This is a genomic window from Streptomyces sp. NPDC001852 (assembly GCF_042891825.1).
Classification (GTDB): domain Bacteria; phylum Actinomycetota; class Actinomycetes; order Streptomycetales; family Streptomycetaceae; genus Streptomyces.
The window spans coordinates 1-57,671 of record NZ_JBIATN010000016.1 but is presented as its reverse complement, the minus strand read 5'-3'; the positions used below and the strand labels follow the sequence as shown (position 1 = coordinate 57,671).

Here is a 57,671-nt window from a genome sequence, read left to right as displayed (position 1 = left end):
CCAAGCCGGGCCAGATCATCCCGGTGGACTCCGAGCACGCGGCCCTCTTCCAGGCGCTGGCGTCGGGGACGAGGGCCGACGTCCGCAAGCTGGTGGTGACGGCGTCCGGCGGCCCCTTCCGCGGCCGGACGAAGGCCGAGCTGGCGCACGTGACCGTCGAGGACGCCCTCGCCCACCCCACCTGGGCGATGGGCCCGGTCATCACGATCAACTCCGCGACCCTCGTCAACAAGGGCCTGGAGGTCATCGAGGCACACCTCCTCTACGACATTCCCTTCGAGCGCATTGAGGTGGTCGTGCATCCCCAGTCGTATGTCCACTCGATGGTCGAGTTCACCGACGGATCCACGATCGCCCAGGCGACGCCCCCCGACATGCGCGGGCCCATCGCCATCGGTCTGGGCTGGCCCGAACGCGTCCCCGACGCGGCACCCGCCTTCGACTGGAGCAAGGCCTCCACCTGGGAGTTCTTCCCGCTGGACAACGAGGCCTTCCCCTCGGTGAACCTCGCCCGGCACGTGGGGCAGCTCGCGGGCACGGCCCCGGCGGTGTTCAATGCGGCCAACGAGGAGTGCGTCGAGGCCTTCCGCAGCGGCGCACTGCCCTTCAACGGCATCATGGAGACCGTCACCCGGGTGGTCGAGGAACACGGCACCCCGGACCGGGGAACTTCACTCACCGTGTCGGACGTCCTCGAAGCGGAGACCTGGGCCCGCACCCGGGCCCGTCAGCTCACCGGCACGAAGGCGACCGCGGAGGCGCGTGCATGACGACCTTGATGTTCATCCTCGGCATAGTGGTCTTCGCGGTCGGCCTGCTCGTCTCGATCGCCTGGCACGAGCTGGGGCACCTGTCCACGGCCAAGCTCTTCGGCATCCGCGTGCCCCAGTACATGGTCGGCTTCGGCCCGACCGTCTGGTCGCGGAAGAAGGGCGAGACCGAGTACGGCGTCAAGGCGGTCCCGCTCGGCGGCTACATCCGCATGATCGGCATGTTCCCGCCCGACGACCAGGGCCGTGTCTCCGCCCGCTCCACCTCCCCGTGGCGCGGCATGATCGAGGACGCCCGCTCGGCGGCCTTCGAGGAGCTCCAGCCCGGCGACGAGACGCGCATGTTCTACACGCGCAAGCCGTGGAAGCGCGTCATCGTCATGTTCGCGGGCCCCTTCATGAACCTGATCCTTGCGATCGCCCTGTTCTTCACGGTCCTGATGGGCTTCGGCATCCAGCAGCAGACGACCACGGTCGCCTCGGTCTCGCCGTGCTCCATCGCCCAGAGCGAGCACCGCGACACCTGCAAGAAGTCCGACCCGGTCTCCCCGGCGCAGAAGGCCGGGCTGAAGGCGGGCGACAGGATCCTCTCCTTCGACGGCGTGCGGACCAGGGACTGGAACACCCTCTCGGACCTCATCCGGGACAGCGCGGGCAAGAACGTCGCGATCGTCGTCGACCGCAAGGGCCAGGACGTGACCCTGCACGCGAAGATCACCACCAACATGGTCGCCAAGAAGGACGCCGGCGGGCAGTACGTCCAGGGCTTCGTCCCGGCGGGCTTCCTCGGCTTCAGCGCCGCCACCGGCGTCGTCCACCAGGACTTCGGCCAGTCCGTGACCTGGATGAGCGACCGGGTCGGCGACGCCGTCGACTCCCTCGCCGCCCTGCCCGCCAAGATCCCGGCCCTGTGGGACGCCGCCTTCGGCAACGCCCCGCGCCAGCCGGACTCCCCGATCGGCATCGTCGGCGCGGCCCGCATCACCGGCGACATCGCCACGCTGAACATCCCCGCCTCCCAGCAACTGGCGATGTTCGTGATGCTCCTCGCCGGCTTCAACCTCTCCCTGTTCCTGTTCAACATGCTCCCGCTGCTCCCGCTCGACGGCGGACACATCGCGGGCGCCCTGTGGGAGGCCCTGCGGCGCAACGTGGCACGGGTGCTGCGCCGCCCGGACCCGGGTCCGTTCGACGTGGCGAAGCTGATGCCGGTGGCGTACGTGGTGGCGGGGATCTTCGTCTGCTTCACCGTCCTGGTGCTCATCGCGGACGTGGTTAACCCGGTGAAAATCTCCTAGCCACGTGGTGTTCGAGGCGGCCCGGAAGGATGTCTTCCGGGCCGCCTCCCATTGAGTGGGTTTGCCGGGTGGGATGTGCCCGCGCCAAGGCCGGTGGCGTAATCTCGAGGCCTGGAGCCCGCCGTTCACGGGACCGGACCTTGATCCACGACTTGGGGTTGCACAGCAGATGACTGCGATTTCTCTCGGCATGCCGTCCGTTCCGACCAAGCTCGCCGAGCGCCGGAAGAGCCGGCAGATCCAGGTCGGAAGTGTGGCGGTCGGCGGAGACGCGCCCGTCTCGGTCCAGTCCATGACCACGACCCGTACGTCCGACATCGGCGCCACCCTCCAGCAGATCGCCGAGCTGACCGCGTCCGGCTGCCAGATCGTGCGGGTGGCGTGCCCGACGCAGGACGACGCGGACGCCCTGGCGACCATCGCCCGCAAGTCCCAGATCCCGGTCATCGCGGACATCCACTTCCAGCCCAAGTACGTCTTCGCCGCCATCGAGGCCGGCTGCGCCGCGGTCCGCGTCAACCCCGGCAACATCAAGCAGTTCGACGACAAGGTCAAGGAGATCGCCAAGGCCGCCAAGGACCACGGCACCCCGATCCGCATCGGCGTCAACGCCGGCTCCCTGGACAAGCGTCTGCTCCAGAAGTACGGCAAGGCGACGCCGGAGGCCCTGGTGGAGAGCGCCCTGTGGGAGGCGTCCCTCTTCGAGGAGCACGACTTCCGGGACATCAAGATCTCCGTCAAGCACAATGACCCGGTCGTCATGATCGAGGCCTACCGCCAGCTCGCCGAGCAGTGCGAGTACCCCCTCCACCTCGGCGTGACGGAGGCGGGCCCGGCGTTCCAGGGCACGATCAAGTCGGCGGTGGCCTTCGGCGCGCTCCTCTCCCAGGGCATCGGCGACACGATCCGCGTGTCCCTCTCGGCTCCCCCCGTCGAGGAGGTCAAGGTCGGCCTCCAGATCCTGCAGTCGCTCGGCCTGCGCCAGCGCGGCCTGGAGATCGTCTCCTGCCCGTCCTGCGGCCGCGCCCAGGTGGACGTCTACAAGCTCGCGGAAGAGGTCACGGCCGGTCTGACCGGTATGGAGGTCCCGCTGCGCGTGGCCGTCATGGGCTGTGTGGTGAACGGTCCGGGCGAGGCCCGCGAGGCCGACCTCGGCGTCGCCTCCGGCAACGGCAAGGGCCAGATCTTCGTCAAGGGCGAGGTCATCAAGACCGTCCCCGAGTCCAGGATCGTGGAGACCCTCATCGAGGAGGCCATGAAGCTGGCCGAGCAGATGGAGAAGGACGGCGTGGCCTCCGGCGAGCCGTCGGTGTCGGTGGCCGGCTGAGAACCCCACCCACCCTGGGCCCGGGTTTTCCGCGCCCCCGGGGGCCTCGGCCCCCAGGGGGCGCCGAGGCGCACGTCCGAAGCAGCGCGGCTATAGTTCCGGGACCAGCAGAACCCCAGGGTGAGGCCCCGTACGTGTTGACCCAGACCACCTCCCGGGTGCTCGAACCGAGCGACCTTGACGCCGCGCTCGCCGTCCTCGGCCGCGAGCCGGTCGCGAACGCCTTCGTGACCTCCCGGGTCCAGGTCGCGGGACTCGACCCCTGGCGCCTCGGCGGCGAGATGTGGGGCTGGTACGAGGACGGCATGCTCACGTCCCTGTGCTACGCGGGCGCCAACCTGGTCCCGGTCTGCGCCACCCCGCGCGCCGTCCGCGCCTTCGCGGACCGGGCGCGAAGAGCCGGCCGGCGCTGCTCCTCCATCGTCGGCCCGGCCGAACCCACCGCCGCGCTGTGGCGCCTGCTGGAACCCCACTGGGGACCCGCCCGCGAGGTCCGCCCCCACCAGCCCCTGATGGTCACCGACCGCATGCCCGCCGACATCGCCCCGGACCCCTACGTCCGCCGCGTCCGCAAGGACGAGATGGAGACGATCATGCCGGCCTGCGTGGCGATGTTCACCGAGGAGGTCGGCGTATCGCCGCTGGCCGGCGACGGCGGCCTGCTCTACCAGGCCCGCGTCGCCGAACTCGTCGGCGCCGGCCGCTCCTTCGCCCGCCTCGACGAGCACGGCAAGGTCGTCTTCAAGGCGGAGATCGGCGCGGCGACCAGCCAGGCCTGCCAGATCCAGGGCGTCTGGGTGGCACCCGAGTACCGGGGGAGGGGACTCGCGGGCCCCGGCATGGCGGCGGTGCTGCGCTATGCCCTCGCCGACGTGGCCCCGGTCGTCAGCCTGTACGTGAACGACTTCAACACGGCGGCGCGGCGGACGTACCTCAGGGTGGGCTTCCAGGAGGTGGGCGCTTTCATGAGCGTCCTGTTCTGAACCCGCTGTACGCTCCGGGCATGGACCTCGTGATCGGCTCCCTGGACCTCGCTGCCCGCGTCGACGAGGCCCTGGCCGTCCAGGCCGTAGCCTTCGGACTGGGCCCCGACGAGGTCGCGGTACGCCGGCAGATCGTCCAGCGGCACATGCAGTTCCCGGGCGCGCGGGCCCTCGGCGCGAGCGTCGGCGGACACCTCGTCGGCTTCGTCTACGGCATGCCCAACTCCCGCACCCACTGGTGGTCCACGGTCGTGGAGCCGTACCTCCGCGCGACCGGCAACGACTTCTGGCTGGACGACTCCTTCGTGATCACGGAGCTGCACGTCCACCCCCACCACCAGAACCGGGGCATCGGCCGCCGCCTGATCACCGCCATCACGGACTCCGCGACCGAACCCCGCTCGATCCTCTCCGCGATCGACACCGACAGCCCCGCCCGCGGCCTGTACTTCTCCCTCGGGTACGTCGACCTCGCGCGCCAGGTCCACTTCCCGAGCGCGCCGAAACCGTACGCGGTGATGGGCGCCCGCCTTCCGCTGCTCCGTGGAGGGAACCGGGGCGTATCCGATTTCCACCGGCACAGCCCGCCCGGCTAACCTCCTATGCCATCACCCTTACCCGGCAGGAGTACGAGAACCATGGCCAACGCACCGGTCCAGCGCATGTCCCAGTTGATGGCGAAGACGCTGCGCGACGACCCGGCGGACGCCGAGGTCCTCAGCCACAAGCTCCTCGTCCGCGCGGGTTACGTCCGCCGCACGGCCGCCGGCATCTGGAGCTGGCTGCCCCTCGGCAAGAAGGTCCTCTCCAACGTCGAGCGGATCGTCCGCGAGGAGATGGACGCCATCGGCGCCCAGGAGGTCACCCTCCCCGCCCTGCTGCCCCGCGAGCCCTACGACGCGACCGGCCGCTGGGACGAGTACGGCCAGGAGCTGTTCCGCCTGAAGGACCGCAAGGGCGGCGACTACCTCCTCGGCCCCACCCACGAGGAGATCTTCACCCTCCTGGTCAAGGACCAGTGCACGTCCTACAAGGACCTGCCGGTCATCCTGTACCAGATCCAGACCAAGTTCCGGGACGAGGCGCGCCCCCGCGCCGGCATCCTGCGCGGCCGCGAGTTCCTGATGAAGGACTCGTACTCCTTCGACCTGGCGGACGAGGGGCTCGCGCAGTCCTACGCCCTGCACCGCGAGGCCTACCGGCGCATCTTCGAGCGCCTCGGCCTCGACTACCGCATCTGCGCGGCCACCGCCGGCGCGATGGGCGGCTCGAAGTCGGAGGAGTTCCTGGCCCCGGCCGAGGCCGGCGAGGACACCTTCGCGGACTGCCCGAACTGCGACTTCGCCGCCAACACGGAGGCGATCACCTACGCCCTCAAGCCGGTCGACGCCTCGGACGTGCCCGCGCTGGAGGAGATCCCCACCCCGGACACCCCGACCATCGAGACCCTGGCCGCCTCCCTCGGCGTCCCCGCCTCCGCCACGCTGAAGAACCTGCTGGTCAAGGTGGACGGCGAGATCGTCGCCGTCGGCGTGCCCGGCGACCGCGAGGTCGACCTGGGCAAGGTCGAGGCGCACTTCGCCCCGGCGGTCGTGGAGATGGTCACCGAGGCGGACTTCGCCGGCCGCCCCGACCTGGTCCGCGGCTACGTCGGCCCGCAGGGCCTGGGCGAGAAGGTCACCTACATCGCCGACCCGCGCGTGGCTCCCGGAACCTCCTGGATCACCGGCGCCAACAAGGACCAGACCCACGCCAGGAACGTCGTCGCCGGCCGTGACTTCGAGGCCGACGCGTACGTGGACGTCGTCGTGGTGCAGGAGGGCGACCCCTGCCCCAAGTGCGGCACCGGCCTGAAGCTGGACCGCGCCATCGAGATCGGCCACATCTTCCAGCTGGGCCGCAAGTACACCGACGCCCTCAAGCTCGACGTCCTCGGCCAGAACGGCAAGCCGGTCCGCGTCACCATGGGCTCCTACGGCATCGGCGTCTCCCGCGCGGTCGCGGCCATCGCCGAGCAGAGCGCCGACGACAAGGGCCTGGTGTGGCCCAAGGAGGTCGCCCCGGCCGACGTGCACGTGGTCGCCGCCGGCAAGGCGCTGCAGACCGAGCTGGCCCTCGACGTCGCCGAGAAGCTGGCCGCCGCGGGCGTCCGGGTCCTGGTCGACGACCGGGCCGGCGTCTCCCCGGGCGTGAAGTTCACCGACGCCGAGCTGATCGGTGTCCCGCAGATCCTGGTCGCCGGCCGCCGCTCCGGCGAGGGCGTCCTGGAACTGAAGGACCGCAAGACCGGCGAGCGCGAGGAACGATCCGTCGAGGACGCGCTCGCCCGCCTGACGGCGGTCTGACCGCCGCCCGACCTCAGGACCACCGAACCGGCCCGCTCACACACACGAGCGGGCCGGTTCGGCATGGGCGGCACGGTGCCGTCGGGGCCCGGGGTCAGCCGAGCCGACCCATGAACTCCAGCAGGGATCAGCCGAGCCAGCTCGCGAACTCCAGCAGGAGCTCCGCGTCCTTCTCACGGCCGACGCGTCCGGCCCGTACGCCGGACTCCACCGCACGGAACAACGTCCACCCCCGCAACCTGTCCTGGTCCACCTCCAGCGACTCGGCGAGCCGCTTGATGCGCCGCCGGGTCGTCGCCGCGCCCGCCGGTGCCGCGATCAGGTCCTCCACCCGGTCCCGCACCAGCCGTGCCAGATCGAACGCGCACTCACCGACCACCGGGTCCGGGCCCACTGCGAGCCACGGCATCCGCTCCCCGGCCAGCACCTTGCTCTGCCGGAACGTACCGTGCAGCAACCGGTGTTCGGGCGGCGCCGCCAGCAGCTCCTCGCGGGCGGTGAGCGCCGCGTCGACCAGCGGCGCCACCTCGGGGTCGGCCTCCGCGCCCGCCCGCATCGCCGACGCCTGGCGTCCCGTGCGCTCGGCGACGGTCTCGAAGGCATGACCGGCTGGCGGGTCCACCCACAGCCGCCGCAGCGTGCCCGCGGCCTCCAGCAGCGCCTTCGCCTCCGGCAGCGACCGCACGGACACATCCGGGTGCAGCCGCTCCAGCAGCAGCACACCGTCCTCCGCGCCGGTTTCCAGCAGCTGTACGGCGCCCAGCCCGCCCCAGTGCGCCAGTGCCGCCCGCTCGCTCTCCGGACGGGCCCGCGACGGGGCCAGCTTCAGCACGGCCGGGGTGCCGTCGGCCCGCCGCACCAGCACCACGAGGCTGCTGCGGCCGCCCGGCACCTGAACCCGTTCCACGGTCAACTCGCGCCTGGCAACGGCCCGTTCGGCAGCCGCGGGCAACTCCGCGAGCCAGTCGTCCCCGGCCGGTGCCGTCTCACCGAGCGCCCGTACCAGGCGCGGCGGCGGTTCGAAAGCCATGCGCGAGTCGTTCCTTTCCAGTCCGGTCCAGTCGTAGGGGCGGCTACGCGGTCACGGGGACACCGAGGCAGTGGCCGACGGTGTCGTACCGGCCGCGCCGGTCCCTGCACCGGAGGACCGCTCGGCGAGCCCAGGGAAGGCTACGCTCTCCCCGCTCCAGCGCACTGCGCGCACCGCGGCCTCCCGCAGCGCGGCGGCGGCGGCGCCGCGCCGCGCGCCCGTCGCGGCCCGCACCAGGTCCGCGTAGACACCGGCGACCCGCTCCTCCAGCCGGGCGGCGAGCCGCACGGCGGCGGGAGAGTCCGGCACCGGGAACGGCAGCGCGTACCCGGCGTTCGCGGCGACCGGCTGTCCGCCCAGGTCGCGGACCTCGCGGATCAGTGCGTCCCGGCGCGCCCGGTGCGCGTCGTACGCCGACCGCGCCTCGGGCCGGCGCGCCGCGCTGATCCTGCCGCCGACGACGCCGTACCCGTACACCGCCGCGTGCTCCGCCGCCAGTGCCGCCTGCAGCGCCGCCAGTTCGGCCGACTTCGCCTCGTCGCTCACTTCGCCCCCTCCGTCAGCAGGTACGCGTGCGCGGCCCCGGCCGCCGCCACCGACGCCAGCAGCCGCGCGAGTTCGCCCGGCACCGCGGGCAGGGCCTTGGCACGCCGGTCGGCGAGGCCGCGCTCGGCGGCGGCCAGGCCGGCGAGGGCGGCCTTCTCGGTGGCCGGCACGGCCGGAGCGGCGGACGGGGAGGCCGAGGACCTCACGGGCGTGGGCGTCGTACCGTCCGCGAAGGCCGCGGCGTGGGCCGCGACCTGGGCGCGCAGCGGGCTCAGCCGCTCCGCCAGGCCGGGGTGCACGGCGAGCACGGCGTCGTACCGGGCGAGCAGGTCCCGGCTGTCCCGCGCCGCACGCGCGCGTGCCCGCTCCGTCGCCGAGGAGCCACCACCGGGGTCCGGATCGGCCGTGCAGCCCACCAGCAGAGCGGCACCGGCGGCCGAGGCGAGCAGGGATCTTCTACGCGGCCCCGAAGGGCGCAGGGGTGGGGGGTACGGCACGCTGACGTCCTCGGGGAGCTCGTACGAACACACGGGCGGGCTTTCATACCGCCCCGCCGTGATCACGGTACCCGCGCATCCCCTCGCCTCATATCACCGGCTCAGCGCACCCGCCCGACCTCGCATGCGAACCGCCCCCCGCCGGAGGCGATACCCTTTGACCAGACACGCGACCCATCCCACAACAGCACACGCGGCCGAGGAGTCACCCGGATGAGCACCACCCAGAGCGAGAGGCTGCGAGAGCTGCTGGAACCGCTCGTCACCTCCCAGGGGCTGGATCTCGAAGAGATCGCCGTGGACTCCGTCGGACGCAAGCGGGTGCTGCGCGTGGTCGTCGACTCCGACACCGGAGCGGATCTGGATGCCATCGCCGATGTGAGCCGTGCGCTCTCGGCGAAGCTCGACGAGACCAACGCGATGGGCGACGCGGCGTACGACCTGGAGGTCGGAACCCCCGGCGCGGAGCGCCTTCTCACCGAGCACCGGCACTTCGTGCGCGCCACCGACCGGCTCGTGAAGTTCCAGCTGACCGAGGGCGGCGAGCTGGTCGCCAGGATCCTGAACGTCGACGACGAGGGCCTCGAGCTCGAGGTGCCCGGGGTGAAGGGGCGCAAGGCCACCACCCGCAGGCTCGGTTTCCCGGAGATCGCCAAGGCGCGCGTGCAGGTCGAGTTCAGCCGCAAGGAAGACAAGGCCGACAAGGCCGAGAAGGACATGAAGGAAGAGGAGGAGGCGTAGCCGTGGACATCGACATGAGCGCCCTGCGGGGCTTGGTCAGGGAGAAGGAGATCTCCTTCGACCTGCTGGTCGAGGCGATCGAGTCGGCCCTCCTCATCGCCTACCACCGCACCGAGGGAAGCCGCCGACACGCGCGCGTGGAGCTCAACCGGGAGACCGGGCATGTGACCGTGTGGGCGAAGGAGGACCCCGAGGACCTCGAAGAGGGGCAGGAGGCCCGCGAGTTCGACGACACCCCGTCGGGCTTCGGGCGGATCGCCGCCACCACCGCCAAGCAGGTCATCCTGCAGCGGCTGCGTGACGCCGAGGACGACGCGACGCTCGGCGAGTACGCCGGCCGCGAGGGCGACATCGTCACCGGCGTGGTCCAGCAGGGCCGCGACCCCAAGAACGTGCTGGTGGACATCGGCAAGCTGGAGGCCATCCTGCCGGTGCAGGAGCAGGTGCCGGGCGAGACCTACCCGCACGGCATGCGCCTTCGGTCGTACGTCGTCCGCGTGGCCAAGGGTGTGCGCGGACCGTCGGTCACCCTCTCCCGTACGCACCCCAACCTGGTGAAGAAGCTCTTCGCCCTGGAGGTGCCGGAGATCGCCGACGGCTCGGTGGAGATCGCCGCGATCGCCCGTGAGGCCGGTCACAGGACCAAGATCGCCGTACGGTCCACCCGTTCGGGCCTGAACGCCAAGGGCGCCTGCATCGGCCCCATGGGCGGCCGGGTGCGCAACGTGATGGGCGAGCTGAACGGCGAGAAGATCGACATCGTCGACTGGTCGGACGACCCGGCTGAGATGGTGGCGAACGCCCTGTCACCCGCTCGGGTGAGCAAGGTGGAGGTCGTCGACCTCGCCTCCCGCTCCGCCCGGGTCACCGTGCCGGACTACCAGCTGTCGCTCGCGATCGGCAAGGAGGGGCAGAACGCCCGCCTCGCCGCCCGGCTCACCGGCTGGCGGATCGACATCCGGCCCGACACCGAACAGGTCGCCGAGTAACGCTCCTGTAACGAAGGGTGACGCCGAGGTGACCTGGTGACCCCGGGAATAGTTCCAAGCCGCAGGTCGCTTCGTTTACGACAACAGCCGTTCGATCTTTGCCCCGAAGGGGTGAGGTCGGTGCGGGGAGGTAGACTTAACTGTGTCTGGCCGGACGCACGCCGGAGCATGCCCTGAACGCACCTGTGTGGGGTGCCGGGAGCGGGCGGCCAAGAACGATCTACTGCGGATCGTGAAGATCGAGGACGCATGCGCCCCCGATCCTCGCGGTACGCTGCCCGGCCGGGGTGCCTATGTACACCCCGCCCTGGTCTGTCTCGACCAGGCGGTACGCCGCCGGGCGTTCCCGCGGGCACTGCGCGCCCCGGGGCCGCTCGACACAAAGGCGTTGCGCCATTACGTCGAGCAGACAACAGTTGCCGAGCAGGCAACACCGTAAGACATGCCGTACGGAACCCCGTGCGGCCTGGTACCTCGCGAGTCGAAAGCAGGTCGAGATTGCGATGAGCACTCGATGAGTACGCGATGAGTACGCCCATGAACTAGCGACGGTCCGGCTTCACCCGGACCTCAAAGGAGCGAAGTGGCTAAGGTCCGGGTCTACGAACTCGCCAAGGAGTTCGGCGTTGAGAGCAAGGTCGTCATGGCCAAGCTCCAGGAGCTCGGTGAATTCGTCCGTTCGGCGTCTTCGACCATCGAAGCGCCCGTAGTACGCAAGCTGACCGACGCCTTCCAGGGCGGTGGCAACGGCAAGTCCGCCGGCAAGCCCGCCCCGCGCAAGGCCGCCCCCAGGCCCGCCGCGCCCTCTCCGGCGCAGGCGGCTCGTCCTGCTGCCCCGGCCCCGAGGCCGGCAGCCCCCAAGCCCCCGACGGCGCCTGCTGCCCAGCAGCCGGCCGCCCCGTCGGCTCCCGCCGCGCCGGCCCCGGGCCCGCGTCCGGTGCCGGGTCCGAAGCCGGCGCCGCGTCCGGCTCCGGCCGCCCCGGAGTTCACCGCTCCGCCGGCCGCCCAGGCCCCGCAGGCTCCGGCCGCTCAGGGTCCGCGTCCCGGCGCCCGTCCGGGTGCCCCGAAGCCCGGCGGCGGACGTCCGGGTGGTCCCGGCCAGGGCCAGGCCCGTCCGGGCCAGGGTGCCCCGCGTGCCGGTGGCCAGGCCCCGCGTCCGGGTGCCCGTCCGGCCGGTCCGCGTCCGGGCAACAACCCCTTCACCTCCGGTGGGTCCACCGGCATGGCCCGTCCGCAGGCCCCGCGCCCGCAGGGCGGCGCGCGTCCCGGCCCCGGCGGCCCCGGCGGCGCTCCCCGTCCGCAGGCGCCCGGCGCCCAGGGCGGCGGTCCGCGTCCTCAGGCTCCCGGCGGTTCCCGTCCGAGCCCGGCCGGCATGCCCCGGCCGCAGGGCGGTCCGCGTCCCGGCCCGGCCGGTCCGCGCCCGAACCCCGGCATGATGCCGCAGCGTCCCGCTGCCGGCCCGCGTCCCGGCGGCGGTGGCCCCGGCGGCCGCGGTCCCGGTGCCGGCGGTCGTCCCGGTGGCGGCGGCGGTCGTCCGGGCGGCGGCTTCGCCGGTCGTCCCGGTGGCGGCGGCGGTGGCGGCGGCTTCGCCGGTCGTCCCGGTGGCGGCGGCGGTGGCGGCGGCTTCGCCGGCCGTCCGGGTGGTCCCGGCGGTGGCGGCGGTGGCCGTCCCGGCTTCGGTGGCCGTCCCGGCGGTCCCGGTGGCCGCGGTGGCACGCAGGGCGCCTTCGGCCGTCCCGGCGGTCCCGCGCGTCGTGGCCGCAAGTCGAAGCGGCAGAGGCGCCAGGAGTACGAGGCCATGCAGGCCCCGAGCGTCGGCGGCGTGATGCTGCCGCGCGGCAACGGCGAGACCATCCGTCTCTCCCGCGGCGCGTCGCTCACCGACTTCGCGGAGAAGATCAACGCCAACCCGGCGTCGCTCGTCGCGGTCATGATGAACCTCGGCGAGATGGTCACCGCGACGCAGTCCGTCTCCGACGAGACGCTGCAGCTCCTCGCCGACGAGATGAACTACGCGGTTCAGATCGTCAGCCCGGAGGAGGAGGACCGCGAGCTGCTCGAGTCCTTCGACATCGAGTTCGGCGAGGACGAGGGCGACGAGGAGGACCTGGTGGTCCGTCCGCCGGTCGTCACCGTCATGGGTCACGTCGACCACGGCAAGACCCGACTGCTCGACGCGATCCGCAAGACGAACGTCATCGCGGGCGAGGCCGGTGGCATCACCCAGCACATCGGTGCCTACCAGGTCGCGACCGAGGTCAACGACGAAGAGCGCAAGATCACCTTCATCGACACCCCGGGTCACGAGGCGTTCACCGCCATGCGTGCCCGTGGTGCGAAGTCGACCGACATCGCGATCCTGGTCGTCGCGGCCAACGACGGCGTCATGCCGCAGACGGTCGAGGCGCTCAACCACGCCAAGGCGGCCGACGTGCCGATCGTCGTCGCGGTCAACAAGATCGACGTCGAGGGTGCCGACCCGACCAAGGTGCGCGGTCAGCTGACCGAGTACGGCCTGGTGGCCGAGGAGTACGGCGGCGACACCATGTTCGTCGACATCTCCGCCAAGCAGGGTCTGCACATCGACTCGCTGCTGGAGGCCGTGATCCTCACGGCCGACGCCTCGCTCGACCTGCGGGCCAACCCGGCCCAGGACGCGCAGGGCATCTCGATCGAGTCCCGTCTCGACCGCGGCCGTGGTGCCGTGGCGACGGTCCTCGTCCAGCGAGGCACGCTGCGGGTCGGTGACACGATGGTGGTGGGCGACGCCTACGGCCGCGTCCGCGCCATGCTCGACGACAACGGCAACAACGTGGCCGAGGCCGGCCCGTCGACGCCGGTCCAGGTCCTGGGCCTGACCAACGTCCCGGGTGCGGGTGACAACTTCCTGGTGGTCGACGAGGACCGTACGGCCCGTCAGATCGCCGAGAAGCGCGCCGCCCGCGAGCGCAACGCCGCGTTCGCCAAGCGCACGCGCCGCGTGTCCCTGGAGGACCTGGACAAGGTGCTCAAGGCCGGCGAGGTCCAGCAGCTGAACCTGATCATCAAGGGTGACGCTTCCGGTTCCGTCGAGGCCCTGGAGTCCTCCCTGCTCCAGCTGGACGTCGGCGAAGAGGTCGACATCCGCGTCCTGCACCGCGGCGTCGGTGCGGTCACGGAGTCCGACATCGACCTGGCGATGGGCTCCGACGCCATCGTGATCGGCTTCAACGTCCGTGCGGCCGGCCGCGCGGCGCAGATGGCCGAGCGCGAGGGTGTGGACGTCCGGTACTACTCGGTCATCTACCAGGCGATCGAGGAGATCGAGGCGGCCCTCAAGGGCATGCTCAAGCCGGAGTTCGAAGAGGTCGAGCTGGGTACGGCGGAGATCCGCGAGGTCTTCAAGTCGTCCAAGCTGGGCAACATCGCCGGTGTGCTCATCCGGTCCGGCGAGGTGCGCCGCAACACCAAGGCCCGCCTCATCCGCGACGGCAAGGTGGTCGCGGAGAACCTCAACATCGAGGGCCTGCGTCGCTTCAAGGACGACGTCACCGAGATCCGCGAAGGGTTCGAGGGCGGTATCAACCTCGGCAACTTCAACGACATCAAGGTCGACGACGTCATCGCGACGTACGAGATGCGGGAGAAGCCGCGGGCGTAAGGGCCGGCGGTACCTGAAGCTGGCCGGCGGGACCTCGGTCCCGCCGGCCAGCTGGCCGTTGCCGGGGCCACGAAAACCCCGTCGAGCGACCGCGCAGGTTCGCGTAACCTTTTGGTGTCCCCGGCCCACACGGGCCCGGGGCCATCGATCCCGTACCGGCGGGTAGACCCGGCACACAACATGTACGTGGGGACTCTGTCCTTCGACCTCCTCCTCGGCGACGTCCACTCGCTGAAGGAGAAGCGCTCCGTCGTCCGCCCGATCGTCGCCGAACTCCGGCGCAAGTACGCGGTGAGCGCGGCCGAGGTGGACCACATGGACCTCCACCGGCGAGCGGTCATCGGCCTCGCCCTGGTCTCCGGCGACGCGGCGCACCTCACCGACGTACTGGACCGGTGCGAACGGCTGGTCGCCGCCCGCCCCGAGGTGGAGCTGCTGTCCGTACGACGGCGCTTCCACGGCGAAGACGACTGACGACCAGACCCAACACCAACGCAAGCAGAAGAAAGAACGGGAGACGGACCAGTGGCCGACAACGCGCGGGCGAAAAGGCTGGCGGACCTCATCCGGGAGGTGGTGGCCCAGAAGCTGCAGCGCGGGATCAAGGACCCGCGGCTCGGCTCGCACGTCACCATCACGGACACCCGGGTCACGGGTGACCTGCGGGAGGCGACCGTCTTCTACACGGTCTACGGCGACGACGAGGAGCGGAAGGCCGCCGCGGCGGGCCTGGAGAGCGCCAAGGGCATCCTGCGCTCCGAGGTCGGCCGCGCCGCCGGGGTGAAGTTCACGCCGACCCTGTCCTTCGTCGCGGACGCCCTCCCGGACACCGCCCGGACCATCGAGGACCTCCTCGACAAGGCGCGGCAGTCCGACGCGAAGGTCCGCGAGGCCTCCGCGGGCGCCGCTTACGCGGGCGGTGCGGACCCGTACCGCAAGCCGGCCGAGGACGACACGACCGAGACGGACGGCGACGCCGCGGAATGACCCAGAAGCACACCACGCCCGACGGCCTCGTCATCGTCGACAAGCCGTCGGGCTTCACTTCGCACGACGTGGTCGCCAAGATGCGCGGCATCGCAAGGACCCGCCGGGTCGGCCACGCGGGCACCCTCGACCCGATGGCGACCGGCGTGCTGGTCCTCGGCGTCGAACGCGCCACCAAGCTCCTCGGGCACCTCGCCCTCACCGAGAAGGAGTACCTGGGCACCATCCGCCTGGGCCAGAACACGATCACCGACGACGCCGAGGGCGACATCACCTCGTCCACCGACGCCTCCAAGGTGACCCGGGACGCCATCGACGCCGGCATCGCCAAGCTGACCGGCGACATCATGCAGGTGCCGTCCAAGGTCAGCGCCATCAAGATCGACGGCGTGCGGTCGTACAAGCGGGCCCGCGAAGGCGAGGACTTCGAGATCCCCGCCCGTCCGGTGACGGTCTCCTCCTTCACGGTGTACGACGTCCGGGACGCCGTGACCGACGACGGCACCCAGGTCCTCGACCTGATCGTCTCGGTCGTCTGCTCCTCCGGCACCTACATCCGCGCCCTCGCCCGTGACCTGGGCGCCGACCTCGGCGTCGGCGGCCACCTCACCGCACTGCGCCGGACGCGCGTCGGGCCGTACAAGATCGATACGGCGAGGACGCTGGACCAGCTCCAGCAGGAGCTCACCGTGATGCCCATCGCGGATGCCGCCGCGGCCGCGTTCCGCCGCTGGCAGGTGGACGACCGGCGCGCCCGGCTGTTGCTCAACGGCGTCCGGCTGGAGATGCCCGACGAGTACGCGGGCGCCGGTCCCGTCGCCGTCTTCGACCCCGAGGGACGCTTCCTCGCGCTGGTCGAACACCACAAGGGCAAGGCCAAGAGCCTGGCCGTCTTCGGCTGAGCCGACCGCGGCTGAACCGAGCGCGCAGGGTCTGCCCGTGGAGCGGCGGCCGGCCACGGGGCGGGCCCCTGCCGCCGCTCCACGATCCCCCCTCGGTTCCCCCACCCCTAGGGTTATCCAGCGGCACCCGGCTATTCACCCGACCGGGCAGGCGCTCGGAGTGAACCGGGGGAGCGGAAGGGGGCGCGTTCGCCACACGATCTGTCCCGCCGATCACCGCACGCCTACCGTCGACAACAGCGCGACGGAAGACGGGCGTGCGAGCTCGGCGGGGAGGTACGGCCATGGCGGGACGGGGCCCGCGCACCGACAGGGGCGCCGACGCCACCAGCTACACCACAGGTACCACTGGCATCGGTGACATCGGTGGCACCGCAGGCTTCTCACACCGCGCGGAGGGTCTGTCGGACCCCACGGCCGCGCCGGGCACGCAGGACGACGGCCCCCGCCCCGACCCCGCACTCGTCCAGGTCCGCGACCTCGCCGGCCGGCCCCGGGGCGTCGGCTTCCTCGCCGATCACCGGGGCACCCTGCTCACCAGCCACGAGGCGGTCGACGGCCTGCCCCGGCTCGTGCTGCAGGTCGCCGGCGGCGACCGCACCTGTGTGGTCGCCGCGGACGCCGTCACCCCGCTGCCCGAGCGCGACCTGGCCCTGGTCCGCACCGAGGGACTGGGCCTCGACCCGCTGCCGCTGACCGTCCGGGAGCGGATCGACGCCGGAACCTATGTACGGGTCCCCGCGGGCTGCTGGCGTCAGGCGCGGGTGCTGGCCTCCACCGAGGTGACGTACACCGCCACCGACCGCTTCCATCTCCTCCAGGACGCGCTGGAACTGGCCATCGGCACCGCCGGCCAGGACGCGCTGCGGCTGGGCGGCGGTGCGGCCGGGGGACCCGTGCTCGACACGGACACCGGCGCGGTGATCGGCGTCCTCGGCACCGCCCTGCACTCCGCGCAGCGCGACACGGGCTTCGCGCTGCCGCTGCGGCCCGCCGACGGCCCCCTCGGCGAGCTGCTCGCCCGCAACGCGGCCACCGTGCCCGCCTACGGCGCCGACCTCAACCTCGCCGGGATCCTGCAGCTGACCGCCACCTCGGTCGGCCAGGACGGGCCGCAGGGCCTGCTCGCCGGGGCCGTGGAACCGGTCGAACGGCACGACGTCGCACGGGAGTTGGCCGCCTTCACGGACGGCGAGCGGGCCGTGCTCGGGCTCGTCGGCGCCCCGGGCAGCGGCCGTACGACGGCGCTCGCGGCCCTCGCCGCCCGCCGGGCCCGCGGCGAGTGGCCGGCCCCGACGCTGTGGCTGCGCGGCGCCGACCTGGAGGATGCCGACGACTCGGTGGCCGACGCGGCCCGCCGCACCCTGGAACGGGCCGCCAGGATCGTCGCCGCCGCCCGCGCCGTCCGCCCCGAATCCCTGGGCGACCTCACCCCCGAACACCTGGCCCACCTCGCCGCCCGGGCCGGCCGCCCGCTCCTGCTCCTCCTGGACGGCCCCGAGGAGATGCCCCCCGTCCTCGCCCACCGCCTCCCCGAGTGGACCGGGGGAACGGCCACCTGGCTGCGCCGGACCGGAGCACGCCTGGTGGTGGCCTGCCGCGAGGAGTACTGGGAGCGGGCAGGAGCGGAATTCCCCGCCGAGCTGCTCCACACGCCGACGTCCCCCATGGCGACGACCCCGCCGACCCCGGCCTGTTGTGCGGCTTCCGTCGCTTCAGCCGGATCCGCGGCTCCGGGTGCTCCCGCTGCTTCGGTGGCTGCGGGCGCCTCCTCCGGTCCCGTGGCTCCCGGCGCTTGCCTCGGTGCCGCTGCGCCGGACGCCCCTTCCGGGCCTGTGGCTCCCGCCGCCCCCATCGGAGTGGCTGCGGCCGCCCGCACCGGTTCCATGGCTGCGGCCGCCCCTACGGGTCCCATGGCTCCGGCCGGCCCTGCAGGGCCGGGGACTGCCGTGGCTGCGGCCGCCCGGCCCGCACCGGCAGCGTCCGCCGCTCCGGCGGGTGCTGCCGAGCCGGCCACTCCGGCGGGCACCCCGACCCCCGCGGACACGGACACGGACACGGCCCGCGCAGTCCTGGTCAACCCCGCAGACGCCGCCGAGCCGGGCACCGCCCCCAGCAGGCCGACGGCACCCCTGCCACCCTGTCTGCACCTGCCCGATCTGACCGCGGACGAGGCCCGTCTGGCCCGTGTCCGGCACGCGATCCCCGACGGCGCCCTGACCGAACGCGACGCCCGGCATCCGCTCACCCTCCGGCTGCTGTCCGAAGTCCGGGCCGCCACCCCGGACGCACACATCGCGGGGCCGGTCGACCGGCACGAGGTGTTCGCCGCCCACCTGGACCTGATGTGCCTGCGCATCGCGGTACGGCTCGCCGCGGAGAGAGGCCTGCGCGGCACCGCCGTACGCCGGCTCGCCGCTCGCGTGGCCGGGCAGGTGCACGAGGCCGCCCGGCGGAGCCTCGGGCCCGGGCAGGGTGAGCTGGACCGGGCGTCGTTCGAGGCGGTGTTCCCCTGGGGGCCCGCCCCGGACCGACTCGGCGGCGGCACCGGCTGGGCGTCCGCCGTACTGGCCGAGGGCCTGCTCGTCCCGGCCGGCCGGGGCTACCGCTTCGCGCACGAGGAGCTGGCCGACTGGATCCAGGGCATGCACCTCGACCTCGACGAGGCCCTGCGCGCGCTGGTCCACCGCCCCCGGTCCGACCGCGAAACCGCCCCCGTGCCGGTGCCGCACCATCGCGTCGGCCCCGTCGTCCAGGCCCTGCTGCTCCTCGCCCGGCAGCACGGCGACCACCAACTGGCCGCCCGGCTGCGGGATTTGACCGACGCCGTGGACCGCGACCCCGGCTCCTGGTGGGCCGCCCGGCTGCTCGCCCGCACCCTGCTGGAGGTCCCGGACGCGACGCCGTACACCGAGGTGCTGCGGCTGCTCGCCGACCGGATCGTGGCCTGGCGCCGCGCGCAGCGGCCCGTGCCGGCCGAGTTCGGCCCGGGCTTCTGGACCGAACTGCCGGTCCCGGACACCGAGCGGCTCGATCTGCTGCGTCGGCTCGTGCCGGCCGACCGGACGCCCCCGGAGGCCGGCGAGCGTTACCTGGACGCCGTCGCCCGGCTGCTCGCGGCCGCGCCCACCGCCGTACAGCCGCGGCTGACGTGCTGGTTCGACGACGAACGGCCGCTGCCCGCGACCCCGCACGCCACCGTCGCGACGGCCGCGCAGGCGCTGCTGCACACCCACCGGCACGGCGCACTCGACGACCTCACCGAGACCCTGGTGGCGAGCCCGCACCGGCGCGCCGACGAACTGCTCGCGACCCTCGCCGAGGACGAGCCGTCGGCCCTGTGCCGGGCGGTCGACCGCTGGGCGCACGACGAGCGCCCCGCCCGCCGGGCCGCGGCCGTGGCCCACGGCCTGCGCACGGCCCCGCACGTCCGCTCGGCGGCCGACCGCGAACTGCTGCGCTACGCCGCCCTCACCCTGCTGGCCCGCCCCGCCGACCGCGCCCTGCACGGCGGCGCCCTCGCCCTGCTGGTCCGCGACCCGCAGACCCGCGACCGGCACCTCCACGCCGCCCTGCGGCACTTCGCGGACGGCGACCCGCAGTTCCCGCCGAGCGCCCTCGCCCCCGCCCTGACCACCCACCCCGAGCCGGTCCTGGAGGCCTTCCGCGCCCGCCTGTGCGGCCCGCACCCGGAGGAGGCGCTGCACACCCTCGCCGACGTCACCACCCCGGCCCTGGCCCGCCGCGTCGCGCCCCTGCTCCAGGAGGCGGCACGGCTGCGCCCGCAGACCGCCGGCCTCCTCGCCGCCCACCTCGACCGCAGCCTCGCCCAGGGCCCCACCGCCCGCCCCGTCCTGCTGCCCCTGGTCACCGGCCTGCTCGACGGCGCCCCCGAGCAGCTCCGCGCCGCCCTCGCCACCGTCCTCGCCGCCGACGGCACCCCCGCCTCCCGCCCGCTGCGCCGGGAGCTGCTGGAACTTCTGCTCGCCCGGGAACAGGCCCCCGCCGTGCTGAACGCTGTGCTGCACGCGGTGGCCGAGCACGACGCAGGGGACGGCCGGGAGGAGGAGGTCCGCGGGCTCGTCCACCGCACCGGCCTGCTCCTTGTCCGCACCCCCGAGGGCGCCACCTGCTTCGACCGCGGCCTGGTCGATCTGGGCCGGCACGTGCCGGGCTTCGCCGCGCGGATGGCCGGCTGGCTGGCCGCCACCCCGGACGAATGGGCCGCCGTCGTGGGCCCCAGCACCCGTCGCATGCTGGAAAACCTGTCGGGTGTCCGCGTACCGGCCTGACCGGCGGCGAGGCGTACGGGCCCGACCGGCACCCGGGTGCGCGGTGGACGTGCGCCCGGTCACAGCCCCGGTACCGATGCGGGTCCGGGGCACCCGGCATGGCACCCTTAGACCTGCGCAAGTCTTAGGCGTCGATTTGGACACGGGTTCGAGGAGCGGTCACAGTGCAGCGCTGGCGTGGCTTGGAGGACATCCCCCAGGACTGGGGGCGCAGCGTCGTCACCATCGGTTCCTACGACGGCGTCCACCGCGGCCACCAGCTGATCATCAGGCACGCCGTCGACCGCGCCCGCGAGCTGGGCGTCCCGGCCGTCGTCGTCACCTTCGACCCGCATCCCAGCGAGGTCGTCCGCCCCGGCAGCCACCCGCCGCTGCTGGCCCCGCACCACCGCCGTGCCGAGCTGATGGCGGACCTGGGCGTGGACGCGGTCCTCATCCTCCCCTTCACCACCGAGTTCTCCAAGCTCTCGCCCGCCGAGTTCGTGGTGAAGGTCCTCGTGGACAAGCTGCACGCGAAGGCGGTCGTGGAGGGCCCGAACTTCCGGTTCGGCCACAAGGCGGCCGGCAACGTGGAGTTCCTCGCCGAGCAGGGCAAGATCTACGACTTCGAGGTCGAGGTCGTCGACCTGTACGTCACCGGCGAGGCGGGCGGCGGACAGCCGTTCTCCTCGACCCTGACCCGCCGCCTGGTCGCCGAGGGCGACGTCGAGGGCGCCCGTGAGATCCTGGGCCGCCCGCACCGCGTGGAGGGCGTGGTCGTGCGCGGCGCCCAGCGCGGCCGCGACATGGGCTTCCCGACGGCCAACGTCGAGACCCTCCCGCACACCGCCATCCCCGCCGACGGCGTGTACGCCGGCTATCTGCACGTCGAGGGCGAGGCCATGCCGGCCGCGATCTCCGTCGGCACGAACCCGCAGTTCGACGGCACCGAGCGCACGGTGGAGGCGTACGCCATCGACCGCGTCGGCCTCGACCTGTACGGCCTGCACGTCGCCGTCGACTTCCTCGCCTACGTGCGCGGCCAGGCGAAGTTCGACACGCTGGAGGCCCTGCTGGAGCAGATCGCCGCGGATGTGAAGCGGTGCCGCGAGATCGTGGCGGCGGAGGGGTAGGCCTTTCGGCGGTGCCACGCATTGCACGAATTGACAGGGCGGCCGGTGCGCTGAGCACCGGCCGCCCTTCGCTTGCCTACTGCTGCGGATAGCCGGGCTGCTGCTGCCCCTGCGGCGGCTGGGGGTAGCCGTACGGCTGACCAGGCTGCTGCGGCGGCTGGCCCTGCTGCGGCGGGTACGGCTGCTGGCCGGGCGCCGCCTGCGGATAGGGCTGCTGGCCCGGTGCCTGCGGGTACGGCGGCTGTCCCTGCTGGGGCGGATAGGGCTGCGGCGGCCCGGTGTACAGCTCCTGGCCGGGGGCCTGCGGATAGGGCTGGCCCGGCATCGGCTGGCCCGGCATCGGCGGGGCGGCCACCGGCGGCGGGTTGCCGTCGCTGGTCCACAGCCCGTGCGCCTGCTGGTGCCGTACGAAGTCCTCGGCGACCATCGCGGCGAGGTTGAAGTACGCCTCGCGCGTCCGCGGCCGCATCATGTCGAGGTCGACCTCGGCACCGGCGGCCAGATGTTCGTCGAAGGGCACGACCACGACCCCGCGGGTCCGCGTCTCGAAGTGGGACACGATGTCCTCGACCTTGATCATCTTGCCGGTCTCGCGGACCCCGGAGATCACGGTGAGGGACCGGGAGACCAGGTCGGCGTACCCGTGCGCGGACAGCCAGTCCAGCGTCGTACTGGCGCTGCTCGCGCCGTCCACGGACGGTGTGGAGATGATGATGAGCTGGTCGGCGAGGTCGAGCACCCCGCGCATGGCGCTGTACAGCAGACCGGTGCCCGAGTCGGTCAGGATGACCGGGTACTGCCGGCCGAGCACGTCGATCGCGCGCCGGTAGTCCTCGTCGTTGAACGTGGTCGAGACGGCCGGGTCCACGTCGTTGGCGATGATCTCCAGACCGGAGGGCGCCTGCGAGGTGAACCGCCGGATGTCCATGTAGGAGTTCAGGTACGGGATCGCCTGCACGAGGTCGCGGATGGTGGCCCCCGTCTCCCGGCGCACCCGCCGCCCGAGGGTGCCGGCGTCCGGGTTGGCGTCGATGGCGAGGATCTTGTCCTGCCGCTCGGTGGCGAGGGTGGAACCGAGTGCGGTGGTCGTGGTCGTCTTGCCGACGCCGCCCTTGAGGCTGATGACCGCGATCCGGTAGCAGGACAGCACCGGGGTGCGGATCAGCTCCAGCTTGCGCTGCCGCTCGGCCTCCTCCTTCTTGCCACCGAGCTTGAACCGGCTGCTCGCCGCCGCGGGCCGTCCGCTCTTGGCCTTCTGCTTCCTGTTGTTCAGCAGCCGGTCCGAGGACAGCTCCACGGCGGCCGTGTAACCGAGCGGCGCGGCGCCGGGGTTGGTCGGCTGCCGCTGGTCGTGCTGGACGGCCTGCGGCCATGCCCCGCCGACCCGCGGGTCCACCGGCGCCTGGGGGGCCTGCGGCGCCTGCGGGACCTGCGGGGCCTGGCCGGCTGCCGGGGCGCCGTCCGGTGCCTGCGGCGGCTGGGGGAAGCCGTAACCGCCGGGCTGGGGCTGGGGCTGGGGCTGCGGGGTGGGGGTGCTGGGCTGGGGGGCGGGGTGCGGCGGGAATCCGTAACCACCCGGCTGGGGCTGGGGCTGGGCGTTGGGGGTGCCGGGATGGGGGAAGCCGTAACCACCGGCCGCGTTGGGGCCGTTGGGGCTGGGCTGGGGCGCGGGGGGCGGGGGGAAGCCGTAGCCACCCGCCGCGGCGGGCCCCGTCGGGCTCGGCTGCGGTCCCGGGCCCGCCGTCGGCTGACCGGCAGCGTTCGGCTGACCGGGATGGCCGGCCTGGCCGGGGTGACCGGACTGCGGTGCCGTGGGCACGCCGGGCTGGTTCGGCTGGTGTGCCGGGTTCGGCCGGCTCCAGGCGGCGGGCGCGGGCTGCGGCGCTTGCGGCTGGAAGGGCGGCTGCTGGCCGGGGCCGTCACCGGGGCCCTGCGCGGCCGACGGCTGCGGCTGGCCGGGCATCGGGCCGGGCTGCTGCTGCGCGGGCCACTGGGCCGCCGGAGCGGGCGCCGCGGGCTGGTAGGAGGGCGGCAGCGGAGGCACCCCGCTCTGCGGCGCGGGCGGAGGCGCCCAGCCGGGCCGGGCGTCCTGGACGGGAGCGGGGGGCACGGTGTCCTGGGGCGCGCCGGCCTGTGCGGTGCCGTCCGGCCGGGCGCCGTCCTCCGCGCCCTGCGCGTCCTGCGCGGCCGCGTCCGTGGTCCCCGTGCCGTCGGACTCGGCGTCGTCGGACTCGGTGGCGTCGGACTTGGCGTGCTCGGACTCGGCGTCGTCGGGCTGGGCGTCGTCGGCGGATCCCTCCCGGGCGCCGTCCGTCTCACCGGTCCCGGCACCGGCGTCGCCCTCGGGCGTGTCGCCGACCTGGGCCCTGCTCGCGCCCTCGCCCTCGCCGCTGTCCTCCTGCGCGTCGGACGCGGAGACAACCGCGTCCTGCCCGGAACCGGCGTCGGCCCCGGAACCGGCCTCCCCGGAGGTCACGTCCGCGGACCCCGCGTCCGACTGCTCCTCGGCGCTCTCGGCACCCTCGGCCGAGCCCTCCGGCGCGGACGCCTCGGACGCGTCGCCCTCGGCACCGGCGGAGCCCGTGGCCGTACCCGCCGTACCCGCAGTGGAGCCCTCGTCGTCGGCACCACTCCGGATCGCGGCGGCGCGCTCGGCGATCTCGGCGATCTCGCGCTTCAGGGCCACGGCGGAGAACCGCATGGTGGCCCCGCTCTCCAGGTCCCCGTTGCTCGGCTCCGGCTCGGCGGCGGGCGCCGGAGACTCCGGCTGCGCCTGCTGGGCGGCCTGCGCCTGCTGAGCCGGTTGGGCGGCCTGCGGCTGCTGCGCCTCGAACCCTTCGGGCAGCCGCGGCATCGGTACGGGATTCCCGACGGGCGGCGTGGGCGGCGCGGGCGGCATGGGCGCGGCGTAGGGAGCGCCCTGGGCCGGCGGAGGCAGGGTGTAGGACGTGTCCGGGGCCGGCGCGGGAGGCGGGGGATAGGGAGTGCCCTGGGCCGGCGGTGCAGGCGGGGTGTGGGGGGCGCCCTGGGCCGGCGCGGGAGGCGGGGTGTAGGCGGAGCCCTGGGTCGGCGGTGCAGGCGGGGTGTAGGGGGCGCCGTGCGTCGGCGGGGGCGCCGGAGCCGGCGCAGGCGTACCGGACGAGCCCTGCGCGTTCTGCGTGTACCAGGCGGGCGGCGCGTAGTCGATGGTGAACTCGCCCGTCATCTCGATGGCGGACTCCGCGTCGGTCTGGTCGTCGTCGGGTGTGTCCCAGCCCCCGCGGATCCCGTCCCGATCGCTGTTCACAGTTCCTCCTGGTGTGGTCGAACACCCTCATGCCGTGTCGGGGCGACCAAGTTGTGTCGTTCCGAGTCGTCCGTGGTCGTTCGGGGCAGCCCGATCCGGCGGTTCTCCCCCTGGGGCGCCGACGTCCGGTCCACGGGTTCGTGTCATCGTGCCCCGTCCCAGCCTAATCACCACGAGCCGTACCCCGGCAGGCCCGCCCGCCTCCGAGCACGTGCCCGCCGGTTCACGGGGCGCTCCGAACTGCCGCAACCACCCCGTGGCTTGCCCGGCGAATTGGGCACCAATCAGCAGGCAAGTGACGAACCCGGAATGCACACGCCCCGAACAAAAAGGACATGGCGGGCGGTTCAGTCCATCCGACGTGGTGTGCCCAACAATCCGATCTCGGCGTCCGTGGGTTGGGTCAGCACGTACTGCCGGTCACGATCCGTGCACCACAGGGTGACGCCGTCGGGCAGTCCCGGAAGGGACTCCACCTCGGTGCGCGTCAGCCCCATGGTGCGACCCAGTTCTGCGGCCTCGTCCGGCGAAACCCGCTGGATTCCGGCGAGCCGGGCCTGGCGCAGCAGCCGGGGCGCGACCGGGCTGAGATACGGCAGCAGGGTCAGCACCGACTGCCAGGGCCCGGACACCACGCGTCCGCGCGGGGGCCGCATGCCACAGTCCCGCACCGCCAGCACCGGCGTACCGGCGGAGGCACCCTGCGGCGGCACACGACCGACGTCGTACACGGACAGCCCGTTCTGCCCGCCTCCCATGGCGTGCACCATCTGCATCCAGGCCTGCGGCCGGCCGGTCTCGACCGCGACGCGGGCGCCCGTGGCCGCCGACCGCAGCGCCAGCACCTGCGCGGTCCACAGACCGCCGATCAGCACGACGTCGTACGGGGTCGGCCGGTTGATGCCCAGTACGGCCGGCTGGCCCTCGGCGTCGACCCCCGCCACCACGCCGTCGTCCCCGATGGGCAGCGTGAGCGCGTCCAGGTGCTGCACGGTCAGCGCGTGCCGGCCGTGCCGGGGCCCGATCAGGCCCAGTCCGTGCCGCAGCAGTTCGGCCGCCCGGCGCGGACCGGATGCCGCCGGGGCCTCCGTGTCCGGCAGGGAGGACATCGCCGGGATCGTCGTCACCGCGCACCTCCGAGCGGCAGTGTGGCCAGCATGCCCGGCAGCTGTTCCCGGTCGAGGCGGGCCAGGCCGGCCCCCGCCTGCCGGGCGGCGCTCTCCAGCGCGCGCCGCGCAGCCACGAGTTCCTCGTCGCTGCGCCCGGTCACCCGCAGATGAGCCGACAGCGCCACTTCCTGCCGCTCGCCGTGCGTGAGCGTGAGACTGAACGTGGTCGCGAGGGCCGGTATCGCCGTGACCCGGGCGACGAAGTGGGGGAGCGATTCGCCCCGCCCGCCGCCCAGTTGGGGCCAGCGCCTGACCCAGTACGTCGTGTGCCGGCGGTTGTCGCAGCGCCAGCTGCGCCCGGACTCCTCCGTGCGCCGCTCCCGGGTCTCGCCGCGCCCGGCCTCGGCGGTGACCAGCGGGTTGGCGCAGGCCGAGGTGGCCAGCGCGGCGACCAGCTCCTCTTCGTCGAGCACGCGCGCCCGGAACCCGGCGCCGGTCAGCCGGCTCGCGAGATGGTCCGCGCTCCGCGCGACGCACTTCTGCGCACCGAGCAGACCACCGCCGCGCGCGGCCACCGCCTCCGCGCACAGCTCCGGGTCGAGCTTCAGGGCGATCCAGGTGATGCGCACCGCCGGGGCACCCGTCCGCTCCTGCAGCGGAAGGTAGTTGGAAACGGCGACGGACTGCTGGGGCAGGTGCAGCGCAGGCGCCGGCTGGGTGTGCAGCACGATCTGCGCCGATTCCAGCCGGATCCCGTCCACCTCCAGCGCGTCCCGCACCAGGGCGACCGGCAGCGGCTGCCGGCTCCGCTCGGCCCGCAGCGCCGTCGCGTCGGCCTCCACCTGGAGCACGGCCGTGACGAAGGTGCCGTCCCCGACGACGCCGACGGGGCGCCGGTCCCGTGGGCCGTAGGAGTAGGTGCGCAGGGCGGGCTCGCACTCGAGGGCGGGGACGAGCGCCGGTTCCGTGCCCGGCGGTATCGGGGTGGTGGCGGCACGGCGTTGACGTGCCTTCAATGCCCTTGCGGTGGACAGCCATTCAGGCAACGACCGTCCCCGGCGCCGTATGAACGCGAGCGCGACCAACACCAGTGCGACAACCGCGGCGGGCACCAGGGCCACGGGTCCGATCACCCAGCCGACGACGAGCGCGGCCACCGCGAGTTCCGGCAGTACAAGCCGTTGCAGGCGGAACGAACCGGACTCCAGCGGACGGACAGCCGGACGCGCCGCATCCGGCTGTCCGTGCCGGGACGGCGTCTGCCGCGGTCCCCCCGGTTCCTGGCCGGCCACCGGAGCGCTGGGTGTCCGCTCCTGCCGGCGAGTACGGGCCCGCGTCCCCGAAGCCCTCAACTCATCCCCCCGCTTGTCCTCACAGTTCGCTGGAATTCCGCCCCTGAGCAAGGCGCTTGGGAGTCCAGGCGCCGTACCCGCGCCACGGAGCGGATCAGACACCAGGCATAGTAGGGGGTCGATCCGACAACGGAGAACGGAGACAGTGGTCTCCGGCCGTCATCCGGACGGCACACGGGGAGAATCAGGGCAGATGGCATCTCGGCGGGATCAACTCAACGCCTACACCTTTGCGAAGCAGCGCATGCTCGCGGCGTTCGTCCAGCCTTCCTCGGACGGTTCGGAGGAAGGAGCTCCCAAGCCCTTGCGGGCGATCCTGCCCAGCACCATCGTCGGAGTGGTCGTCATGGCCGCGTTCGGTGCCTGGGGCATGTTCCGGCCGACCGCACCGCAAGGCTGGGACACCCCGGGCGAAAAGGTGATCATCGCCAGCAAGTCCACCACCCGATACGTCGTCCTCACCACGAACGGCAAGACCGAGCTGCACCCCGTACTGAACATGGCGTCCGCGAAACTCCTCCTTGCCGACGGCAAGGGGGAAGTGGTCACCGTCGACGAGTCGATCCTGGACAACGGCAAGATCCCCCACGGCGTCACCATCGGCATCCCCTACGCCCCTGACCGCCTGCCCTCCAGCGAGGAGGCCGGCGCGAAGAAGCGCTGGGCCGTCTGCGAGCGTCCGAGCGCGGGCGGGACAGCCATCCAGAAGGCGGCATTCGTCCTCGCTGCCCGGGACATGAACAAGACCGAGCGGCCCAGCGAGAAGCTCGGTGGCGGCGAGCTCCTGTACGTGGCCGATCCGAACGGGAAGCGCTATGTCGTGGATGCCCACGGCACCGCGTACGAGGTCGACAAGAACGACGAACTGCTGCTGCGTACCTTGGTGGGTGCCGGCCGGCAGCCCGAGCAGGTGTCGCGGGACTGGCTCGAAACCCTTCACACGGGTGATCCGATCGAGTTCCCGAAGATCGAGGGAAGGGTGAGGGCGCCCGCCGGCATCCAGGGCGGGCTGCCGGAGCAGGCGGACCGGGTCGGCATGGTCCTGCGAGCTCCCAACGGCGACCACGAGCAGTACTACGTCGTCGAGCAGGGAAAGGTCCTGCCCGTCTCGGACTTCACCGCGAAACTGCTCCTCAACAGCAAGGATCTGGTCGGTCTCGGCCAGGCCGGTCAGGCCCTCGACGTCAGCGCGGGCGCGTTCGAGCCCGGCACGACCGCCTTCGCGGGTGACCGCACGTGGCCGAGCCTCGCCCCCGAGGTCGTCAACGACGCGGGTCTCTCGGGTGGCAGCCGCAACACCATCTGCAGCGTCCTGCGCGACGTCGACAGGAGCGACGGTACGCGGACCACCCTGAGCACCTGGGCGGGCACGGACTTCCCAGCCACGCTCCCCACCGGGTCGTCGAGTGCGTACGTGACCCCGGGCTCCGGCCAGCTCTACCGCCAGTACCAGGGCACGAACACCAAGGTCGGCGGGCTCTTCCTCGTCACCGACACCGGCCTGCGCTACGCCATGCAGTCCAACGCCGACAGCGACACGGACGGTACCGAGTTCGGCATGACGCCGCAGCAACGCAAGGAGCTGCGGCAGGAGGCCCAGCTCGCCCAGATCCGCCTCGGATACTCCGAGGTGGAGCCCGCACCCGTACCGGCGGCCTGGTCCCTGTTCCTGCCGACGGGACCACGCCTGTCGACCACGGCGGCGAGCCAGCCGCAGGGTTCGTAGGAGGCCCTGGTGTCCTACGTTCCGTCGTCCTGGCCTGTGCTCCGTACCGCGGCGACCACGGTCGCCGCGCTGTGCACCGCCGCTGTCGCTCTCGCACCGCCCGCCGCCGCCGACTCCTTCAGCGACCAGTGCAGCTTCCCGAACAAGAAGTACTCCGGCACCCCCTGGGCCCTCCAGCGCGTCAACCTCGACGAACTGTGGAGTGAGTCCAAGGGCAAGGGGGTGAGGGTGGCCGTGATCGACACGGGTGTCGACACGGCCAACCCGCAGCTCCGCCAGGCGGTTGACGAGTCCCTGGGCACGAACCTCCTGCCCCCCAAGGACAGCAAGGGCAAGCCGGTCGACGGCGCCAAGTCCAAGCCCACAACCGACACGGTGGGTCACGGCACGCGCGTGGCCGGCATCATCGCCGCCCGCCCCATGAAGGGCACGGGCTTCGTCGGCCTCGCCCCCGAGGCCACCATCATCCCGATCAAGCAGAACGACGCCGAGGGTGACGGCACGTCCAAGTCCCTCGCCCAGGCGATCCAGCACGCAGTCCAGGTCAAGGCACAGGTCATCAACATCTCCCAGGACACCACGAACGCCGTGGCACCGGGCGACGACCTGCACAACGCGGTCGACGAGGCCCTGAACCACGGGATCGTCGTGGTCGCCTCGGCGGGCAACGACGGCCTCGACGGCAATGTCAAGCCCACCTACCCCGCGTCCTATCCCGGTGTACTGGCGGTCGCCGCGTCGGATCGCAACAACGAGCGCGCGCCCTTCTCCCAGTCCGGCGACTTCGTGGGCGTTGCCGCCCCGGGTGTCGACATGATCTCGACCGTGCCCAAGGGCGGCCACTGTTCCGACAACGGCACGAGCTTCTCCGCACCGTACGTGGCCGGCGTGGCCGCCCTCATCAAGGCCAAGCACCCGGGCTGGACGGCGCGTGAGGTCGTCGCGCAGATCGAGCAGACCGCGGAACGCTCGGTCGCCGGGCACGACCGCCTGGTCGGCTGGGGGGTCGTCGACCCGGTCCGCGCCCTGACGGAAGACGACCACCCCATCGAGAGGCCCGTGCCGCACGAGGGCCTCATCCGGGCGGAGGCCCCGACCCCGGCCCGGCTGGAACTCGGTGAGACGGCGGACGAACGCAACGCCCGCCTGGCGACGTATGTCTCCGTGGGCGCGGTGGTGCTGGTGGCCGCCCTCGGTGGGGCAGCCGTGGCGATCCGCGATGCGCGCAGGAAGGCGATGACCGGCACGGGCGAGGCCGCAGCCGTGGATGATGCGTGAACGATCCAATGGCAGTAGCAGGGTTGTCACACAAGTCAGTTGGGGGTGTCAGTCCCGGTGACTAGAGTGACTGCATTGCGAAAACGAATGCTCTGGGATGCGCCTGCCTCGGGCAGGGAGAGGAACGGGGAGACGCGAAGTGTTGCCTGACGGGGGCGGGAGCGACCTGAGACGCGGTCTGGAGGCACTGAAGACCTTCAAATCGCGTGTGGACGGCCTTCTCGACACGTTCGAGCGTTCGCCGGGTGATCCGAAGAAGGTGGGGACGCACAAGCTCTCCGTTGCCTCGTTCTGCGGCAGGGGCGAGTTCGCCGAGGCCACTGACCTCCACAGCAATTACCAGACCGTCCACGATCAGATCACGTCGCTCTCCCAGACGCTGAAGCTGCAGATCGAGGCCATGCAGATCGCCGTACACGGCGCGGACATCGGCTACGACAAGCTGGAGGACGATCTCCGGCGTCGCTTCCACGAGATCCGGACCCAGGTCAACAAACAGATCGACGAGCAGGACGCCGAGTCGCAGAAGAGCACCCAGCAGAAGCGCACCGACCAGAACCAGTCCAAGACGGGGTACTGATGGGCGACCACCGCAACCAGCCGGACCGCTACCAACTGGAACGCGAGCTGGCGCAGGAGGAGATCCACGACGCGGACGCACCGTGTGTCGCCCACCACGGGCGTACCAATTTCGAGAAGCACCAGCTGAACGAAATGAAGGACATGGTGGACCTTGCGAATCCAGAGCACCTGGAGGATGCCGGCAAGGGCCTCTGGGACGCCCGGGACGCGATCCTCGCCGCCGCCGACGAACTGTTCGCACACATAAATCGAATCGACTGGCACGGTGAGGCGGCCACCGCGTTCCACAAATGGGCCTCCGGCTTTATCACCAGCGTCTACACCTTCGCGGACCACGTGGAGAACGTGGGCGCGCACATCACCGCGGCCAGCACCGGACTCGCCTCCGTACGCAAGTCCATGCCGCCCCGCGACACACGGTTCCCTCCCATGAGCGTCCACGACTTCCCGTTGGTTGCCCAGGTCCCCGGGAACAAGGACTACCAGGCGGCGCTCACCGTCGAGAAGCACCGCCAAGAGGCGATCAACCAGATGAACCGGTTGGCGTCGTACTACACAGTGACCGGGGAGGCGTTGCGGCCGGAGTGGGTGCCTACGTTCGGGAAGATGCCGGATATGGGGGTGCCGCGGGCGCGCACCGAGTGGCGGGACGGGGGTAGTGGGGAGCAGACGTCTTCCCCTGGAACGCCCGGGGCCGGAGGCGGAGAACCTGTGCGGCCTCATTCCCTCGCAGCTCCGGCCGGCCCCGATGCGGGACAGACTCCCGAACCGGTGAAGAAGCTGCATGACGTTGTCACAGCGCCGGATAGGCATGTGCACACCGATTCGCCCCAGCACGTGGGGACCAATATCGACAGCGTAAAGACACTCCCGCCGGACACAGTGAAGTCGACAGCCCCTGTCACTGCGCCGACAGCGCCTGCCCCTGGTGGAGGCGGCGGACCGGTTCCGCCTGTTCCCGTCGGCCCCGTGGCCCAGACCGTGCGGCTGCCCGTCGGGCCGGGCGGAACGAGCGGCCCACGCGGCCCGATACGGACGACATCGCGTCTGGCTCCTCCTGCCGGCGGATCGTCCCGAGTCGGCGGTGGCACAGGACGTGGCCCTGCCGGTCCCGTGGGACGGACTGCGGTGCCCGGCGAGGTGGAACCGCGCGGGCCGGTGTCGCCGGCCGGTAGGGCTCCGGTGGGCAAAGCACCCGTGGGCAGAGCGCCCCTGGGTGAGGCACCCGTCGGCAGAGCTCCGGTCGGCAAGGCCCCGGTCGCCCGCAATGTCATCGGTGGAACCTCGAGGCCAGTAGGCGTGCCTGCCGAGGGCATCGGCGGTACGGGCCCGACCGGCGCAGCACGTACCAGTGGCGTCGTAGGCGGGAAACAGTCCACACCGCCCGCGCAGTCCGTGAACGGCTCGACCGTGCCGCGCGGCACAGTGATCGGCGGTGAGCCCGCGTCGCGGACTCCGCGAACCGGTGAGCGACCCGGGCAGCGCGGAGTGATCGGCGCGCCCCGGCAGACAGGCGGCGCCGGACAGACGCCGCGCAGTCCTGTGACGCCCACCGGCCGTGTGGTCGGGACATCCATTGGCAAGGCGCCGACGGCAAGCAAGGATGGTCGCGCCTCCGGGGTACGACGGGGCAGTGCACGGGACGACGACAGGACGAAGTCGCGCCGACAGCAGTCGCCGGAGACCGAGTAACCAGATGAAGCGAGGACGTACGAGAGGCATGTTGTCAGCGAGCAGGAGACGAGTGACCGCCGGATGCGCAGCACTCGGCGCACTGATGGCTCTGTCGGTGGGCCTTGCTCCCGGCGCGGCAGCCGACGACGTCCAGTCGCAGCAGTGGTACCTGTCGGCCATGAAGGCCGACGAGATGTGGAAGGTGAGTACCGGCACGGGCGTCAAGGTGGCCGTTATCGACTCGGGCGTCAATGCCTCTACTCCGTCCCTCAGAGGGCAGGTTCTGGGGGATGAAGTACCGAAATCTGTCGCCTATGGAGCCACGAGGGATTCCGACGGCCACGGCACCACGATGGCTGAAATCATTGCCGGTACGGGTGCCGGAGGAGGGCTGAAAGGTCTTGCCCCCGGCGCCAAAATCGTGCCCTACCGCATCGCCGGTGGTCAGGTGTCGTTGCCTGAGGAGAACAAAGCGCCTTCACTCAGTTCGGTGATCAAGGCCATCGCCGACAGCGACGCGAAAATCATCAACATGTCGTTCGGAAGCGACATCAGCTACGACGACGAAGCCGCGGCGATCAAGTACGCCGCCTCCAAGGGTAAGTTGATGTTCGCTGCGGAAGGTAACGACGCAAAGACGAACAACAACGCCGGATACCCGGTTTCATATCCCTATGTCGTAGGCGTCTCTGCCTCGGACAAGACCGGCAAGGTGGGGAAGTTCTCGACCCACGGGCGCTACGTCGATCTCGCGGCTCCCGGTGTCGACGTGCCCGCGTGGTGTGACTCGACCTTCCGTTCATACTGCGCTCACGCGAATGGAACCAGTACCGCCACCGCCGTAGCCTCCGCCTCCGCCGCCCTCGTCTGGTCCGCCCACCCCAACTGGACCGCTGACCAGGTGCTCCGTTCCCTGATCGACACCGCTGGCCGCGACTGGCCCAGGGACACGCCCAGCAACTATCTCGGCTACGGCCTCATCCGCCCCCGCAAGGTGCTGGAGAACCCCCGCTACAACCCAGGCCCGGCGAACGTCGATCCGCTTGCCAAGGAGAACTCGGTCGGCAACGGCGGGGCTACGCCCTCCACCTCCACGCCGCCCGCCAATTCCTCCTCGGGCGGGCAGACTTCGGCGACCGGAGCAACCTCGAAGTCCTCCGACCGCAGCCTGCCCTGGGTGGCCGTCGGAGCGGTTGCCGCGCTCGTGGTGATCGGCGGCGCAGCCTTCGCTGTCGTCCGGTCACGACGACGCGCCTGACAGCTCACAGGAGAGGCATCACCACTCGGTGACGCCCAGTCAAGACGAAGTACAGCTCACACGAAGGGGAGTGCCGAAATGGCTGATGGCCGCAAGTTTCATGACGATCACGCACACAAACTCCAGACGAACGTCATCGACCGGTACGAGTCCGTCAAGAAGCAGCTCGGCAAGCTCCAGGGCACGATCGACATGATCGAGGTCACCTGGACGGGTCACGGTGCCAACGCGTTCAAGCAGAAGCAGCACGAGATCAACCAGCACATGGCCGCCATCGGGCGCATGCTCGAGGACTTCCTCGAGGGTGTCCGCCTCAACAAGGCCGACAAGACGCAGCTCGAGGACGAGCTCCACTCGACGATCTCCAAGATCGAGGTGGACGCCGGTGCGGCCACCTCGGCGCTGAACCTGTACTGACGGGCCCCAAGGGAAGAGGAAGACATGACCGGCACACCGCACTACCAGGATCTGTCCGTCAAGTACGGTGCCCTGGACGCGCTCACCACCGAACTCGGCGACGTGGCCAAGCAGCTCGAGAGCGACCTCGCCGCTCTGAAGAAGGCCGTCCTCGACGTGGCCGAAGGCTGGAGCGGTGAGGCGTACGACGCCTTCCAGCGTAAGTCGAGGAAGTGGGACGAGCACGCCACCGGCATCCACCAGGCACTGCTCTCCATCACGCACAGCGTCCACGCCGGCGGCGGCGACTACCGCGGCGGTGACCTGAAGGGCGCCAGCTACTTCGAGTAAGACAGATCAACACGGGTATGAGCTGGGCACGCGCGGGAGGTGCCCAGCTCATACCCGTTTGAGTCCGCTGGCTACTGTGGTCGGGCTCGATCATCCATGCGGCACTACGCTGACTTGACAGACCTGGCCAGTCTGGAGCTGGTCTCGGGACGGTAGTCTGCCCCGCGCGTGCTGAGGGTGATGGTGTTCGATCACGCCCTGGACCGCGCGCCTGAACTGGCTCACACCGGCGACCTGCTCACCGAACAGGGTGGTGGGCTCCACTTGGTGGCGGCCTTGTCGTGGCACTGGGGCTGGTACCGGACGAGCTTCGACGAGAAGCAGGTGTGGTGCACCTTCGCAATCGGGCCTTCGATCCGCGTTGGGCGCGGATGATGGCGCTGAGGGCTGCGCACGGCTGAGTCGTCCGTCGGGAGCACTCGCCGAGATGGGCAGGGATGAAGACGGCCTCGGCCACCGAGGCGGTACGGGTGAGCGTGATGGTGGCACACCGTCCGGGCGACGGGACCTCTCGGAGCACGAAGACCTTGGTGACCTCGTGTTCTAGCGGAGGTTCCCGTTGTCGTGCCGGGCCAACAGCCCAACTCCCTCGGCGGGTTGACGCTCCTATCGAGTACCAGCCTTGATCAACTTGCGCTATGCGGCATCGATTCCTTGCCCTTCATCGCTTGTTCTCGTAGCGGGGTAGTTTCTCAGGGAATCCGCGGAAGCCCTCGCATTCGGCCAGTTTGTAGGCATGCTTCGTGAGTTGATAGGCGAAGTCGGTCAGGTCTTGGCGTAGCTCCGCACCGGTGGCCCTACTCTTACCGGTTACATCGGCATCCGCTATCAAGGCGTAGGCGTGTGAAGCATTGCTTTCTTCCAGGTCCGTCGGTGCACAAGGGATGTAGACGGAGGCGGAGCCCCTGCCGTCATCCATCTGCGCCAGTGCTTCGACGCCGTCCTTCGAGGCCCTTACGATACGGCTCGCCGCAAGGCTCCCGTAGGAGTCAACCCATGCAGCTTTGGAGGATTCTCGAAGATCCACCTGCCCCGACAAAATCGAGTCACCGCTGGTGGAAACGCGGCAAGCGAAAGAAGACCTACGTCCTGTACCACCTTGATCTGCCCACTCATCTGCTGTTCGCGCACGTGGCAGAGTTCGGACCACAATGTCCCGCTGTACGGCACCGTCGCACACCTTGTCCGGGAGCAGGTACAGGCCTTTTATGAAATACAGGAAGAGGGTCCCGATCACGAGTCCAATGATCGCCAGGCCGATGAAGAAATTTCTTGCGGTATGTCTTTCCAGAATTCCGTCACCCGTATTGCTCCTTGGAGCGATTCAAGAAGTAATCGCTGTCTTGCCAGCCATCATTAACGGCCTGTCGTACCCTGTCCTTTATTTCGTCCTCTGGCAGGGCTACGTGGTGCCGGGCCAGGGCGTCTTCCACCGACCACTGCGTTTGTTGACACCGGCCCAGTCCGCTTTGTTCCCAGTCGGCGATTGCTCACCGAGCTTCGAGAAATTACCGAAGCGGAGTGCGTCGAGATCCATCGGTGTCAGTTGCGGTGTCGTCGGCGGCGTGCTGGTTCTTCGTGAAGCGCAGGTGGTTGGAGATGTGCGCGCAGGCATCCAGCAGGGTCTGAACCTGGTCCACCCAGTGCTCGGCGACATGATCGAGCGCCGCGCCAAGTGCGAAGCCCTCGCTCTCGAGCCCGCCTGCGGCCTTCATGGAAGAAACGCGTGCATGGTCGCTGTACCGTCCGAAGTTCTCGAACAGTTGGTGTGCTGCTTACCCACCGCGGCGAGATCCGTCTGGCTGATTGAGATCCCCCCAGGCGCCTTTGCCACCGCCACCGCCTCCGTCGGGCACCAGATGGTTGAGCTGCATGTGTGCTGACTGCTTCTTCAGGGCCTCGGCCTTCAGCTGTTGCCACTCGTCCCACGCCACGCGCGGACCCCTTCCCCGATTGGTCGTACACCGCGTCTGCCGTTCGACGGAGTCCCCGACCCTCCCAGGGTCCGTCCGGACGTGAGCGCCCCGTCAGCCGCCACGGACGTGAGCGCATGCTCCCCGCTCAGTACTCGACCCGTACCAACCCCGTCTGCACCAGCATCTTCCCCCGCCTCCGCGAGACGAAGACGCCCCGTCCCGCCGGCATCGGCCGCGGCCGCACCCCGCCGAGCAGGTCGCCCTCGCTCGGGTCGCCGGCGAGTACCACGCCTTGCGCGCCGAGCTCCGTCATCCGCTGCATGAACGACTCGAAAGAGGCCCGCCCCGCCCCGGCCGTCGACCGCGCAATGATGAACCGCACGCCGACATCACGGGCGAACGGCAGCAACTCGGCGAGACCGCCCAACGGGTTACCGCTGGACGTGGACACCAGGTCGTAGTCGTCCACGACCACGTACACCGTCGGGCCACGCCACCAGCTCCGCTCCCGCAGCTGCTGGGCCGTGACATCGACGGTGGGGGTGCGCCGCTTCATCAGGTCCGCGAGGGCCACCATGTGGTGGTCCATGGCGTTGGACATGGGGATGTACTCGGCCAGATGCGAGGCAGGGGTCACGTCCAGCAGGGAACGCCGGTTGTCGACCACGAAGAACTTCGCCTCGTCGCCCGAGTAGCGCTGCGTCAACTGTGTGACGAGCAGCCGCAGCAGGTTCGACTTGCCCGACTCGCTTTCGCCGAAGACCAGGAAGAACGGGTCCTGTTCGAAGTCGACGAAGACAGGTTCGAGATTGTCCTCGTCGAGCGCGAACGCGACGCCGTGCTGAGGCAGTCGGTCGCCCGCAGGCAACTGTTCCGCGGGAAGCTCACGGGGAAGAAGCCGCACCTGCGGTGCACCTGGCGCCTGCCAGTGCCGGGAGGCCTCGGCCGCCAGGGCCGTCGTCGCCTCGGCCAGGTCCGTGTCGGACGTCAGGCCGTCTATTCTCGGCACCGCCGCCATGAAGTGCAGCTTCTGCGGTGACACACCGCGCCCCGGCACCCCTGCCGGAACGTTCGCCGCCACCTTGCGGTCGATCTCGGAGTCCATGGTGTCGCCGAGCCGCAGTTCGAGGCGGTTCATCAGATGGTCCTTGAGGTTCGCCCGGACCTCCATCGAGCGCGATGCCGTGAGGATCAGGTGGATGCCGTAGCCGAGGCCGCGTGACGCGATCTCGAGGACGGCCGGTTCCAGGCTCTCGTAGTCCGAACGGAAGTTGCCCCAGCCGTCGATCACCAGGAACACGTCGCCCCACGGCTGCTCGGTGACCGAGATGTCGCCGCGTGCCCGCCGGGCGCGGAAGTCCGCGATCGAGGCGATGCCCGACGACCGGAAGTACTCCTCGCGGCGCCGCAGTACCCCGTACACCTCCGACACCGTACGCCGAACCCGCTCCGGGTCCAGCCGGGAGGCGACACCGCCGACGTGGGGCAGGCCGGCCACCGCCGCCATGCCGCCGCCACCGAAGTCCAGGCCGTAGAACTGCACCTCGTACGGCGTGTGCGTCAGCGCGAAGGAGCAGATCAGCGACCTCAGCAGGGTCGACTTGCCGGACTGCGGGCCGCCGAGGATCTGCAGATGGCCCGCGGCCCCTGAGAAGTCGAGCCACAGTGGTTCACGGCGCTGTTCGTACGGCTTGTCGACCAGGCCCGCAGGGATGACGAGGCGTCCGGCACCCTCGTAACCGGGCTGCGTGAGCCCCCGGTCCGGTACGGCCGTGAGCTTGGGCAGCAGCCCGTCCAGCGAAGGAGGGCTGTCCAGCGGCGGCAGCCACACCCGGTGCGCGGCCGGCCCCTGAGCCTCCAGCCGGCGCACGATCACGTCGAGCACCGTGTCCGCCAGGGCGTCGTCGACCTGTGACACCGACTCCGTCCGCTGCTGCGGGACCGGCGCGTACTGCAGGGGCACCTCGGCGGCCGTGAACAGCACCGGTCGGCGGTCGGCGGGCAGCGGCCCCCCGTCCGCTGTGGTGTGCCTGTTCCCGGAGCGGTACACGCCGGAGACGTACGCCGCCTTGAAACGCACCATCTCGTCCGTGCCGAACTTCAGGAAGCCGGAACCGGGGACGTTCGGGAGCTCGTAGGCGTCCGGGACGCCGAGCGCGGCACGGGACTCCGCCGCCGAGAAGGTCCGCAGGCCGATGCGGTACGACAGATAGGTCTCCAGGCCGCGCAGGCGGCCCTCCTCCAGGCGCTGCGAGGCCAGCAGCAGGTGTACGCCCAGCGAACGGCCGATGCGGCCGATCTGCACGAACATCTCGATGAAGTCCGGCTTCGCCGTCAGCAGTTCGCTGAACTCGTCGATCACCAGGACCAGGGACGGGATCGGCTGGAGCGGGGCGCCAGCGGCGCGCGCCTTCTCGTAGTCGTGGATGTTGGCGTAGTTACCCGCGTCGCGCAGCAGCTCCTGGCGGCGGTTCAGCTCACCGCGGATCGAGTCGCCCATGCGGTCGACCAGGGTGAGATCGTCGGCCAGGTTGGTGATGACCGCTGCCACGTGCGGCAGCTGCGCCATCCCGGCGAACGTCGCACCGCCCTTGAAGTCGGCGAGGACGAAGTTCAGCGTCTCGGAGGAATGGGTCACTGCCAGCCCGAGCACCAGCGTGCGCAGCAGTTCCGACTTGCCGGAGCCGGTGGCGCCCACGCACAGACCGTGCGGGCCCATGCCCTCCTGCGCGGCCTCCTTGAGGTCCAGCATCACGGGACGGCCGTCCACACCGACACCGATCGGCACCCGCAGCCGCTCGGCCAGCCCGCGCGGCCGCCAGGTGCGCTGGGGGTCGACGGACGCCGCGTCCCCGAGGCTCAGCAGGTCGGTGAACTCCAGGTTGGCCAGCAGGGGTTCGTCGTCATCACCGCCGGAGGCGAGGCGCAGCGGGGCCAGTTGCCGGGCGAGGGCTTCGGCGGACTCGTAGGACAGGACGTCCGGCGTGCCCTCGTAGACCTCACCACCCGCCGACTCCAGGCGCAGGGTGGTGGGCCGCACCAGGACCGCCAGGTCGCCACGGGGAGTGGTGAGTTCGCCGGGTACGACCTCGACGACCGTGACGCCCTGCAGCCCTTCGAGGTTGGCCAGGACCGAGTCCGGCGGCAGGGTGACACCGTCGAGCACGACGACGATGTGGGGCTCCTCCAGAAGCGGCGCGGCGCCCGGGTGGAACCGCGGGCGGCCGGAGAGACGCTCGGCCAGCAGGCTTTCCAGATCGTGGGCGTCCGTGCCGATCAGCCGGCGGACACCCGCCCCGTCCACGGCACCGGCCGCCTGAGCGTGCGGCAGCCATTTGAGCCACTCCCACTGCGGGAGCGTGTCGTGTCCGGCCACGACGGCGAGGATCAGGTCGTCCGGTGAGTGCAGCGCCGCCAGCGAGCCGGTCAGGGCACGGACACAGGAACGCACGGATGCGGCGTCACCGCTGACGGTGACGTGGTAGAAGGCGCGCAGCGAAACGGCCATCGGCAGGTCGTTCAGGGTGCCGTGGACGTCGAGGAAACGCTGCACGGCCCCCGCGGTGAGCGGTTCCAGGCGGTCGGCCGGGCCGGTCTCGGGGGCGACGAGCGGCGTGGCCAGTTCCTGTGCGCCCAGTCCGATGCGCACCTGGGCGAAGTCCTCGTCGCCCGGCCGGCGTTCCCACACCCGGCTGCCCTCGGCGACCAGAGCCCACAACTGCTCGGGCGAGGGGTGCAGGTAGTACTGCGCGTCGCGCTGCGCCTTCGCGGTGTCCACCGCCGCACGTCGGGTCTGTGACAGATACCGCATGTAGTCGCGCCGCACGTCCGCGAGTTGACCCTGGGAACCGCGCCGGAAGCGGACCACCATCGCGATGGACATGGCGACCGTGGACGCGATCATCACCATGCCCATGATCTTCATGAACGGCTGTCCGTTCGTGAAGAAGAAGACCACCGAGCCACCCATGCCGAGCGTCGGCAGCAGTTGCATGAGGACGCTCTCATGCTGCCCCCGGGGCAATTCCGGGGGAGGTTGGAGAACGACCTCTTCCGTGGGCACTTCGGACGGCAGCGCCCGAGGCGGGCGCTTCACGACGATGTGACTCACTGCTCCCCGATTCCCTTGCCGCGCCTCAAGATGAGGTCCGCCCCCCGTTGATGGACGGACGCAGGCCGCCGCGTGATCCTACTGACTCCACCAGTGACCAGTGGGCGGTAGGGTGCCGGGTGTTCGCTCGAGCACACGCGAACACACCCCGCGAACCGGGGTATTCCGTGCGAGGCGTCACCGCACGCCACCCCTGACGGAGCCGGGCGGCGACATCCGCGTCACCCCTGGCGGTCCCGTCCGGGGGAGAGTCGCAGAATTCTCACATCACGGGCGCAGAGTCATCACTGAGGGGGAGCACAAGGTGAGCACCACGGCCACGGGGACAGCGCTGCCCGATGCGGGATCGAGATCGGGGCTCGGCTTCTGCCGGGTCACGATCGTCGCACCCGACAGCCGGATCGACGTAGCGCTGCCCGACGACATCCCGGTCGCCGACATCTACCCGGAGATCCTCCGGCTCTCCCGGCAGAACCCCGCCGAGGGCGCTCCGGTCGGCTATCACCTCGTACGCCGGGACGGCACCGTTCTCGACAGCGCACGTTCCTTTGCCGCACAACGGATTCTCGACGGCGAACTGCTCACGCTGCGCCCCTTCTCCGAGTCGTTGCCGCCGGTCGTCTTCGACGACGTCTCCGAGGCGGTCGCCTCGGCGGTGACCCGGCACCGCACTCTGTGGAGCGACGACCTCACACGCGTCGCGGGACTCGCGGGCGCGGGCGTCCTGTCGGCTCTGCTCGCTCTCGTCGCCTGGAACGCCGATCCCCGGCACGACATGCACAGCCTGCCCGGGATACTTGCGGGCGTCGCCGGAGTGCTCCTGGTCGTGTTCGCCGCCGTACGGGGCCGGATCTACGACGACCGGGGCTCGGCGGCAGCCCTGGGTCTCGGCGCTCTTCCCAACGTCGGTGTGGCCGGATCGGGACTCCTTTCTCTCGCCCACGGCCAGGGCATCGGCAAACTGCAGTTCCTGCTCGCCTGCGCGGCGGTCCTGATCGCCGCCGTCGTCCTGACGCTGTGCACACCGGGCGGGGACGCCCCGTTCGTCGCCTTCGTCCTCGCATCCGCGATCGGCTTGATCACCCTGTTCACGGCGATCCTCGTGCACTGGTCACCGAAGGAGATCGCCGCCTTGGGCGCGCCGGTCGCGGTGGCCGGACTGGCCTTCCTGCCGGGAGTGTCCCTGCGCTTCGCCCGGCTGCCGATCGGCTTCGACCCGCCGAACTCCGCCCAGAACAGCGTCTATGGCACGGAGACCGTCGTGCAGCAGCCGGTCGACATGAGGCGGATCGAGGCCCAGGCCCGCCGCGGCCACGAAATCCTGGTCGGGCTCGTCGGCGGCTGTGCGCTCACCGCGCTCGCCTCCTGCGCCGTGCTCGGATTCTCCGACGACGTCTGGGCCCAACTGCTGGCCTGCGCAACGGCCGTGGCGCTGCTCATGCGCGCCCAGCTCTTCCGCTACACCGGGCAGGTCGCCCCGCTCCTGGCGGCCGGACTCGGCTCACTCGTCCTGCTCGGCCTCGGCCTGGCGCTCAACCCACCGCACTCCGTGCTGCGCGAGGCACTCACCGGAGACCGCTCCGGTCTCGACATCCGCGCGATCTGGCTCACCGCGGCGATCGCAGCCGGGGCGGCCCTCGTGGCAGCCCTGGGCCTCATCGTGCCGCGCCGGGGCCTCAGCCCGTTCTGGGGTCGCTTCCTGGAGATCACGGAAGGCTTTGTGCTCCTGACGCTGGTGCCCCTAGCGCTCGCCGTGTTCGACGTGTACGCGACCGCCCGCGCGATGACCAGCAAGTGACCGGGGCCGGCATCGTCGGCCTCCAGGCTCCGTCAGTGGCAGCGAGAAAAAGGATTCGGCACCGTGAGCTTCGGCCCGCCCCCCTCCATATACACCCAGTCCGCGTTGGCCGTGGACCAGTCCCGGGCCAGGCGCCGCAGGCGCATCATCGGCGGCATCGCCGCGGTGGTGGTCGCCATGGTGTGCCTCGGCGCGGGGCTGTTCTGGTACCACTCGGCCGACCGGACGAAGGGGCAGCCTGACACCAGGGCGGTCAAGCAGGCCCCGGACGCCATACGCGAGACCACGGAGAAGGTCCCCGTCTCACCAGAGGGCCAGGTCGTCGTCAAACACAACGAGGGAGGCCTCACCGGCGACCAGCAGCGGATTGCGCCCGCCACCTGGGTCACGGGCAAGATCGTCGCGCGGGCCCTCGCCGACCGCATCGAGGGCTACACGATCGAGCCCCACCCCGACTGGGACGCGAAGGCATGGACCCTCCAACTCGGCGGCCACGTCTGCGCCGTGAGCCGTGACGTGACCGCCGACGGCCGGACCGCCGTGGCCATCGAGCCCGGCCGCACCGACTCCCCCCAGAACGGTGTCTGTGACGAGGTGCTCATGGTCGACCTCGGCACCGGCAAGAAGCTGTGGCAGGAGAAGGTGCCGAAGGCCGCCGCCGCCTCCATCATCGACACCAACATCTCCCTGACCCGGGGCGTCGTGGCCATCGCCTGGGACGAGGGGTCGGTGGCGTACGACATGGGCAGCGGTAAACGGCTGTGGGACACGTTCGCCACGTCCCGGTGCCGCGACTCGGCCTACGTCGGTGGCGGGGCCCTGCTGGCCCTCGTCAAGTGCGGCGAGTCCGGTGACGCCACCTACCGGGTGGAGAAGCTCGAGCCGCGCACCGGCAAGACCCTGTGGCGCTACTCGGTCAGCAACGGTCTGCGGGACATCTACCTGCCCTCGGCCGACCCGCCCGTGATCGCCGTCGAGGCAGGGGACTACCAGGTCACCGACCTGATCACTCTTGATCCGAAGACCGGCGATCGGCGGGCCACCATCTCGATGAACGGCTACGACCCCAAGTGCGGCGGCAACGTCGAGGGCTACTTCGACGCCGTCGACAAGTGCTACGGCATGGTGGTCGGCCGCGACCGCGTCTTCGTCATGAGCAAGGACACCGCAGACCTCACCCGGCAGCCCGAGAACAAGATCACGGCCTTTGACCTCAAGAAGGGCACCGCCGTCGCCACGTTCGAGGGCCGGCTCTTCCAACAGGTCGTCCCCGTCCGCATGAACGGTGATGATCTGATCGTTTTTCGTTCCACCGAAGACGACGTCCAGCCGGCCGCCGTGGTGGACTGGGACCCCCGGACCGACAAGGAGACCCCGTACCTCCTGTTCCACCTCCCGGCGAACGACGAGGGTGAACTCGGCGAGCCGGAGCAGTCGGACATCCTCTATGAACAGGGCCAGGCCTTCTTCGCCCGCCGCGTGCTGACACGCGACGACGTCCACCCGAAGGACCCGGTGTTGTCGGTGCTCGGAGTGGGCAGTGCGGGGCTGAAGCACTGACAGGGAAGAGGGCGCGGCACGCACGCGTGCCGCGCCCCCCATGCTCTGCTCACTGAGCCGCCAGCCCCCCGTTGCGCTCCGTCGGCTCCAGATCGAACTCCCCGTCCCGCGCCCCCAGCACGAACGCCCGCCACTCCGCCTCGGTGTAGCGCAGTACGGTGTCGTGGTCCAGGGAGGAGCGCATCGCCACCGCCCCGCCGGGCAGGTACGCGATCTCGACCCGCTCCTCGTGCTCCTCCGTACCCGGGGCGCAGTGCCACTCGACGCCGGAGATGTCGAGCCCGTACAGCTCGTCCCGCTCCCGCTCCTTGCGTGCCCTGAGTTCCTTGTCGTCAACGTCGGCCATCGCGGCTGTCGTCCTTCCCTGAGTGCCGGCGAGCAGTTCAACTCACCCTACTGGCCCGGATTCCCGCTGATCAGCGGTTCGGACGACGTGGACCCCGCTACCGGCGGCCGCCCGTGCACCAGTACGACCGGGCACATATGACCGAGCCGATACGCCGGATATGACCCAGCACATACGACAGAGAGGTTCCGCCCCGTGACCTACGGCCCCCCACCGTCCGTCTACACCGAGTCCGTGCTGGAGGCAGACCGCGGCCGCAGGCGCCGCAAGCAGCTGCTGCTCGGCGGGACCGCGCTCGCCGTGGTGCTGTCCCGCCTGGCCGTGTGGGCGTGGTCGACGCTGGGCGGCACACCGGCGTCGGACCGGCGTCCCATGAGGGCCCTGCAGGCACCCGACGAGGTCCGCCGGACCGTGGAGACCGCGCCCGTATCCCCGGAGGGCCGGGCCGTGTTCCGGTACACCAAGACGATCCGCCAGGTCGGCGCGACCGTCGACGCGTCCGGCGCCTGGGCCACGGACCGCACGTTCGCCAAGGGCTACGCCAACCACATCCAGGGCATCGCCCTCATCCCGGCCACAAAGGGGCAGGGCACCGGGCGGGAGACCTGGAAGCTGACCTTCCCCGGCCCGCTGTGCGCCGTCACCAGGCACGTCAGCGCCGCCGGCTGGACGGCCATCGCCTTCCCGAGCCGGAAGAGCGACCAGGGCGGGGCCGTGGGCCGGCCCTGCGACCGGCTCGCCCTCATCGACCTCGACACCGGCAGAGAGCTGTGGCAGACCGAGCTGGGCAGCGGAGACCAGCCCGCCACCGGGGTCAACGTGACGCTGACGTACGGCGCGGTCGTCGTGGCCTGGGACCAGGGTGCGGCCGCCTACGACATGACTCACGGCAAGCGCCTGTGGGTCCACACCGAGCCGTCCCGTTGCACGGACAGCGGGTTCGCCGGCGGCAGCGCCCTGCTCGCCCTTGTGCGGTGCGGCGAGGGGGCCGACTCCGAGTTCCGCGTCGAGCGCGTCGACGCCCGTACCGGTCGCACGCGGTGGACCTACCCGGTGGACCGGGGCATCACCGATGCCTACCTGGTCTCCTCCCGGCCGGCCGTGCTCGCCGTCGCCGCGGGCGACGACCTCGTCACCGACCAGATCTCCCTCGACGAGCACGGCAGGACCCGTGCCCGGATCAAGCTGGACCCCGAGCACCAGACCCTCGCCTGCGACCAGGCCTTCAGTGCGGTCGTCGAGAGCTGCCGCACGATCGTGGTGGGTGACAGCCAGGCCTTCCTCGCCACCGACCACGGAATCGACGCATTCGACCTGGCGACCGGCAAGCACACGAAGCGGTTCACCTCGCCCACGGGCGGGCGGATGTACCCGCTGAAGACGAGCGACGGCAAGCTGATCGCCTACCGTGAGGGCGGCGCCTTCTCGCCGTACGCCGTTGTCAGCCTCGACCCGGCCACCGGCAAGGAGACGTTCCTGCTGCTGTTCGGCGCGGAGGCCGAGGACCTCGACGGGATGGACGACCCGGCCGAGGACGACGTCTTCTTCGAGCACGGCCGGCTGTTCTACGCGGCGACGCGGTTGTACGGACCGACCGCCAAGGGCGACACGGGCGGCACCACCAACGTCGCCGCCGGCGTCGAGCCGGCGGCCTCCTGAGGCGCGCCGGAGGCCGCCAAGCGCCGCAGGAGCCCCCGTCCAGGGCCACCGTGCGATCCTGGTACCCTGACTGACGGCCGTTCGTGTACGCACCCCCGGAGCCCTCTGTGAAGGTTCTGGAGGCCGCGCCCAGCGGATCCCGCCTCCCGAGTAACGGAAGCTCCCCCGAGACGTAGACCGGGGGCACTCGGAGGCACTCAACAGACTATGAGGAGTACGCGTGTCGCTCGACGCCGCTACGAAGAAGCAGATCATCGCCGAGTTCGGTACCAAGGAGGGTGACACCGGCTCCCCCGAGGTCCAGGTCGCTCTGCTCTCCCGTCGGATCTCCGACCTGACGGAGCACCTCAAGACCCACAAGCACGACCACCACTCCCGCCGTGGTCTGCTGATCCTCGTCGGTCAGCGCCGCCGCCTTCTCCAGTACCTGGCGAAGAAGGACATCCAGCGCTTCCGTACGCTGGTCGACCGCCTCGGCATCCGCCGTGGTGCGGCGGGCGCCAAGTAGGACGCCGTGAAGGGAGCGGTTCCCGGTAGCAGATCCGGGGGCCGCTCCCTTCGTCGTACTTGCGGAAACGTGCGGAGTGTCACTCACGCTTTGTAGTGTGGTAGCACAACGCAATACGTACGACACAGAACGACGTACAACCAGAACGAGGAGAAGCGCACCTCGCCGCCGCCGGTCCTCGGTAGTGGCCCCCGGGGGGAAGCGAGCCCCGGGTGCTTCGATCGAAGACCGGCCCGCACCAGACGGCGCGCTTCTCCACCGCCGTCCCCCTGCCACACGGGCAGCCAAGGGACGAAAGACGATATGTAACGGAGAAAACGCTAGTGGAGAACGAGACCCACTACGCCGAGGCCGTCATCGACAACGGCGCCTTCGGCACCCGCACCATCCGCTTCGAGACGGGCCGCCTGGCCAAGCAGGCCGCCGGCTCCGCCGTGGCGTACCTGGACGACGACACCATGGTGCTGTCGGCCACCACCGCCTCCAAGAACCCCAAGGACCAGCTCGACTTCTTCCCGCTGACGGTGGACGTCGAGGAGCGGATGTACGCGGCCGGCAAGATCCCCGGCAGCTTCTTCCGCCGTGAGGGCCGTCCCTCCGAGGACGCCATCCTCACCTGCCGCCTCATCGACCGCCCGCTGCGCCCGTCCTTCAAGAAGGGCCTGCGCAACGAGATCCAGGTCGTCGCCACGATCATGGCGCTCAACCCCGACCACCTGTACGACGTCGTGGCCATCAACGCCGCGTCCGCGTCCACGCAGCTGGCCGGTCTGCCCTTCTCCGGCCCGATCGGTGGCGTCCGCGTCGCGCTGATCCGCGGCCAGTGGGTCGCCTTCCCGACGCACACCGAGCTCGAGGACGCCGTCTTCGACATGGTCGTCGCCGGTCGCGTCCTGGAGGACGGCGACGTCGCGATCATGATGGTCGAGGCCGAGGCCACCGACGGCACCATCAAGCTCATCGAGGGCGGTGCCGAGGCGCCGACCGAGGAGGTCGTCGCCGCCGGTCTGGACGCCGCGAAGCCCTTCATCAAGGTGCTGTGCCGCGCCCAGGCGGACCTCGCCGCCAAGGCCGCCAAGCCGACCGCCGAGTTCCCGATCTTCCTGGACTACCAGGACGACGTCTTCGAGGCCCTGACGGCCGCCGTCCGCCCCGAGCTCGCCCAGGCGCTCACCATCGCCGGCAAGCAGGAGCGCGAGGCCGAGCTGGACCGCGTCAAGGGTCTCGCCGCCGAGAAGCTCCTGCCGGAGTTCGAGGGCCGCGAGAAGGAGATCTCCGCCGCGTACCGCTCGCTCACCAAGCAGCTGGTCCGCGAGCGCGTCATCAAGGAGAAGAAGCGCATCGACGGCCGTGGCGTGACGGACATCCGTACGCTCGCCGCCGAGGTCGAGGCCATCCCGCGGGTGCACGGCTCCGCCCTGTTCGAGCGTGGCGAGACCCAGATCCTGGGCGTGACCACCCTGAACATGCTCCGCATGGAGCAGCAGCTGGACACCCTCTCCCCGGTGACCCGCAAGCGCTACATGCACAACTACAACTTCCCGCCGTACTCCACCGGTGAGACCGGCCGCGTCGGCTCCCCGAAGCGCCGCGAGATCGGCCACGGCGCCCTCGCCGAGCGCGCGCTCGTGCCGGTGCTGCCGACCCGCGAGGAGTTCCCGTACGCGATCCGTCAGGTGTCTGAGGCCCTCGGCTCCAACGGCTCGACGTCCATGGGTTCGGTCTGCGCCTCCACCATGTCGCTGCTGAACGCCGGTGTGCCGCTCAAGGCCCCGGTCGCCGGTATCGCCATGGGCCTGATCTCCCAGGAGATCGAGGGCGAGACGCACTACGTCACCCTCACCGACATCCTCGGTGCCGAGGACGCCTTCGGTGACATGGACTTCAAGGTCGCCGGCACGAAGGACTTCGTGACCGCCCTCCAGCTCGACACCAAGCTGGACGGCATCCCGGCCTCCGTCCTGGCCGCGGCCCTCAAGCAGGCCCGCGACGCGCGTCTGCACATCCTCGACGTGATGATGGAGGCCATCGACCGTCCGGACGAGATGTCCCCGCACGCCCCGCGGATCATCACCGTCAAGATCCCGGTCGACAAGATCGGCGAGGTCATCGGCCCCAAGGGCAAGATGATCAACCAGATCCAGGAGGACACGGGCGCCGAGATCACCATCGAGGACGACGGCACGATCTACATCGGTGCCGCCGACGGCCCCTCCGCCGAGGCCGCCCGCGCCACGATCAACGGCATCGCCAACCCGACGATGCCCGAGGTCGGCGAGCGCTACCTCGGTACGGTCGTGAAGACGACCACCTTCGGTGCGTTCGTCTCCCTGCTGCCCGGCAAGGACGGTCTGCTGCACATCTCGCAGATCCGCAAGCTCGCCGGCGGCAAGCGCGTGGAGAACGTCGAGGACGTCCTCGGCGTGGGCCAGAAGGTCCAGGTCGAGATCGCCGAGATCGACTCCCGCGGCAAGCTCTCCCTCGTCCCCGTGATCGAGGGCGAGGAAGGTTCCTCCGACGAGAACAAGGACGACGCCGAGCAGTGACGTCCCGTAGCTCCAAGGTGACGGCCCGCCCCTCTTCGGAGGCGCGGGCCGTCGCCCGTACCCAAACCCTCATCAAGGGCACGGGCGGCATCGGCACGGTCCGCAAGACCACCCTCCCCGGTGGCCTGCGCATCGTCACCGAGACCCTGCCCTCGGTCCGCTCCGCGACCTTCGGCATCTGGGCGCACGTCGGTTCCCGCGACGAGACCCCGGCCCTGAACGGCGCCACGCACTACCTTGAGCACCTGCTCTTCAAGGGCACGCCGACACGCAGCGCGCTGGACATCTCCTCCGCCATCGACGCCGTCGGCGGCGAGATGAACGCGTTCACGGCCAAGGAGTACACGTGCTACTACGCGCGCGTGCTCGACACCGACCTGCCGCTCGCCATCGACGTGGTCTGCGACATGCTGACCGGCTCGCTCATCCTCGAGGAGGACGTCGACGTCGAGCGCGGCGCGATCCTCGAAGAGATCGCCATGACCGAGGACGACCCGGGCGACTGTGTGCACGACCTGTTCGCGCACACCATGTTCGGCAACAACGCCCTCGGCCGCCCCGTCCTCGGCACGGTCGACACGGTCAACGCCCTCACCGCCGACCGCATCCGCCGCTTCTACAGGAAGCACTACGACCCGACCCACCTCGTGGTCGCCTGCGCCGGCAACATCGACCACAACAAGGTCGTACGACAGGTCCGCGCGGCCTTCGAGAAGGCGGGTGCCCTCACGAACCCCGACGCGCTGCCCATCGCCCCGCGCGACGGCAGCCGTACGATCCGCACCTCCGGCAAGGTCGAGCTGCTCGGCCGCAAGACCGAGCAGGCGCACGTCGTCCTCGGCATGCCCGGCATCGCCCGCTCCGACGACCGCCGCTGGGCCATGGGCGTGCTCAACACCGCCCTGGGCGGCGGCATGTCGTCCCGCCTCTTCCAGGAGGTCCGGGAGAAGCGGGGCCTGGCCTACAGCGTCTACTCGTACACCTCGGGCTTCGCCGACTGCGGCCTGTTCGGCGTGTACGCCGGCTGCCGGCCGAGCCAGGTGCACGACGTGCTGAAGATCTGCCGCGACGAACTCGACCACGTCGCAGCCAACGGCCTCACCGACGACGAGATCGCCCGCGCCATCGGCCAGCTCCAGGGCTCCACCGTCCTCGGCCTGGAGGACACCGGCGCGCTGATGAACCGTATCGGCAAGAGCGAGCTGTGCTGGGGCGAGCAGATGTCCGTCGACGACATGCTGGACCGGATCGCGGCGGTCAGCCCGGACGAGGTCCGCTCGGTCGCCCGCGACATCCTGGGACAGCGCCCGTCGCTGTCGGTCATCGGCCCGCTGAAGGACAAGCAGGCCGCGCGGCTGCACGACGCCGTCGCCTAATTCACTCCCGTAAGGAAGCACAAGAGATGAGCAAGCTGCGCGTGGCGGTCCTCGGTGCCGGGGGCCGGATCGGGTCCGAGGCGGTCAAGGCGGTCGAGGCCGCCGAGGACATGGAGCTGGTCGCCGCCCTCGGCCGGGGCGACAAGCTCCAGACCCTGGCGGAGACCGGCGCCCAGGTCGCCGTGGAGCTCACGACCCCGGACTCCGTCATGGACAACCTCGACTTCTGCGTGCACCACGGCATCCACGCGGTCGTCGGTACGACCGGCTGGACCGAGGAACGCCTCGCGCAGCTGACGGGCTGGCTCGCCGAGTCCCCGGCGACCGGCGTGCTCATCGCGCCGAACTTCTCCATCGGCGCCGTACTGACGATGAAGTTCGCGCAGATCGCCGCGCCGTACTTCGAGTCCGTCGAGGTCGTCGAGCTGCACCACCCGAAGAAGGTGGACGCGCCGAGCGGTACGGCCACGCGCACCGCTCAGCTCATCGCAGAGGCCCGCAGGGCCGCCGGTACGGCCCCGGCGCCGGACGCCACGGTGACGGCCCTGGACGGCGCGCGGGGTGCCAGTGTCGACGGGATCCCCGTCCACGCCGTGCGGCTGCGCGGGCTCCTGGCCCACCAGGAGGTGCTGCTCGGCGGCGAGGGCGAGACCCTGACCATCCGCCACGACTCCCTGCACCACAGCAGCTTCATGCCGGGCATCCTGCTCGGCGCCCGCCGCGTGGTGACCACTCCGGGCCTGACCTTCGGCCTGGAGCACTTCCTGGACCTGAGCTGAGACAGACCCTCCGATGCGCGCGAAGATCACCTACCTCGTCACGGCCGCCGTCCTGGTCTTCTACTTCGTCCTGGTCGGCAGCCGCGGCGTCATGCTCATCCAGTCCGGTACGGCCGTCACCGTCACCTTCGGGGTCGCGGTGCTGATCCTGCCGGTCATCGGCCTGTGGTTCCTGTGGAAGAACACCCAGTTCGTCCGCAGGGCCAACGCCCTGGCCGCCGAACTCGACGCCGCGGGCGGCCTGCCGGTGGACGAGCTGAAGCGGCTGCCCAGCGGCCGGATCGACCGCGACTCGGCCGACGAGGTCTTCGCCAGGCGCAAGGCCGAGACCGAGGCGTCCCCCGACGACTGGCGCTGCTGGTTCCGCCTCGCCGTCGCCTACCACGACGCCCGCGACACCCCCCGCGCACGCAAGGCGATGCAGAGGGCCATCGCCCTGCACGACGGCAAGGCGGTCGAGGCCTGAGCAGGTCGGGCGAAGCCGGCCGAGGGCCGGCAGCGCCCCGGAGGGGAGCGGGCCGCATCGATCTGCGGCTACCGCGGTGTGCGGGCGCGACCAGCCACAACGGTGCCGCAGACGATCGACGGCGTGTCACGGCCCTGCCGGCGAAGCGCCCGGGCCCCGACTCTCATCGCCCGGGAATGCTGCCCCCGCCGTCCACGCCGAGCTGTTGCCCGGTGACGAATCCGGCGTCCTCGCTCAGCAGGAAGGCGATCGCCGCGGCCACCTCCTCCGGGCGGCCGAGGCGTCCCGCGGGGACGGAGCGCAGCACCCTGGCCTCGTCCGCACCGCCCACGGGGTGCGAGGCGCGGAAGAGGTCGGTCTCCACCGGACCGGGAGCCACCGCGTTGACCGTCACCCCGTCCGCCGCCAACTCCAGCGCCCAGGTACGCGTCAGGCCCACCAGCGCGCTCTTGGCCGCCGCGTAGCTGCTGCGCCGGCGTGCGCCGTGCACGGAACGGCTCGTCACATTCACGATGCGGCCCCAGCCGCGCTCCCGCATCCCGCCGACGCAGGCCTGGGTGACCTGTACGGCGGCGCGCACGTTCAGGTCGTACACGGCCTGCAGTGCGTCGAGCGTGATCTCGCCCAGCGGTTCCGGCACCGCGATGCCGACGTTGTTGACGACCGCGTCCACGCGCTCCGCACGCGTCATGCTCTCCAGCAACTCGCGCGTGGCGTCCGCATCGGCGAGGTCGCAGGGGTGCAGCAGGCCCGGGAAGCCACCGTCCGGGGCGCTGCGGGCGACTCCCAGCACGCGGTGTCCCAGGCCGGCGAGACGGTGTGCGGTGGCCAGGCCGATCCCCTTGGAGGCTCCGGTGATCAGCACGGTGCGTCCGGACAACAGCGGTCTCCTCTCCTCGCGCGGACACGTCGGCCGATCCTTTCCCCCGCTCCCGCGCGCCACGCCCCGAACGCCGAAGGGGCCGCTGCGCAGTTCGCGCGGACCGGCCCCTTCGGCGGCGCCCAGGGGTTCAGTGGTGGCGGTTCTCCGCAGCCCACGCCTCCACCGTGTCCGCGGCCCGGTCGAACGCGGCCGGGCGGCCCAGGAAGTCCAGCGTGTGTGTCGTCAGCAGGGGAGGCGTGTCCTCGGCCGGCCGGTCCTGGCGGACGAGCGCCAGCGCCTGCCCCTGCACCGTCCGCGGCAGCCCCAGCCAGCGCACCGGCTGCTGCACCGTGCGCACCGAGACCACCCGCGCCCACGGCACCGTACGCGTCACCAGGAAGCCGACGTGGCGCAGCCCGCGCCCGCTCACCCACACGCCCATGCGCAGCAGCCGCAGTGCACCGGCGATGACCACCACGCCTCCGGTCAGGACCGCCCCGCCGGAGGACACCGAGCCGGTCAGGGCGATGGCCACCGCGGCGAACAGCACGAAGGAGGCGAGCAGCAGCACCAGCGCCGCCACAGCCACCCGCCAGGGACCGGGACGGTAGGGCCGCCGCCAGCGCTCCCGGTCGTCGAACGGCAGCGCGCTGTCGGAAGCGGCCTCGAATGTGCGGTCGGCCGTCAGGAAGGACAGGGGCACGGCTGGTCCTCACCTCATGCGTGCGTGGGCTGTGCCCGGTGAGGCTATCCGCCGCGGTTCCCGCCCACCACCCTGGGCGGCCGGAAGGGGTCAGTGACCCTGCGAGGCCTGGGACTGCTGCGTCGGCGTGCTGGACGGCGTGGACATCGCCGGCATGGCGATGATCAGGGCCCCCACCAGCCCGGCGACGAGGGTGAGTCCCAGCAGCCAGTGCCCGGCTATCTGCCCGAAGGACGCCCGCGGCCGGGGCGGGGGAGTGACATTGCTGCGGAACCGGTCAGCCTCGGCCAGGAAGGCGAAGGGTACGGGCTCGCGCCGACGGAACATCGCGGGTACGTCTCCTTTCGTGATCAACGTTTTCGGCTCGAACGAGTGGGCCTTACCGATACAGACGCTCGAGTGACACAAAAGGTGCCCATGTCGGAAAAAATACATGGTGGGATTTTTGAGGCTGGTACCGCCGTGGCTCGGCCGGGTACCGCCGTGGCCCGGGCGGGTGCCCCGTAAGGTGGGCGCGAACCACAGCTGTGATGGGAAGGACCCCTAACCCCGTGACCACCCCCGAGTCGCTCACGTTCCGCAGTGACGTCACCGTCGAGCTGGTGAAGTCCAGTGCTTCGGACGCCGACGTCCTCTTCGCCGCGCGGGTGTCCACCGCCGGCGAGCAGTCCCTGGACGAGCTGAAGAAGGACCCCGAGCGCTCCAAGGGGCTGATCAACTATCTGATGCGCGACCGGCACGGCAGCCCGTTCGAGCACAACTCGATGACGTTCTTCATCAGCGCCCCGATCTTCGTCTTCCGCGAGTTCATGCGGCACCGCGTGGGCTGGTCCTACAACGAGGAGTCCGGCCGCTACCGGGAGCTCGAGCCGGTCTTCTACGTCCCCGGCACCGACCGCAAGCTGGTCCAGGAGGGCCGCCCCGGCAAGTACGTCTTCGTCGAGGGCACCCCGGCCCAGCACGAAGCGGTCGGCGCCACCCTGCGGGAGTCGTACGAGCAGGCCTACGCGGCCTACCAGAAGATGCTCGCCGAGGGCGTCGCCCGCGAGGTCGCCCGCGCGGCCCTCCCCGTCGGCCTCTACTCCTCGATGTACGCCACCTGCAACGCCCGCTCCCTGATGCACTTCCTGGGCCTGCGCACCCAGCACGAGCTGGCAAAGGTGCCGTCCTTCCCGCAGCGGGAGATCGAGATGGTCGGCGAGAAGATGGAGGCGGAGTGGGCGAAGCTCATGCCGCTCACGTACGCCGCCTTCAATGCGAACGGGCGCGTGGCCCCGTAAGACCCTCAAGACCCGTAAGAAAGGCCTACGAAGCCCTGTTCCCCCACCAGGAACGGATGTACGGGTCAGCCTCGCGAAGTGTCCGTATTGCGGCATTTAGAGAAGTTCATCTAGCCTGATCAAACGGACCCGGCACTGCTTGAACCCCCGAGCAGGCAGTGCCGGGCTCCGCATTTGTCCTGACTTTCCGGACCCCCCGAGGGCAGACCGCACAGGGAGCACCGAGTAGCGTGTTACCCATGGCTCCGACCTCGACTCCGCAGACCCCCTTCGGGCGGGTCCTCACCGCCATGGTCACGCCCTTCACGGCGGACGGCGCACTCGACCTCGACGGCGCACAGCGGCTCGCCGCCCACCTGGTGGACGCAGGCAACGACGGCCTGATCATCAACGGCACCACCGGCGAGTCCCCCACCACCAGCGACGCGGAGAAATCGGACCTCGTACGAGCCGTACTGGAGGCCGTCGGCGACCGCGCCCACGTCGTCGCCGGCGTCGGCACCAACGACACCCACCACAGCATCGAGCTGGCCCGCCAGGCCGAGCGCGACGGCGCACACGGCCTGCTGGTCGTCACGCCGTACTACAACAAGCCCCCGCAGGAGGGCCTGTACCGGCACTTCACGGCCATCGCCGACGCCACCGGCCTGCCGGTCATGCTGTACGACATCCCCGGCCGCAGCGGCGTCCCCATCAACACCGAGACCCTCGTCCGGCTCGCCGAGCACCCCCGGATCGTCGCCAACAAGGACGCCAAGGGCGACCTCGGCCGCGCCAGCTGGGCCATCGCCCAGTCCGGCCTCGCCTGGTACTCCGGCGACGACATGCTGAACCTCCCGCTGCTCTCCGTGGGCGCGGTCGGCTTCGTCTCGGTCGTCGGCCACGTCGTCACCCCCGACCTGCGCGCCCTGGTCGACGCATACGTCTCCGGCGACGTCGTCAAGGCCACCGAGATCCACCAGAAGCTGCTCCCGGTCTACACCGGCATGTTCCGCACCCAGGGCGTCATGACCACCAAGGCCGCGCTCGCCCTCCAGGGACTGCCCGCGGGCCCGCTGCGCTCGCCCATGGTCGAGTGCTCACCCGAGGAGATCGCCCAGCTCAAGATCGATCTTGCCGCCGGCGGGGTACAGCTCTGACAACAGACTTGGCACCACACGGGCTTCACAACTGAAGAACAACAGAAGAAGCGGGCCACCGGTGCCCGCACCCCACAACGACAACTGCTTCTGCACGAACGTCTCACGCGCCACGTGCCCGACCGGTACGTGGCGCGTGTGGTGAGGAGAGTCTTTTGAGTCATCCGCATCCCGAACTCGGCCCGCCCCCGCCCCTTCCCGAGGGTGGTCTGCGGGTCACCCCGCTCGGCGGTCTCGGCGAGATCGGCCGGAACATGACGGTCTTCGAGTACGGCGGCCGCCTGCTGATCGTCGACTGCGGAGTGCTCTTCCCCGAGGAGGAGCAGCCCGGAATCGACCTGATCCTGCCGGACTTCTCGTCCATCCGGGACCGCCTCGACGACGTCGAGGGCATCGTCCTCACGCACGGCCACGAGGACCACATCGGCGGTGTCCCGTTCCTGCTCCGCGAGAAGCCGGACATCCCGCTGATCGGCTCCAAGCTGACCCTCGCCCTGATCGAGGCCAAGCTCCAGGAGCACCGGATCCGCCCGTACACCCTCGAGGTGGCCGAGGGGCACCGCGAGCGCATCGGCCCCTTCGACTGCGAGTTCGTCGCCGTCAACCACTCCATCCCGGACGCGCTGGCCGTCGCCATCCGCACTCCCGCCGGCATGGCGGTGCACACCGGCGACTTCAAGATGGACCAGCTCCCGCTGGACAACCGCCTCACGGACCTGCACGCCTTCGCGCGCCTGAGCGAGGAGGGCATCGACCTCCTCCTCACGGACTCCACGAACGCCGAGGTCCCCGGCTTCACGCCGCACGAGCGCGACATCTCCAACGTCCTGCGGCAGGTCTTCGCCGGCGCGCGCAAGCGGATCATCGTGGCGAGCTTCGCCAGCCACGTCCACCGCATCCAGCAGATCCTGGACGCCGCCCACGAGTACGGCCGCAGGGTCGCCTTCGTCGGCCGCTCGATGGTCCGCAACATGGGCATCGCGAGGGACCTGGGGTACTTGAAGGTGCCCCCGGGCCTGGTCGTGGACGTGAAGACGCTGGACGACCTCCCGGACCACGAGGTGGTCCTGGTCTGCACGGGCTCCCAGGGCGAGCCGATGGCGGCGCTGTCGAGGATGGCGAACCGGGACCACCAGATCCGGATCGTCGAGGGCGACACGGTGATCCTGGCGTCCTCCCTGATCCCCGGCAACGAGAACGCGGTCTACCGCGTGATCAACGGCCTGAGCCGCTGGGGCGCCAACGTCGTCCACAAGGGCAACGCCAAGGTGCATGTTTCCGGCCACGCGTCCGCGGGCGAGCTGCTGTACTTCTACAACATCTGCCGCCCGAAGAACCTCATGCCGGTCCACGGCGAGTGGCGACACCTGCGCGCCAACGCCGAGTTGGGCGCGCTGACGGGTGTCCCGCACGACCGGATCGTCATCGCCGAGGACGGCGTCGTGGTCGACCTGGTCGAGGGCAAGGCCAAGATCTCCGGCAAGGTCCAGGCGGGTTACGTGTACGTCGACGGCCTCTCCGTCGGCGATGTCGGTGAGCCGGCCCTCAAGGACCGCAAGATCCTCGGTGACGAGGGCATCATCTCCGTCTTCGTGGTCGTGGACTCGTCCACCGGCAAGATCACCGGCGGACCGCACGTCCAGGCGCGCGGCTCCGGTATCGAGGACTCGGCCTTCGCCGACGTCATCCCGAAGATCACGGAGTCCCTGGAGCGCTCGGCCCAGGACGGCGTGGTGGAGCCGCACCAGCTCCAGCAACTCGTCCGGCGCACCCTCGGCAAGTGGGTCTCGGACACCTATCGCCGCAGGCCGATGATCCTCCCTGTGGTCGTGGAGGTCTGACGGTCCGTCGGAGCTTCACCCGAGCGGGGCGCCTCGATTTGCATCGAGGCGCCCCGCTCCAGTACGTTTACGGCTCCGCCCAACCGGGAACCCCAGCACTTCACGAGCTGGACACGGGTGCCCGGAGCGGGTGGAAAACCGACTCAGAACTTCTGATAAAGTCGGAACCGCCGGAAAGGGAAACGCGAGAGCGGGAACCTGGAAAGCACCGAGGAAATCGGATCGAGAAAAGATCTGATAGAGTCGGAAACACCGAAGGGAAGCGCCCGGAGGAAAGCCCGAGAGGGTGAGTACGAAGGAAGCGACCGTT

46 protein-coding genes (1 of these 46 running past the window's edge) are annotated in these 57,671 nt (G+C 70.8%); 34 read left to right on the top strand and 12 right to left on the bottom strand.

The window, feature by feature from the left end:
* The 6 genes from dxr to ACFYZB_RS26895 form a co-directional block, all read left to right on the top strand.
* On the top strand, positions 1–770 hold the 3' portion of the coding sequence (dxr, locus tag ACFYZB_RS26920) for a 1-deoxy-D-xylulose-5-phosphate reductoisomerase (protein ID WP_388763147.1). It extends 502 nt beyond the left edge of the window; 770 of the gene's 1,272 nt are visible here — the last part of the coding sequence; its start codon lies beyond the left edge, outside the window; its stop codon occupies positions 768–770.
* Entirely contained in the window at positions 767–2,068 is a 1,302-nt protein-coding gene (locus ACFYZB_RS26915; protein WP_388763145.1) for a M50 family metallopeptidase, read from the top strand. The genes dxr and ACFYZB_RS26915 overlap by 4 nt, the downstream gene beginning before the upstream one ends.
* 169 nt (positions 2,069–2,237) lie before the next feature.
* Positions 2,238–3,395 (top strand): flavodoxin-dependent (E)-4-hydroxy-3-methylbut-2-enyl-diphosphate synthase, encoded by a 1,158-nt coding sequence (gene ispG / locus ACFYZB_RS26910; protein WP_351210758.1) that lies wholly within the window; start codon positions 2,238–2,240, stop codon positions 3,393–3,395.
* A 134-nt stretch (positions 3,396–3,529) separates the two neighbouring features.
* On the top strand, positions 3,530–4,378 hold the full coding sequence (locus ACFYZB_RS26905; protein ID WP_388763143.1) for a GNAT family N-acetyltransferase: 849 nt from the start codon (positions 3,530–3,532) through the stop codon (positions 4,376–4,378).
* A 20-nt stretch (positions 4,379–4,398) separates the two neighbouring features.
* Entirely contained in the window at positions 4,399–4,974 is a 576-nt protein-coding gene (locus ACFYZB_RS26900) for a GNAT family N-acetyltransferase (RefSeq protein WP_388763141.1), read from the top strand.
* Between the two features lie 42 nt (positions 4,975–5,016).
* A complete protein-coding gene (locus ACFYZB_RS26895; RefSeq protein WP_388763139.1) occupies positions 5,017–6,723 on the top strand; it encodes a proline--tRNA ligase in 1,707 nt (568 codons plus the stop codon).
* A gap of 127 nt (positions 6,724–6,850) precedes the next feature.
* Here the strand turns inward: ACFYZB_RS26895 and ACFYZB_RS26890 are convergent, their stop codons facing one another.
* Genes ACFYZB_RS26890 through ACFYZB_RS26880 form a run of 3 tightly spaced genes read right to left on the bottom strand, consistent with a single transcriptional unit; the run spans position 6,851 to position 8,796 of the window.
* On the bottom strand, positions 6,851–7,753 hold the full coding sequence (locus tag ACFYZB_RS26890) for an aminoglycoside phosphotransferase family protein (RefSeq protein ID WP_388763138.1): 903 nt from the start codon (positions 7,751–7,753) through the stop codon (positions 6,851–6,853).
* Between the two features lie 51 nt (positions 7,754–7,804).
* Complete coding sequence (locus ACFYZB_RS26885; RefSeq protein WP_388763137.1) at positions 7,805–8,299, bottom strand: ferritin-like domain-containing protein; 495 nt, start codon at positions 8,297–8,299, stop codon at positions 7,805–7,807.
* On the bottom strand, positions 8,296–8,796 hold the full coding sequence (locus ACFYZB_RS26880; RefSeq protein ID WP_388763136.1) for a hypothetical protein: 501 nt from the start codon (positions 8,794–8,796) through the stop codon (positions 8,296–8,298). Before ACFYZB_RS26880 ends, ACFYZB_RS26885 begins: the two co-directional genes overlap by 4 nt.
* A 213-nt stretch (positions 8,797–9,009) precedes the next feature.
* On the opposite strand from ACFYZB_RS26880, the gene rimP reads away from it, so the two are divergent.
* The 9 genes from rimP (at position 9,010) to ACFYZB_RS26835 (ending at position 21,459) form a co-directional block, all read left to right on the top strand.
* A complete protein-coding gene (rimP, locus tag ACFYZB_RS26875; protein ID WP_388763134.1) occupies positions 9,010–9,537 on the top strand; it encodes a ribosome maturation factor RimP in 528 nt (175 codons plus the stop codon).
* A gap of 2 nt (positions 9,538–9,539) precedes the next feature.
* Positions 9,540–10,526 carry a transcription termination factor NusA gene (gene nusA, locus ACFYZB_RS26870; protein ID WP_351210742.1) on the top strand — a complete coding sequence of 329 codons (987 nt, stop codon included), beginning with the start codon at positions 9,540–9,542 and terminating at the stop codon, positions 10,524–10,526.
* A 142-nt stretch (positions 10,527–10,668) separates the two neighbouring features.
* Positions 10,669–10,965, top strand: a complete 297-nt coding sequence (locus tag ACFYZB_RS26865; RefSeq protein WP_351210740.1) for a YlxR family protein — start codon at positions 10,669–10,671, stop codon at positions 10,963–10,965.
* A 144-nt stretch (positions 10,966–11,109) separates the two neighbouring features.
* Entirely contained in the window at positions 11,110–14,166 is a 3,057-nt protein-coding gene (gene infB, locus ACFYZB_RS26860) for a translation initiation factor IF-2 (protein ID WP_388763131.1), read from the top strand.
* 180 nt (positions 14,167–14,346) lie between these two features.
* The gene (locus tag ACFYZB_RS26855) at positions 14,347–14,640 is read left to right on the top strand and encodes a DUF503 domain-containing protein (RefSeq protein WP_388763129.1); all 294 of its coding nucleotides are present in this window, start codon (positions 14,347–14,349) and stop codon (positions 14,638–14,640) included.
* A 51-nt stretch (positions 14,641–14,691) separates the two neighbouring features.
* Positions 14,692–15,153: a 30S ribosome-binding factor RbfA gene (rbfA, locus tag ACFYZB_RS26850; RefSeq protein ID WP_351210736.1), complete on the top strand. Its 462-nt coding sequence runs from the start codon at positions 14,692–14,694 to the stop codon at positions 15,151–15,153.
* On the top strand, positions 15,150–16,055 hold the full coding sequence (truB, locus tag ACFYZB_RS26845) for a tRNA pseudouridine(55) synthase TruB (RefSeq protein ID WP_388763127.1): 906 nt from the start codon (positions 15,150–15,152) through the stop codon (positions 16,053–16,055). Before rbfA ends, truB begins: the two co-directional genes overlap by 4 nt.
* Positions 16,056–16,339: 284 nt before the next feature.
* Positions 16,340–20,347 (top strand): trypsin-like peptidase domain-containing protein, encoded by a 4,008-nt coding sequence (locus tag ACFYZB_RS26840; protein ID WP_388763125.1) that lies wholly within the window; start codon positions 16,340–16,342, stop codon positions 20,345–20,347.
* A 164-nt stretch (positions 20,348–20,511) separates the two neighbouring features.
* Positions 20,512–21,459 (top strand): bifunctional riboflavin kinase/FAD synthetase, encoded by a 948-nt coding sequence (locus ACFYZB_RS26835; protein WP_388763123.1) that lies wholly within the window; start codon positions 20,512–20,514, stop codon positions 21,457–21,459.
* A gap of 76 nt (positions 21,460–21,535) precedes the next feature.
* Here the strand turns inward: ACFYZB_RS26835 and ACFYZB_RS26830 are convergent, their stop codons facing one another.
* The 3 genes from ACFYZB_RS26830 to eccE all read right to left on the bottom strand — a co-directional run bounded on the left by ACFYZB_RS26830 (position 21,536) and on the right by eccE (position 27,206).
* Positions 21,536–24,745: an SCO5717 family growth-regulating ATPase gene (locus ACFYZB_RS26830; protein ID WP_388763121.1), complete on the bottom strand. Its 3,210-nt coding sequence runs from the start codon at positions 24,743–24,745 to the stop codon at positions 21,536–21,538.
* A gap of 347 nt (positions 24,746–25,092) precedes the next feature.
* Positions 25,093–25,854, bottom strand: a complete 762-nt coding sequence (locus ACFYZB_RS26825) for a hypothetical protein (protein WP_388763309.1) — start codon at positions 25,852–25,854, stop codon at positions 25,093–25,095.
* Positions 25,855–25,868: 14 nt separating this feature from the next.
* Positions 25,869–27,206, bottom strand: coding sequence for a type VII secretion protein EccE (eccE, locus tag ACFYZB_RS26820; protein ID WP_388763120.1), 1,338 nt, complete (start codon positions 27,204–27,206; stop codon positions 25,869–25,871).
* 193 nt (positions 27,207–27,399) lie between these two features.
* Here eccE and eccB point away from each other — a divergent pair, with 193 nt between their 5' ends.
* From eccB to ACFYZB_RS26785, 7 genes are all read left to right on the top strand, one after another.
* Positions 27,400–28,932: a type VII secretion protein EccB gene (gene eccB, locus ACFYZB_RS26815; RefSeq protein ID WP_388763118.1), complete on the top strand. Its 1,533-nt coding sequence runs from the start codon at positions 27,400–27,402 to the stop codon at positions 28,930–28,932.
* Positions 28,933–28,941: 9 nt separating this feature from the next.
* Positions 28,942–30,210: a type VII secretion-associated serine protease mycosin gene (mycP, locus tag ACFYZB_RS26810; RefSeq protein WP_388763116.1), complete on the top strand. Its 1,269-nt coding sequence runs from the start codon at positions 28,942–28,944 to the stop codon at positions 30,208–30,210.
* Between the two features lie 139 nt (positions 30,211–30,349).
* A complete protein-coding gene (locus ACFYZB_RS26805) occupies positions 30,350–30,790 on the top strand; it encodes a hypothetical protein (protein WP_388763114.1) in 441 nt (146 codons plus the stop codon).
* Between the two features lie 1,746 nt (positions 30,791–32,536).
* Entirely contained in the window at positions 32,537–33,724 is a 1,188-nt protein-coding gene (locus ACFYZB_RS26800; RefSeq protein ID WP_388763112.1) for a S8 family serine peptidase, read from the top strand.
* A gap of 78 nt (positions 33,725–33,802) precedes the next feature.
* Positions 33,803–34,141, top strand: coding sequence for a WXG100 family type VII secretion target (locus ACFYZB_RS26795; RefSeq protein WP_351210720.1), 339 nt, complete (start codon positions 33,803–33,805; stop codon positions 34,139–34,141).
* 24 nt (positions 34,142–34,165) lie between these two features.
* The gene (locus tag ACFYZB_RS26790; RefSeq protein ID WP_388763109.1) at positions 34,166–34,471 is read left to right on the top strand and encodes a WXG100 family type VII secretion target; all 306 of its coding nucleotides are present in this window, start codon (positions 34,166–34,168) and stop codon (positions 34,469–34,471) included.
* A 168-nt stretch (positions 34,472–34,639) separates the two neighbouring features.
* Complete coding sequence (locus ACFYZB_RS26785) at positions 34,640–34,846, top strand: hypothetical protein (RefSeq protein WP_388763107.1); 207 nt, start codon at positions 34,640–34,642, stop codon at positions 34,844–34,846.
* 286 nt (positions 34,847–35,132) lie between these two features.
* Here the strand turns inward: ACFYZB_RS26785 and ACFYZB_RS26780 are convergent, their stop codons facing one another.
* Positions 35,133–35,708 (bottom strand): hypothetical protein, encoded by a 576-nt coding sequence (locus ACFYZB_RS26780; protein ID WP_388763105.1) that lies wholly within the window; start codon positions 35,706–35,708, stop codon positions 35,133–35,135.
* A gap of 22 nt (positions 35,709–35,730) precedes the next feature.
* Here ACFYZB_RS26780 and ACFYZB_RS26775 point away from each other — a divergent pair, with 22 nt between their 5' ends.
* On the top strand, positions 35,731–36,354 hold the full coding sequence (locus tag ACFYZB_RS26775; RefSeq protein WP_388763104.1) for a hypothetical protein: 624 nt from the start codon (positions 35,731–35,733) through the stop codon (positions 36,352–36,354).
* A gap of 178 nt (positions 36,355–36,532) precedes the next feature.
* Here ACFYZB_RS26775 and eccCa read toward each other — a convergent pair whose 3' ends face one another.
* On the bottom strand, positions 36,533–40,498 hold the full coding sequence (eccCa, locus tag ACFYZB_RS26770) for a type VII secretion protein EccCa (RefSeq protein WP_388763103.1): 3,966 nt from the start codon (positions 40,496–40,498) through the stop codon (positions 36,533–36,535).
* 304 nt (positions 40,499–40,802) lie between these two features.
* Here eccCa and eccD point away from each other — a divergent pair, with 304 nt between their 5' ends.
* Together eccD and ACFYZB_RS26760 are read left to right on the top strand one after the other, a co-directional pair.
* On the top strand, positions 40,803–42,296 hold the full coding sequence (gene eccD / locus ACFYZB_RS26765) for a type VII secretion integral membrane protein EccD (RefSeq protein WP_388763101.1): 1,494 nt from the start codon (positions 40,803–40,805) through the stop codon (positions 42,294–42,296).
* Positions 42,297–42,359: 63 nt separating this feature from the next.
* Positions 42,360–43,856, top strand: coding sequence for a PQQ-binding-like beta-propeller repeat protein (locus ACFYZB_RS26760; protein ID WP_388763099.1), 1,497 nt, complete (start codon positions 42,360–42,362; stop codon positions 43,854–43,856).
* 49 nt (positions 43,857–43,905) lie between these two features.
* Here ACFYZB_RS26760 and ACFYZB_RS26755 read toward each other — a convergent pair whose 3' ends face one another.
* Positions 43,906–44,202, bottom strand: a complete 297-nt coding sequence (locus ACFYZB_RS26755) for a DUF397 domain-containing protein (protein ID WP_351210704.1) — start codon at positions 44,200–44,202, stop codon at positions 43,906–43,908.
* 195 nt (positions 44,203–44,397) lie between these two features.
* On the opposite strand from ACFYZB_RS26755, the gene ACFYZB_RS26750 reads away from it, so the two are divergent.
* The 6 genes from ACFYZB_RS26750 to ACFYZB_RS26725 all read left to right on the top strand — a co-directional run bounded on the left by ACFYZB_RS26750 (position 44,398) and on the right by ACFYZB_RS26725 (position 51,536).
* The gene (locus tag ACFYZB_RS26750) at positions 44,398–45,861 is read left to right on the top strand and encodes a PQQ-binding-like beta-propeller repeat protein (protein ID WP_388763096.1); all 1,464 of its coding nucleotides are present in this window, start codon (positions 44,398–44,400) and stop codon (positions 45,859–45,861) included.
* Positions 45,862–46,081: 220 nt separating this feature from the next.
* Entirely contained in the window at positions 46,082–46,369 is a 288-nt protein-coding gene (gene rpsO / locus ACFYZB_RS26745; RefSeq protein ID WP_030619140.1) for a 30S ribosomal protein S15, read from the top strand.
* Positions 46,370–46,692: 323 nt separating this feature from the next.
* Positions 46,693–48,915 (top strand): polyribonucleotide nucleotidyltransferase, encoded by a 2,223-nt coding sequence (locus ACFYZB_RS26740; RefSeq protein WP_351210699.1) that lies wholly within the window; start codon positions 46,693–46,695, stop codon positions 48,913–48,915.
* Positions 48,912–50,291: a M16 family metallopeptidase gene (locus tag ACFYZB_RS26735; RefSeq protein WP_388763094.1), complete on the top strand. Its 1,380-nt coding sequence runs from the start codon at positions 48,912–48,914 to the stop codon at positions 50,289–50,291. Before ACFYZB_RS26740 ends, ACFYZB_RS26735 begins: the two co-directional genes overlap by 4 nt.
* Before the next feature lie 26 nt (positions 50,292–50,317).
* Positions 50,318–51,070 carry a 4-hydroxy-tetrahydrodipicolinate reductase gene (dapB, locus tag ACFYZB_RS26730; RefSeq protein ID WP_351210694.1) on the top strand — a complete coding sequence of 251 codons (753 nt, stop codon included), beginning with the start codon at positions 50,318–50,320 and terminating at the stop codon, positions 51,068–51,070.
* A 13-nt stretch (positions 51,071–51,083) separates the two neighbouring features.
* The gene (locus ACFYZB_RS26725) at positions 51,084–51,536 is read left to right on the top strand and encodes a hypothetical protein (protein ID WP_351210692.1); all 453 of its coding nucleotides are present in this window, start codon (positions 51,084–51,086) and stop codon (positions 51,534–51,536) included.
* Between the two features lie 163 nt (positions 51,537–51,699).
* Here ACFYZB_RS26725 and ACFYZB_RS26720 read toward each other — a convergent pair whose 3' ends face one another.
* The 3 genes from ACFYZB_RS26720 to ACFYZB_RS26710 all read right to left on the bottom strand — a co-directional run bounded on the left by ACFYZB_RS26720 (position 51,700) and on the right by ACFYZB_RS26710 (position 53,428).
* Positions 51,700–52,416 (bottom strand): SDR family oxidoreductase, encoded by a 717-nt coding sequence (locus tag ACFYZB_RS26720; RefSeq protein ID WP_388763091.1) that lies wholly within the window; start codon positions 52,414–52,416, stop codon positions 51,700–51,702.
* Positions 52,417–52,546: 130 nt separating this feature from the next.
* A complete protein-coding gene (locus ACFYZB_RS26715; protein ID WP_388763089.1) occupies positions 52,547–53,101 on the bottom strand; it encodes a hypothetical protein in 555 nt (184 codons plus the stop codon).
* A 90-nt stretch (positions 53,102–53,191) separates the two neighbouring features.
* Complete coding sequence (locus tag ACFYZB_RS26710) at positions 53,192–53,428, bottom strand: hypothetical protein (protein ID WP_351210686.1); 237 nt, start codon at positions 53,426–53,428, stop codon at positions 53,192–53,194.
* Positions 53,429–53,631: 203 nt separating this feature from the next.
* Here ACFYZB_RS26710 and thyX point away from each other — a divergent pair, with 203 nt between their 5' ends.
* From thyX to ACFYZB_RS26695, 3 genes are all read left to right on the top strand, one after another.
* Positions 53,632–54,381 carry an FAD-dependent thymidylate synthase gene (thyX, locus tag ACFYZB_RS26705; protein ID WP_388763086.1) on the top strand — a complete coding sequence of 250 codons (750 nt, stop codon included), beginning with the start codon at positions 53,632–53,634 and terminating at the stop codon, positions 54,379–54,381.
* 239 nt (positions 54,382–54,620) lie between these two features.
* A complete protein-coding gene (dapA, locus tag ACFYZB_RS26700; RefSeq protein ID WP_388763084.1) occupies positions 54,621–55,520 on the top strand; it encodes a 4-hydroxy-tetrahydrodipicolinate synthase in 900 nt (299 codons plus the stop codon).
* A 155-nt stretch (positions 55,521–55,675) separates the two neighbouring features.
* Positions 55,676–57,361, top strand: coding sequence for a ribonuclease J (locus ACFYZB_RS26695; RefSeq protein ID WP_388763082.1), 1,686 nt, complete (start codon positions 55,676–55,678; stop codon positions 57,359–57,361).
* Positions 57,362–57,671: the final 310 nt, after the last annotated feature.

What these genes read in the sequence shown, in the direction of transcription:
- ACFYZB_RS26915 (WP_388763145.1), top strand. Translation starts at nt 767, where the DNA reads ATGACGACCTTGATGTTCATCCTCGGCATAGTGGTCTTCGCGGTCGGC.
- ispG (WP_351210758.1), top strand. Translation starts at nt 2,238, where the DNA reads ATGACTGCGATTTCTCTCGGCATGCCGTCCGTTCCGACCAAGCTCGCC.
- ACFYZB_RS26900 (WP_388763141.1), top strand. Translation starts at nt 4,399, where the DNA reads ATGGACCTCGTGATCGGCTCCCTGGACCTCGCTGCCCGCGTCGACGAG.
- ACFYZB_RS26895 (WP_388763139.1), top strand. Translation starts at nt 5,017, where the DNA reads ATGGCCAACGCACCGGTCCAGCGCATGTCCCAGTTGATGGCGAAGACG.
- ACFYZB_RS26890 (WP_388763138.1), bottom strand. Translation starts at nt 7,753, where the DNA reads ATGGCTTTCGAACCGCCGCCGCGCCTGGTACGGGCGCTCGGTGAGACG.
- rimP (WP_388763134.1), top strand. Translation starts at nt 9,010, where the DNA reads ATGAGCACCACCCAGAGCGAGAGGCTGCGAGAGCTGCTGGAACCGCTC.
- ACFYZB_RS26855 (WP_388763129.1), top strand. Translation starts at nt 14,347, where the DNA reads ATGTACGTGGGGACTCTGTCCTTCGACCTCCTCCTCGGCGACGTCCAC.
- truB (WP_388763127.1), top strand. Translation starts at nt 15,150, where the DNA reads ATGACCCAGAAGCACACCACGCCCGACGGCCTCGTCATCGTCGACAAG.
- ACFYZB_RS26840 (WP_388763125.1), top strand. Translation starts at nt 16,340, where the DNA reads ATGGCGGGACGGGGCCCGCGCACCGACAGGGGCGCCGACGCCACCAGC.
- ACFYZB_RS26825 (WP_388763309.1), bottom strand. Translation starts at nt 25,854, where the DNA reads ATGTCCTCCCTGCCGGACACGGAGGCCCCGGCGGCATCCGGTCCGCGC.
- eccB (WP_388763118.1), top strand. Translation starts at nt 27,400, where the DNA reads ATGGCATCTCGGCGGGATCAACTCAACGCCTACACCTTTGCGAAGCAG.
- ACFYZB_RS26795 (WP_351210720.1), top strand. Translation starts at nt 33,803, where the DNA reads ATGGCTGATGGCCGCAAGTTTCATGACGATCACGCACACAAACTCCAG.
- ACFYZB_RS26790 (WP_388763109.1), top strand. Translation starts at nt 34,166, where the DNA reads ATGACCGGCACACCGCACTACCAGGATCTGTCCGTCAAGTACGGTGCC.
- ACFYZB_RS26775 (WP_388763104.1), top strand. Translation starts at nt 35,731, where the DNA reads ATGAAGAAATTTCTTGCGGTATGTCTTTCCAGAATTCCGTCACCCGTA.
- ACFYZB_RS26755 (WP_351210704.1), bottom strand. Translation starts at nt 44,202, where the DNA reads ATGGCCGACGTTGACGACAAGGAACTCAGGGCACGCAAGGAGCGGGAG.
- dapB (WP_351210694.1), top strand. Translation starts at nt 50,318, where the DNA reads ATGAGCAAGCTGCGCGTGGCGGTCCTCGGTGCCGGGGGCCGGATCGGG.
- ACFYZB_RS26725 (WP_351210692.1), top strand. Translation starts at nt 51,084, where the DNA reads ATGCGCGCGAAGATCACCTACCTCGTCACGGCCGCCGTCCTGGTCTTC.
- ACFYZB_RS26710 (WP_351210686.1), bottom strand. Translation starts at nt 53,428, where the DNA reads ATGTTCCGTCGGCGCGAGCCCGTACCCTTCGCCTTCCTGGCCGAGGCT.
- thyX (WP_388763086.1), top strand. Translation starts at nt 53,632, where the DNA reads ATGGGAAGGACCCCTAACCCCGTGACCACCCCCGAGTCGCTCACGTTC.
- dapA (WP_388763084.1), top strand. Translation starts at nt 54,621, where the DNA reads ATGGCTCCGACCTCGACTCCGCAGACCCCCTTCGGGCGGGTCCTCACC.